The organism is Mesorhizobium sp. WSM4308, assembly GCF_002294905.1.
In the GTDB taxonomy this organism is placed as follows: domain Bacteria; phylum Pseudomonadota; class Alphaproteobacteria; order Rhizobiales; family Rhizobiaceae; genus Mesorhizobium.
The window spans coordinates 1-56,023 of the sequence record NZ_NSFW01000006.1; the positions used below are offsets into that span (position 1 = coordinate 1).

The window sequence follows — 56,023 nt, forward strand, 5'->3', positions numbered from 1 at the left end:
CTTCTACAAACGCCTCATCACCAACGGCAAAAAGCCAATGGTGGCCATCGCTGCCGTCATGCGAAAGATCGTCGTCACCTTAAACGCTAGGCTCAGGGACGCCGCCATTCCTCAGAGTTGATGACGAAATCGGGGACTTCGACCTTCGGGATTGACCGTCGTCAAGGGGACGTGACAAACGCCCCGGCTTCGACTATATGAGCCGCATGGTCCACCTGTCCGCCACCTATTGGTACTTTAGCAGCTCGCTGGCGGCGGGAGGATTGCGCTCGATCTGAAGATTGCAGCAACAAGATCCGAACAGCCGCCAGACCTGGCGGCTTTTTTGTTTCAGCCGGCAGGTCTCCTAACAGGAGCAGAAAGCCGTGTTGACCACCACAGACGACCTCCGGGTCAAGGAAATCCGAGAACTGAGCACGCCGGACCAGGTGATGCGGGAGATCCCGCGCACGCTGACGGCGACGCGCACCGTGAGCGCCTCGCGCAACGCCATCCATGCTATTCTGAACGGCACCGACGACCGGTTGCTTGTCGTCGTCGGACCTTGTTCGATCCACGATCCGGTCGCGGCCGTTGACTATGCCAGCCGTCTGGCGGCGCTGCGCGAGACCCTGTCCGACCGGCTCGAGATCGTCATGCGGGTGTATTTCGAGAAGCCGCGCACAACGGTCGGCTGGAAGGGCCTGATCAACGATCCCGACCTCGACGGCAGCTTCAACATCGACAAAGGGCTGCGGATGGCGCGCAATGTGCTGTCGGCCGTCAACAATCTCGGCCTGCCGGCGGCGACCGAATTCCTCGACATGACCACGCCGCAATACATTGCCGACCTCGTCGCCTGGGGCGCCATCGGCGCGCGCACGACCGAGAGCCAGATCCACCGCGAGCTGGCCTCGGGCCTGTCTTGCCCGGTCGGCTTCAAGAACGGCACCGACGGCAATCTCAGGATCGCCGGGGAGGCGGTGAAATCGGCCGCCCAGCCACATCATTTCATGGCGGTGACCAAGGGCGGACGCAGCGGCATCGCCACGACCACAGGCAATGAGGACTGCCACGTCATCCTGCGCGGCGGCGTCCAGCCCAACTATGACGCGGCGAGCGTCGAGGCGGCCTCGGTCGAACTCGCCCGCATCGGTGTCGCGCCGCGGCTGATGATCGACGTCAGCCACGCCAACTCGGCCAAGAAGCCGGAGAACCAGCCGAAGGTGGCGGCCGATGTGGCCGGCCAGGTGGCGGCGGGCGACGAGCGCATTATCGGCCTGATGATCGAGAGCAATCTCGTCGCCGGCCGGCAGGACGTGGTGCCCGGCAAGCCGCTGGTCTATGGCCAGAGCATCACCGATGGCTGCATCGACTGGGCGACCACCGAGACCGTGCTGCACGGCCTTGCCGGTGCCGTCGAGTGGCGCCGGTCGGCACGCCGCGCCATGCTGGAAAGCCGGCAGGGCGCCGCCTGATCCGATGACGATGTGGGAGGGGCGGCGCTGGAGCATGATCCCGAAAAGTGGAAACCGGTTTTCTCGGACAAACGGTTTCCGTTTGTCCAGAGATCATGCTCCAACAAAGGGCAGATTACGCCGCCCTCAGCCCTTCCCAGGCGGTGAACACCGAGACCGCAAAGAGCAACAGCCCGGCCGCGCGGCCGGCAAGAATGGTCGCCCGCGGATTGGCGATCAGAAGCTTGCGGCTGCGCCCGGCGGTGATGGCAAGCCCACCATAGATCGCGGCCTGCGTCAGCACCGTCATCAACCCCATCACGGTCGCCTGCACCCAGATCGGGCCGTAGTCCGGCTTGAGGAACTGCGGATAGACGGCAAGCACGAACAGATAGGCCTTCGGGTTGATCAGGCAAGTCACCAGCCCCTGGCGAAACGCCTTCCACGCCGAGCGGCTGCCGACAGGCCCGTCATGACCGACGGTTATGGAGCTGCGCATCAGCGTGATGCCGATGAAGGCCATGTAGGCGGCGCCGGCAATCAGCAGCGGCTTGAACAGGATCGGCACGAAATGCATGAGAAGGCCAACGCCAATCGCCCCGTTCAGCGTGTGCACCATGCCGCCGACCATGATGCCGCCGGTCGCGGCCAGGCCCCTGTCGCGGCCGCCGGTCAGTGCATTGGCCAAGACGAACAGCATGTCCATGCCCGGAACGGCGATGATGCCGAACAGCAGGATAAAGAAAAGCCAGAGATTTTCCGCGTAACCCATGTCAGTTGCCTGTCGCCTTGTCCCACCAAGCCGCAGCGGAACCTGTTGATTTTCAATTCGATAGGCAGTCCTATAGGTCGACCCAACTGACAATGGTGTGTCAGTTGCGGCCGGAACGTGGTGAGGAAAATGCGCAAGGCGTCACGCCTGTTCGAGATCATCCAGATCCTGCGGCTGGCGCGGCAGCCGGTGACGGCCGCCATGATCGCCGAGCATTTGGAAGTGACGATCCGATCGATCTATCGCGACATCGCCGCACTTCAGGCGATGCGCGTGCCGATCGAAGGCGGGCGCGGCATCGGCTATATCTTGCGCCCCGGTTTCGACCTGCCGCCGCTGATGTTCTCGATCGAGGAGATGGAGGCGATCGTGCTGTCGCTGGCGCTGCTGGAGCGCACGGGCGACGACGAGCTCAAGCAGGCGGCCAAGCGCGTCAGCAGCAAGATCGCCGGCGCGGTGCCGCCGCCGCTGCGCCAGACCTTCGAAGCCAATGCACTGCATGCCTGGGGTTTTGCCGCGCCCTCGGCCGGCACGATCAACCTGGCGCTGGTGCGGCGCGCCATCCGCGACGAGGAGAAGCTCGATCTCTCCTACCGCGACGAACTTGGCCGCGCCTCCGAGCGCCTGATCCGCCCGATCGCGCTAATCTACTACGCCGAAACCGCCAACATCGTCGCCTGGTGCGAGTTGCGTCAGGCGATCCGCAATTTCCGCAGCGACCGCATCGAGGATTGCCAGCCGACCGGGTTGCGGTTCAAGGGCGAAGGCGATCGGTTGCGACAGATCTGGGTGGACGGCTGGGAGACCCCGGCTGTCGGCGGGTAAGGCGAGAGGGAGCTACCGCACATCCACCCAGCGCTTGTCCTCAAAGGAGCGTGCCATGGCATGCACGGTGCGCTCGATCTCCAGTCCCTCGGCGAATTCGATGAGGCGCGCCGGCCTGCCGGCAAGCCGCGTCAGCAATTCGTGGCACTCGATGATCTTGAGGTCGTTGAAGCCCAGGCCATGGCCGGGCGCCGGCAGGAAGGCGTCGTAGGGCTTGTGGTGCGGTGCCACCAGGATGGTGCGGTAGCCCTGTTCGGTCGGGCGGTCCGCGGTGAGATAGAGCTGCAATTCGTTCATCCGCTCCTGGTCGAACAGGATCGAGCCCTTCGAGCCGAAGATCTGGATGGCGATGCGGCCCTTGCGGCCCCAGGCCGAGCGATTGACCTGCAGCGTGCCGGCAATGCCGTTTTCCAGATGCATCAGGACGCTGGCTATATCATAGGTCTCGACCGCGCGGCGTCCGCCTGTCGCGAGCTTGCGGTCGGCATAGGGCTTGGCCATGTCGCAGATGACGGTGGCGACGCGGCCGAACAGCACCGAGACCAGCGACAGCGGATGCACGGCGAAATCGTCGAGCGCGCCATAGCCGGAAGCGGCCTCGTGCTTCCAGAAGAACAGTGCCTCGGGATCGGCCATGAAATCCTCATCCATCTCGATGCGCAGATGGTTGACCTCGCCGATGATGTTCTCGTGGAGCAGCGCGCCGATGTGACGGATGGCCGGGCTCTGGATATAGTTGTAGCCCAGCGCGGCGACCTTGCCTGATGTCTTGGCCGCTGCCGCCATCGCCTCGGCTTCGGCAAAGCTCGGCGCCATCGGCTTTTCGCACCACAGATGCTTGCCGGCCTGGAGGATGGCGATGGCCATTTCCGGATGGAACTGGTTGGGCGTGGTCAGCGAGACGATATCGACCTCGGGATCGTTGACGACGGCGCGCCAGTTGCCTGAGGCCTTGGCAAAGCCGAATTCGCCGGCCTTGCGCCGGGCAAGCTCCTCATTGACCTCGCCGAGATGGACGAGCCTGGGCTTGGCCACATCCGGAAAGACGGCGCCGACGGCACTCCACGCGATGGCGTGACATTTGCCCATGAAACCCGTGCCGATAAGACCGACGCCGACCATTTTCCGTTTCCTCCGCTGCCTGAAGCACTGCGTGGATGAATTAGTCCATTTTCTCCAAGAATGGAATGTCTGCCTCATTTTTTATGGCGTTCTTGCGCAGGCTCGCTATGATGGGGCAGAGAGGACGCTTCACGGATGAGCTTGGACGGGCCGACGATGGACGAACGGATACCTCGCGACTTCGAGACGCTGCGCGCCACCATCCTCGACCGGCGCGAAAGCCTGCCGAAGCGCATCGCCCAGATCGCCGCCTACGCGCTCGACAATCCCGACGACATCGCCTTTGGCACCGCCGCCAGCATCGCCGCCTCGGCCGGCGTGCAGCCCTCAACCCTGATCCGCTTTGCCCAGCAGCTCGGTTTCGACGGCTTCACCAGCCTGCAGCAGGTGTTCCGCGAGCGGCTTCGCGAGCGCAACTCATCCTATGACGAGCGGCTGCAGGCGCTGCGCGCCAAGGCCGAGGGTGGCGCCGGCCACCGGGCGATCTTCGACGGATTCGTCGCCGCCGCCAGCACCTCGCTCGACGACATTTCGCGTACGCTGGATGACGCGCATCTGGAAGACGCGATTTCGCTGCTGGCAAAGGCGCAGACCATCTATGTCTTGGCCAAGCGGCGCTCCTATCCGGTGGCGACCTATATCGCCTATGCGCTGGGCAAGCTGAAAATCCGCAACCAGTTGATCGAATCGGCCGCCGGCCTGAACGCCGAGATGATCGCCTTCGCCACGCCGGCGGACGCCGTCATCGCCATCTCCTTCTCGCCGTATGCGCCGGCCACCATCGAGGAAGCCCGCACCATTTCCGAACAGGGCGTGCCGATCGTCGCCATCACCGACAGCTCGTTTTCGCCACTCGCCCAGTTCGCCAGGGTCTGGTTCGAGGTTGCCGAGGCGGATTTCGCCGGCTTCCGTTCGCTGTCGGCGACGATGGCGCTGGCCATGGCGCTGACCGTCGGCGTCGGCGAGAAGCGGCGCGATATGGGCCGCAAGCGCAAAGGCTGATCGGGCACCCTTCTTGTTTGACCATGATCTTTTCCGAAAACCGGCAGCCACTTTTCGCTTACGCGGTCCCTTGGTTCGGGATCATGGGCAGGCAATTTTAGACGAAGGAATGCTCATTCCATATTGACTATGGATTGGAATTATTATTTCATATTCCCGGCACCACGCTGCCGCTCGCGCGTGTTACCCAAACAATGTTGTTCCTGACAACAAGACTGACGGGAGGATCCAATGAGCGAAGCCGTGGACGCCAAACAGGTGCCGCTCGACGTCATCACCATCGGTCGCGCTTCCGTCGACCTCTATGGCCAGCAGATCGGCTCGCGGCTGGAGGACATCACCTCCTTCGCCAAGTCGGTCGGTGGCTGCCCGGCCAACATTTCGGTCGGCACGGCGCGGCTCGGCTTGCGTTCGGCGCTGCTGACGCGTGTCGGCGACGAGCAGATGGGCCGCTTCATCCGCGAACAGCTGAAGCGTGAAGGCGTCAACACCGACGGGCTGAAGACCGACAAGGAGCGGCTGACCGCCCTAGTGCTGCTTTCGGTCGAGAGCGAAGGCGTTTCGCCGATGATCTTCTACCGTTCGGACTGCGCCGACATGGCGCTGGCGCCGGAAGACATTGACGAGGCGTTTATCTCTTCGGCGCGTTCGATCGTCGTCACCGGCACGCATTTTTCGCGCCCCAACAGCGACGCCGCCCAGCGCAAGGCGATCCGCATCATGAAAGCCAAGGGCGGCAAGGTTGTCTTCGACATCGACTATCGGCCCAATCTGTGGGGCCTCGCCGGCCATGCCGAAGGCTTCGAGCGCTACGTCAAATCGGACCGGGTCTCGGCCCAGCTGAAGACGGTTCTGCCCGATTGCGATCTCATCGTCGGCACCGAGGAAGAGATCATGATCGCCTCGGGCGCCGACGACTGCCTGAGCGCGCTGAAGACGATCCGCGCGCTGTCGTCGGCCACCATCGTGCTGAAACGCGGCGCCATGGGCTGCATCGTCTATGACGGACCGATCAGCGACGATCTGGAAGACGGTGTCGTCGGCAAGGGTTTTCCGATCGAGATCTACAATGTGCTGGGCGCCGGCGACGCCTTCATGTCCGGCTTCCTGCGCGGCTGGCTGGGTGGCGAAGACCATGCGACGGCAGCGACCTGGGCCAATGCCTGCGGCGCATTCGCCGTGTCGCGGCTGCTGTGCGCGCCGGAATATCCGACCTTCGAGGAGCTGCAGTTCTTCCTCAAGAACGGCAGCAAATACAGGGCGCTGCGCAAGGACGAGGCGATCAACCATATCCATTGGGCAACCACCCGGCGGCGCGACATCCCGTCGCTGATGGCGCTCGCCTGCGACCACCGCGTGCAGCTCGAGGACGTGGCGGCGAAGGCCGGTGCCGATCCGGCGCGCATCCGCGATTTCAAGGTGCTGGCGGTCAAGGCAGCGGCGAAGGTCGCTGCCGGCCGTGACGGCTACGGCATGCTGATCGACGAGAAACATGGCCGCGAGGCGATGTTCGAATTCGCCGGGCATCCCTTCGCCTGGCTCGGCCGTCCTGTCGAATTGCCGGGCTCGCGGCCGCTGCGCTTCGAATTCTCGCAGGATATCGGCTCGCAGTTGGTGGAATGGCCGGTCGATCACTGCATCAAGTGCCTGTGCTTCTACCATCCCGACGATCCGGCGGCCTTGAAGGAAGAACAGCAGCAGAAATTGCGCGCGCTGTTCGAGGCGGCGCGGAAAGTCGGCCGGGAACTTCTCATCGAGATCATCGCCGGCAAGCACGGCAAGCTCGACGACACGACCATTCCGCGCGCGCTGGAAGAGCTCTATGCGCTCGGCATCAAGCCGGACTGGTGGAAGCTCGAGCCGCAGGCGTCGAGCGGCGCCTGGGCGAGGATCGAAGCGGTGATCCTGAAGCATGATCCGTGGTGCCGTGGCATCGTGCTGCTTGGCCTGGAAGCGCCGCAGGACGAGTTGGAGGCAGCTTTCGCCGCCACCGCCAAGGCGCCGATCGTCAAGGGTTTCGCCGTCGGCCGCACCATCTTCGTCCATGCGGCTGAGGAGTGGCTGGCCGGCAGGATGTCGGATGACGAGGCTGTCGCCGACATGGCCTCGCGCTTCGAACAGTTGACCGAGGCGTGGCTTGCCGCGCGCGGCCGCAAGGCGGCATAAGGAGGCGCGGCATTGGGACTGCGGAGGAAAACACCATGAGCAAGACAATCCGCCTGACGATGGCGCAGGCGCTGACCCGCTTCCTGTCCCGCCAGATGACCGAGATCGACGGCAAGAAAACGCCGATCTTCGGTGGCGTGTGGGCGATCTTCGGCCACGGCAATGTCGCTGGCATAGGCGAGGCGCTCTATCAGGTTCGCGACGAATTGCCGACCTTCCGCGCCCATAATGAACAGGCGATGGCGCATGCGGCGATCGCCTATGCCAAGGCCAATTTCCGCAGCCGCTTCATGGCGGCGACCTCTTCGATCGGTCCCGGCGCGCTCAACATGGTGACGGCTGCCGCACTTGCGCATGTAAACAGGTTGCCTGTCCTGTTTTTGCCCGGCGACGTCTTCGCCAACCGCATTCCCGATCCGGTTCTGCAGCAGGCCGAGGATTTTTCCGACGGCACGGCGACGGTCAATGACTGCTTCCGTCCGGTCTCGCGCTATTTCGATCGCATCACCCGGCCCGAGCAGATCATCCCGGCGCTGAACCGCGCCATGCAGGTGCTGACCGATCCGGCCGATTGCGGTCCGGTGACGCTGTCGCTCTGCCAGGATGTGCAGGCCGAAGCCTATGACTATCCCGAGAGCTTCTTCGCCGAACGGGTCTGGCACCAGCGCCGGCCACGCCCGGACCGCCACGAGCTTGCCGCCGCTGTGGCGGCACTCAAGGGCGCCAAGAAGCCGCTGGTGATCGCCGGCGGCGGCGTTCTCTATTCGCAGGCCTCCGATGCGCTGGCCAAATTCGCCGAGGGCGCCGGTATTCCGGTCTGCGAGACACAAGGCGGCAAATCCTCGCTGCCGGACGATCATCCGCTCAACATGGCGGCGGTTGGCGTCACCGGCACCTCGGCGGCCAACCGGCTGGCTGAAGAAGCCGATGTCGTGCTCGCCATCGGCACGCGCCTGCAGGACTTCACCACCGGCTCATGGGCGCTGTTCAAGAATTCCGGCAAGACCATCATCGGGCTCAACGTCCAACCTTTCGACGCCGGCAAGCACCGCGCCCTGCCACTGGTCGCCGATGCGGCCGAGGGGCTCGCCGAACTCGGTGCCGCGCTGAAGGGCTGGAAGGCGCCTGCCGCCTGGACCGACAATGCGGCCACCGGCAAGAAGGCCTGGCAGGCCGACGCGGCCAAGGTGACGGCCTCGACCAACGCCGCCTTCCCGTCCGACGCGCAAGTGATCGGCGCCGTGCAGCGGGCCATGGGCTCTGGCGTGACCTTGTTGCATGCAGCCGGCGGTCTGCCCGGCGAATTGCACAAGCTTTGGCAGGCCGGCGCGCCCGGCTCCTACCACGCCGAATACGGCTTCTCGACGATGGGCTACGAGATTGCCGGCGGGCTCGGCACCAAGATGGCGAAACCCGGCGAAGAGGTGGTCGTCATGATTGGCGACGGCTCCTATCTGATGCTGAATTCCGAGATCGCCACCTCGGTGATGCTCGGTTTGAAGCTGACTATCGTGCTGCTCGACAACCGAGGCTATGGCTGCATCAACCGGCTGCAGATGGCGACCGGCGGCGCCAACTTCAACAATCTCCTGAAGGATTCGCGCCACGAAATCCTGCCCGACATCGACTTCGCCGCGCATGCGGCGAGCATGGGCGCAATTGCCGAGAAAGTGCCGTCGATCGCCGGCCTGGAAAACGCCCTGCAGAAGGCGAAGACGAACGACCGCACCACGGTGCTGGTCATCGACACCGACCCGCTGGTCTCCACCGACGCCGGAGGCCATTGGTGGGATGTGGCGGTGCCGGAAGTCTCCGCGCGGCCGCAGGTCAACGCGGCGCGCAAGGCCTATGACGAAAAGCGCCAGATGCAGAGCGTCGGCGATTGATGCAGCTCCCCCCCCTTCTTCCCGTCCCCATACGGGGAGAAGGTGCCGGCAGGCGGATGAGGGGCAGCGCCGGCGGCCCAAGAATGAACTGTTCTAAACCGGAGTGACGACTTGAAAGCCAAACTGGGCATGTCCCCCATAGCGTGGTGGAACGACGATCTTGCGGAACTCAGCGATGACGTGTCGCTGGAGGAGTGCCTGCGGCAGTCGCGCTCGGCCGGTTTCACCGGCATGGAGATGGGGCGGCGTTTTCCCAACGACCCCGCCGTCATGCTGCCGATCCTCAAAGCCGCCGACGTGACGCTGTGCGGCGGCTGGTTTTCCGGCACGCTGGTCGATGAGGATATGAGCAAGAACAAGGATCGCATCCAGCCGATGATCGAGCTGTTCAAGGCGGTCAACGCGCCTTGCATCGTCTATGGCGAGGTCGGCCGCTCGATCCAGGGCGACCGCTCGAAGCCGCTGGCCACCAAGCCGAAACTTTCAGGCGACGAGATGAAGGCCTATGCAAGGCGCCTGACCGAATTCGGCGAATGGTGCGCCGAACAAGGCATGCCGCTGTCCTACCACCATCACATGGCGGCTGTGGTCGAGACCGAGCCGGAACTCGACGCCTTCATGCGCCATTCCGGCGAAGGCATTCCGCTGCTGCTCGATGCCGGCCACCTGGCCTTCGCCGGCGGCGATGTGCTGCGCGCCATCGACAACCACCACAAGCGCATCAGCCATGTGCATGTGAAGGATGTGCGCATGGCCGTGATCGACAAGCTCGACCGCACGAAACAGTCCTTCCTCGACGCCGTGGCGCTCGGCGCCTTCACCGTGCCAGGCGACGGCTCGCTCGACTTCGGCGCCATCGTGCAGCGCTTCGCCGACCATGGCTATGAAGGCTGGTTCGTGGTCGAGGCAGAGCAGGACCCGAAGAAGAACCCGCCGCTCAAGATGGCGCAGGTCGGCCACAAGGAGCTGATGCGGGTGATGACGGCGGCCGGCTACACGGTCGAAACCCAGGGTTTTCCGAATGCCTGACGCGACGGGTTCACGGCGAGGCAGGTTGCTGTAGATTGGCCCGATGAAAGATTCCGAGCACCCCTTCTTCCGCCCGTTGTGGCGGCGTGTCGCCGTCGTCGCGGTCTGCGTCATCTGGTCGATCATCGAGTTCGCCACCGGCACGCCATTCTGGGGCACCATCGCGCTCGGCTTCGCCGGCTATGCCGTCTGGCAGTTTTTTTATCTGTACAAGCCGGCCGACGAGAACAAGGCGACGGCCGAGTCCGAACCGAAGGAGTAACCCGATGTCCAAGCTGCTCGTCAAAGCCGACAAGGGCCATGGCCGCGTTGCCCATGTGACGCCGAAAAGCGCCGGCTGGACTTATGTCGGTTTCGACCTGCATCGGCTGCAACCCGGCGAAAGCGCCTCGGGAAAGACGGAAGACCGCGAAGTCTGCCTGGTCTACGTCACCGGCAAGGGCACAGCGAAAGCCGACGGCAAGGATCTCGGCCTGCTCGGCGAGCGCATGTCGCCCTTCGAGGGCAAGCCTTGGTCGGTCTATGTGCCGGAGGGATCGGACTGGTCGGTGACGGCTGACACCGATCTCGAACTCGCCGTCTGCTCGGCGCCCGGCCTCGGCGGCGGCCTGCCGGTTCGGGTGATCGGGCCGGACGATCTCGGCCAGGAGGTGCGCGGCAAGGGCACCAACACGCGCTACGTCACCAACATCCTGCCGGAAGGCAAGCCGGCCGATTCGCTGCTGGTGGTCGAGGTCATCACGCCCGGCGGCCACACGTCGAGCTATCCGCCACACAAGCATGACCAGGACAATCTGCCCGCCGAATCCTATCTCGAGGAGACCTACTACCACCGCCTCAACCCGCCGCAGGGCTTTGCCTTCCAGCGCGTCTACACCGATGCCGACAAGGATGGCCATCGCGCGCTCGACGAAGCCATGGCGATCGAGGATGGCGATGTCGTGCTGGTGCCCAAGGGGTATCACCCCTGCGCCGCCTGCCATGGCTACGACCTCTATTACCTCAACGTCATGGCCGGACCGAGGCGGACGTGGAAATTCCACAATGCGCCCGAGCACGAATGGTTGATGAAGGCCTGACCGGTCCGAGATTCCTCCTGAACCTGTTGATCCAGCTCGGAAAAATCGTCGGCTAAGGACCTATTGGGGTGATTTGCCTTCGAAAACCCTGCAAAGCTTCGTCAATCCGTCATGGAAATCACTTATGGCAGCGGTCTGACGAGGATTTTTGATGCGTTATGCCATCTATTTCACCCCCCGGCAGGACGAACCGCTGGCGCGGATCGCCGCCAACTGGCTGGGCTGTGACCCGTTCGGCGCGGCGACAAGGCCGGTTGAGGCCGTGGCCGATTTGTCGGCGGCGGAAGTTGCCTTCCACACCGCCTCGGCCCGCCGCTATGGCTTCCACGCGACGCTGAAGGCACCCTTCCGCCTGGCCGCCAACGAGACCGAGGCTTCGCTGCGCGCGGGGCTCGACCAATTTGCCGAAGCGACGCCCGTTGTGACGATCCCGCGTCTCGTCGTCAGCCAGATCGACAGCTTCTTCGCGCTGGTGCCGGAGGGGCCGCTGCCGCCGCTCAACCGTTTCGCCGACGAGGTGGTGCGCGATTTCGACCGGTTCCGCGCGCCGCTGACCGAGGCCGAGATCGAGCGGCGCAGCCCGGATTCGCTGAAGCCGGCCGAGTTCCGCAATCTCTGCCAATGGGGCTATCCCTATGTCTTCGAGACCTTCCGCTTCCACATGACGCTGTCGGGCCGCGCCGGGCCACAGGAAAGCCCTCGTTTGCGCGCAGCAATCGACAGCCTGTTCGCGGATGTGCTGCGGCAGCCGGTGCTGGTCGACGCGCTGACGCTGTTTGTCGAACCCGAACCGGGCGCGCCGTTCATGGTGCTTTCACAGCACGCGCTGGGACGCCGCCCGGCAAGGAAAACCGCCTGAACAGCCCTGCTCGAAGAACCAAAGGACTGCCCGAAATGACCGCCGAGACCGTTCTTTCCAACGCCCGCATCGTGCTTGCCGACGAGATCGTCGAGGGGTCGCTGGTGCTGCGTGACGGCTTTATCGCCGACATCGATGCCGGCAGCAGCCACACCAGCGGGAACATGGCCGGCGAGGACATGGGCGGCGACTATGTCATTCCCGGGCTGGTCGAGCTGCACACCGACCACCTGGAAGGCCATTACGCACCCCGGCCGAAGGTGCGCTGGAACCCGATCGCCGCGGTGCTTGCCCATGACGCGCAGGTGGCGACGGCCGGCATCACCACCGTGCTCGACGCCTTGCGCGTCGGCATGGACGAGGACGCCGACCTCACCTTGGCCGATATCCGCAAGCTGGCCGATGCCATCGAGGACAGCGTCGCGCAGGATCGTCTGCGGGCCGATCACTTCCTGCATCTGCGCTGCGAGGTTTCGGCGCCGGATTGCCTGCAGGCCTTCGCCAATTTCGACCGGGACGACCGGGTCAAGCTGGCTTCGCTGATGGATCATGCGCCCGGCCAGCGTCAGTTCGTCAATCTCGAAACCTATGCCTACTACTACCAGCGCAAGCTGAAGCTGACCGATCGCGACTTCCAATTGTTCTGCGAGAAGCGGATGGCGGAATCGGCGCGCTATTCGGCGCCGAACCGCGCGGTGATCGCGGCTGCCTGCCATGAGCGCGGCATCGTGCTCGCCAGCCATGACGACGCCACTTCGGGCCATGTCGACGAGGCGATCGAGCAGGGCGTGCGCGTTGCCGAGTTTCCGACCACCGAGGAAGCGGCGCGCGCTTCGAAGGCCGCGGGCCTGGGCGTTCTGATGGGTGCGCCGAACGTCATGCGCGGCGCCTCGCATTCGGGCAATGTCTCGGCGCGCACGCTGGCCGGCGACGGCCTGCTCGACATCTTGTCATCAGACTATATTCCCTTCAGCCTGATCCAGTCGGCCTTCTTCCTCGGCGACATGGTCGAAGGCATTTCGCTGCCGCAGGCGGTCGCCATGGTGTCGAAGAACCCGGCCGAGGCCGTTGGCCTGACCGACCGCGGTATCATAGAGCAAGGCCGCCGCGCCGACCTGGTGCGCGTGCGTGTCGATGACCATGTTCCAGTGGTGCGCACCGTCTGGCGGCAAGGGCGCCGGGTCGCATGATGGTGTCGGCCTTGATCGAGCGTGAATTGTCCGCTGAAACGTTCCCCGTCCGTCATGGCGTCTTTGTCGCCGTCGTCGGGCCAAGCGGCGCCGGCAAGGACACGGTGATCGGCTACGCCCGTACCCTCTTCGCCGATGAGACCCGGCTGGAGTTCGTGCGCCGCGTCATCACCCGGCCGAGCGATGCGGCGAGCGAGGATCACGACACGCTGGCCGACGCCGCCTTCGTCGAGGCCGAGGCCGACGGCGCCTTCGCCATTTCCTGGGAAGCGCATGGCTTGCGCTACGGCCTGCCTGCCGATGTCGACTGGTCGGTCGCCAATGGCCATGTGGCGGTGGCGAACGTGTCGCGTGCGATCATTCCCACCTTGCGCGAGCGCTATGCCAATCTGGCCATTGTCGAGATCACTGCTTCGCCTGACGTGCTGGCCTCGCGGCTGGCGATGCGCGGCCGCGAGTCGCGCGGCGAAGTGCTGGCGCGCCTGGCGCGCAGCGCCAATGTGACCCTGACCGGCCCCGGCGTGACCACGATCGACAATAGCGGCCCGCGCGAAGTGGCCGGCGAGCGCTTCGCCGAGCTGCTGCGCAAGGCAATGGCCTTCTCCGACATGTCGGGCATGATCTGATTTAGGCGTGCGTCCCGCAGCCCCGGTATCCGCGGCTCGATTGGCCCCAAGCGCCGCCCAGGGCGCTCACTTGCTTTCCCGCGGCTTCCGGAGCGCTATGTGGTGCTGACCATAGAAGTGATTCCACCCGCTCAGAGAACCCGTGGCGAACGAGACAGGACAGGAAGCTTTGATGCAGACGCTGACGCCCATCCTCCCGACGGTCACGGCGGCATTTCTCGCCTCCTTCGTCGAGGTCGTCGAAGCCTTCACCATCGTGCTTGCGGTCGGCGTGACGCGCAGCTGGCGCCCGGCGCTGACGGGCGCCGCCTTGGCGCTGGCGTTGCTGGCGGCGCTGGTGCTGGCATTCGGACCGCTGCTGGCGCTGGTGCCGATCACCACGCTGCAGTTCGTCGTCGGGGTGCTGCTGATCCTGTTCGGCATGCGTTGGCTGCGAAAGGCGATCCTGCGCAGCGTCGGCGTCATCGCGCTGCATGACGAGGACGCGGCCTTTTCCAAGGAGACCGCCGCCCTCACCCAGCAGGCCAATGACCGCCGCGCCGACCACCTCGCCGGCCTGGCCTCGTTCAAGGCGGTGCTGCTCGAGGGTGTCGAGGTGGTGTTCATCGTCATTGCCGTCGGCGCCGCCCATGGGCAGACGCTCTACGCCAGCCTGGGCGCGCTGGCAGCCTTCGTCCTGGTGATGCTTATCGGCCTGGCGGTGCACCGGCCGCTGGCGCGCGTGCCGGAGAATGCGCTGAAATTCGTGGTCGGGCTGATGCTGACCAGCTTCGGCATCTTCTGGACCGGCGAAGGCATCGGCGCCGACTGGCCGGGCGCCGATCTCGCTCTGCTCGCCATCTTCGCCATCGTCGCGCTGGCGTCCTTTGCCATGGTGCGCTGGCTGCGCGGCACCTATACCGTATCAGCCGGAGGGTTCGCCCGATGAGCGTCATCCGCCTTGTTGCCAGGGAATTCCTCGGCATGTTCGTCGATGACGGCAATCTGGCGCTGCTGGCACTGATGCTGGTGGCCGCCGTCGCGGCGGCGGTGAAGCTGCTGGCCCTGCCGCCGCTGCTCGGCGGCGCGCTGCTGCTGGTCGGCTGCCTCGCCATCCTGCTGCAAAGCGTTCGCCGCGCGGCACGTGCGGTCAAACGATAAAGACGGCACGCATGGCCTACTTCAGACATCGTTTCGATAGCGAAACGATGTTCGAGGTACACTGGCTATCCCTTGAACGCCGGCAGGGTCAGGCCCTTGACGCCGACATCGAGCGCGAACAATCCGCCCGGATTCTTCTGGCGGACGAAGTGGCTTGCCGGGCGCCTGAGCACGGCCGAGGTGACATAGAGGATGTCGAGATCCTTGCCGCCGAATTCGCAGCACGTCGGCAGGTCGGTCGGCAGAACCACGGTCTGCATCAATTCGCCATCAGGATCGTATCGGCAGACCTTGCTGGTCACCGGGATGGTCACCCAGTAGCAGCCCTCGGCATCGACGGTGGCGCCGTCGGCGACGCCGCCGGTCATCGTCATGTCGATGAACGTTCGGCGATTCTCGATATCGCCGGTGGCGGCATCGAAATCATAGGCCCACACCGCGCCGGCATGGCTGTCGGAGAAATACATGGTCTTGGAATCCGGGCTCCAGGCGAGCCCGTTGGAGCAGCCGATGCCGTCGATCATCTTGTGCACCGACAGATCAGGATCGAGCCGGTAGAGCGCGCCGATGAATTCGATCGGCTGACCCGGCACCTCGAACATCGAACCCGACCAGAAGCGGCCCTGGCGATCCGGCTTGCCATCGTTGAAACGGGTATTCGGCATATGCGATTCCGGGTCAACGATCGCCGCGAACGTGCCGGTCGCCGGGTCGAAGAAGTGAAAGCCATTGGCCATGGTCAGCACAAGGCCGCCCTTCTCGCGCAGGCCGAGGCAGCCGAGATATTCCGGTGTCTCGAAGGTCTCGTCCTTGCCGGTCGCTGGGTCGTAGCGATGGATCAGCTTCTTCCAGATGTCGATCCACCACAGCACGCCGGCCTTGGGATCCCAGAGCGTGCCTTCGCCGAGTTCGGCCCTGGCATCGACGACGCAAGTGATTTCGACCATGGTCAGCCCTCTTTTCTCCGCAGCCTGCCGCCGAGGCCGGCGAAGGTCTCGCTGCCGATCGAGACCGTGAGCAGGATCACCGCGCCGTAGACGATGAGCAGCGCGCCGCTCGACAGGTTCAGCGCCGGCAAAAGACCAGTGAGGATGGTGAGCACCATGGCGCCGGCGACGGTGCCCAGATAATGGCCGCTGCCGCCGAGGATGGAGGCGCCGCCGATGGCCACCGCCGCGATCGAGGTGAACAGATAGGCGTCGCCCATGCCGAGATAGGCCTGGCCAGAATAGCCGGTCAAGAGCATGCCGGCGAAAGCGGCTGTGAGGCCCGAGATGACATAGGTGAGGATGGTGGTGCGCGCGGTCGGCACGCCGGAGAATTCGGCGACCGTGGCGCTGGTGCCGAGCGCGTAGAGATGGCGGCCGAACGCCGCCTTGGAGAGCAGCAGCGTCGCCACCAGCGTCAGCGCCAGCCAGATCAGCGCGATGACCGGAAAACCACTGAGCCGCCCCACCGACAGGAACTGGATCAGGGCCGGCGCCGATGGCGTGGGCGAACCGCCGGTCAGCACCAGGATCAGGCCTTGCAGGATCACGTTCGTGGCCAGCGTCATGATGATCGGCGGCACGCCGAACTGGGCAACGCCGATGCCGTTGATGAGGCCGATGAAGGCGCCGCCGGCAAGCAGCAGCGGCATGACCCAGACCAGCGGCAGATCCTGCCCGCCGCACAGCAGCGCCATGATGATTGCGGCCGAATTCAGCACCCAGGGCACCGACAGGTCGATGCCGCCGCCGATGATGACGAAGGTCTGGCCGAGCGCGACGATGCCGACGAAGGCGGCCAGCACGACGGTGGAGCGCATGTTGGAGACCGACAGGAATCCCGGCGAGAACAGCGCCGTGACCAGGAGCAGCGCCAGCATGCCGGCATAGGCGAGCACGATGAGGCGGTTGCGGGCGAGGAAAGCGCTCATTGGGCACGGTTCCTTGCAGCTTTCTCGGCGACGGAACTGGCCAGCACCGAGAGCAGCAGGATGACGCCGGAGGCGACCGGCTGCCAATAGCTCGACACATGCAGGACGAAGACCAGATTGCCGATCAGGGTGAGCACGAAGGCGCCGATCAGCGTGCCGGCGAGATGGCCGCGTCCGCCGAACAGGCTGACGCCGCCGATGACCGCCGCCGCCACAGAGGGAAGGATATAATCCTTGCCGATGGTGGGCGAACCGGCGCCGGTCTGCGTCACCAGGAACAGCGCCGCACCGGCCGCGAACAGGCCGGACAGGCCGTAGGTGACGAGGTTGACCCTTGCGATCGAGACGCCGGACAGGAAGGCCGACTTTTCGTTGGAGCCGGTCGCCTGGATGGCGATGCCGACCCGCGTCGCCCGGAACCACCACCAGAATAACAGCAGCGCCAGCAGCATCCAGACAGGGTTGGTCAGGCCGAGGAGCTGTGCGGAAGCGAAGCCGACCCACCATGAGGGAATGCTGCCGCCATCGGTCGGCAGGATAATCATGGCGATGCCGTTGAGGATCGACCAGGTGGCGAGCGTGACCAGGAAAGGCTGCAGCTTGAGCAGCGAGATCAGCAGGCCGTTGAGTGCGCCGATCAGGAAACCGAGCGCCAGGATGATCAGCGCCCAAAGTGCCGTGGTCGACGCATCGTCGGTAAAGCGCGTCGCGGCGATCACCGTGCCGAGGCTGATCATGCCGCCGATCGACAGGTCGATGCCGCCGCGCAGCAGCACGATGGTCTGCCCGGTCGCCGCCAGCATCAGCGTCATCGCCGCCGCCGTGTCGAGGTTGAGCTCGTCCAGCGAGAAAACGCCGGATTGCAGGCTGCCATAGATGCCCACAATCAAGGCCAGCATCAGGCAGGCGACCAGGAACGGCGCCCGGTCGAGCAAGCGGCCGCGCCAGTCGATGGCCGGCTTGGTGGGCCTCGTCTTTGCCGGCCTCTGCGCCATCTCCACGGTCTGCTGCACGGACATCACCATGATTCAGGCCGCCCTGGTTTCAAGCATGGCGGCGCGCAGGATTTCCTCCTCCGAAATGTGAACCCCCTCCAGCGTCGCGGCAATGCGGCCGTTGCGCATCACCAGCACGCGGTCGGCGACATGGACGAGTTCCGGCATGTCGCTGGAATGGAACAGGATCGCATAGCCCTTGGCGGCGAGGTCGCGCATCAGCTGGAAGATCTCGCCCTTGGTGCCGACATCGACGCCGCGCGTCGGATCGTAGAGCAACAGCACGCGCGCCTGCGTCAAAAGCATCTTGCCGAAGATGACTTTCTGCTGGTTGCCTCCAGACAGGGTGCCGGCAAGCTGTTCCGGCGTGCCGGCCTTGATACGCAGGAAATCGACCATTTCCTTGACGAGCGCTGCTTCCTTTTGCCGGCTGAGCAAGCCGTTTTCGGTGAAGCGCTTGATGACCGACAGCGTCAAATTCTCGCGCACGCTCTTGGTCAAAAGCAGGCCCTGGCCGCGCCGGTCCTCCGGCACCAGCGCGATGCCGTCCTTGCCGGTCAGCGCCTGGCGCGGATTGCCGATCGAGACCGGCTTGCCCCACAGTTCGATCGAGCCGCTCGCCTTGGTGGCGCCGAACAGCGCCTGAAACAGTTCGCGCTGGCCATGGCCTTGCAAACCGCCAACGCCGAGTACCTCGCCCTCGCGCAGCGCGAAGTCGACGCCGGAAAGCCGGCTGCCGCTCGAAAACCCCTTTACCCCGAGAGCGATGCGATCGGTCGCGGTGGACACACGCTCGGGATAGAGCCGGTCGAGATGGCGGCCGATCATCTGGGTGACGATCTCATTGTCGGACACGGCATCGGCCTCATGCGCGGCGACGGTGCTGCCATTGCGGAAGATGGTCAGCCGGTCGGCGATGGCGCGCACTTCGGCCATGCGGTGCGAGATGAAGATGACCAACCTGCCCTCGGCGGCGAGCTGCCGGGTAAGGTTGAGCAGCCATTCGGCTTCCCGTGCCGGCAGCGCCGAGGTCGCCTCGTCGAGGATCAGGATACGCGGGTCCTTGGCCAGGCCCTTGGCGATCTCGACGATCTGCCGCTCGGCCAGGGTCAGCCGCCGCAACTCCTGATCCGGGCGAAGCGCCGGAAAGTTGTATTTTTCCAGCAGCGCCAGCGTCTTGAGGCGCATCTGCGTGCGATTGACGGTGCCGAGCCACGTGCGCGGCTCATGGCGAAACCAGATGTTCTGTTCGACGCTGAGATCAGGGATCAGCGACAATTCCTGGAAGACGGCGGCGATGCCGCGTGCCTGCGCCGCATCCGGATTTGCCGGGCGATAATCCTGGCCATCAACCACGATCGAGCCGCCATCATGCCGCACGGCGCCCGACAGGATCTGGATGAAGGTGCTCTTGCCCGCACCGTTCTCGCCAAGCAGGGCATGCACCTCGCCGGCGCGGGCGCTGAATGTCGCCTCGCTCAGCGCGACAATGCCGCCATAGCGTTTGGACAGGCCGTTGACAGTGACAAGGTCCATGCATGCGCCTTCGAAAAGCTCTCCCGACATCTTGCGATGCCGGGAGACAGGGTCGTGGTCACTGGATATTACTTCGCCCCGGCGGCTTCCGCAGCGGAGATCTCGACCCAGTCGGGCGTGATCGGCAGCGTCAGGCCGGGCGCCTGGTCCGGGAAGGCATTTTCGCCAATGGCGATCTTGATCATCTTGGTGCCCGGGTAGAGCTTGGACTCGAAGGGATCGGTGGTGACGAAATCGCCCTTGACCGAGACAGAACGCTCGGCCGGCTTCTTGCCGGTGTCGAGAATGTCGACCGCCAGCTTGATCGCTTCCGAAGAGAGATAGGCCGGGTTGGATCCCAGGATGCACTTGGCGCCTTGCGTCTGCGCGCAGGTGACGGCGGCGACATTGTAGGAGAAGCCGACGACCGGGACGATCGGCCGGCCGGCATCCTTCAGCGCCTGGATGGCGCCCGAGCCATAGCCTTGCGTCATGATGCCGTCGATCTTCGGATTGGCGGCAAGCAGTGCCGCGACACCCGACTGTTCCGGTCCGAGGGCATAGTTGCCGTTGTAGTAGCCGACGACCTTGATGTCGGGATATTTGGCCAACACCTTCTCATAGCCCCCCTGCAGCTGCGCCGAGATCGGCGCGCCGGCGAGGCCGCGGTCGAGGATGATGTTGCCCTTGCCGCCGAGCTGCGTGGCCATCCACTCGGCCATGACGGAGGGGATGCGGTCCCAGTCTGAAGCAACGGCATAAGCGCAGGGTTCGGTCACCACCTGGTCGAACGAGATGACGACGATGCCAGCGTCGCAGGCTTTCTTGATGGTCGGGTTCAAGGCCGAGTCCGAACCGGCATCGACGAGGATGGCGTCCGGCTTCTGGCGGATGATGTTGTTCAGCGAGTTGATCTGCGCCTGGACGGTGTTCTCGACATTCTCGATCTTGAGGTCGACACGGCCCTTCAGCGGTCCCTTGTTGACCGAGACGGTGGCGACGCGCTCCATCTGCTGGCGCCAGTCATTGCCCACGAAATTGTTCGAGAGATAGATGGTGTAGGGCTTCTTGTCCTCGGCGTGGCCAGTCTGCATGCCGGCAGCCATCATGGTGGCGGCAAAAGCTGCTAGGCCGATGTTACGGCTCAATGATTTCATGATTTTCTCCTCCCGTTTTTCGTTTCGCGCCTGATGTGGCGCATCGCAATCACCAAATCAGGTTCCCGAGGCCTCCTTGGGGGTGATCTCCACCCAGCTCGGCGACACCGGCAGGGAAAGCCCTGGCGCGAGATCCGGAAATACGGTCTTGCCGAGCTCGATCTTCACCGCCGAGGAATTCGGCGCGTATTTGGCGTCGACCATATCCGTGGTCAGGCCGGGTGAATTGAACAGCACGGTGGTGTCGGCGGGCTTCTTGCCAGTGTCCAGTATGTCGACCGCGAGCTTGATGGCTTCGGCCGACAGCGACGGCGGATTGGCGCCGAGCCAGCATTTGGCGCCCTTGGTCTCGGCGCAGGTGACACCGGTGCCGTTGAAAGCGGCGGCGACGATCGGCACCATCGGCCGGTCGGCATTCTGCAGCGCCTTGATGGCGCCGGTGCCGTAGCCCTGCGAGAAGATGCCGTCGACTTCCGGATGCGCGGCAAGCAGGCTGGCCACGCCTTCCTGCTCGGGTCCGGCGGCATAATTGCCGTTGAAATAGCCGACGATCTCGATGCCGGGATATTTCTTCAGCACGGCACCAAAGTTCTTCTCGAACTGTTCCGAGATCGGCGCGCCGGCGAGGCCGCGATCCATGAAAACCTTGCCCTTGCCGCCAAGGATGGAGGCCATCCATTCGGCCTGGTTGTTGGCCATGATGTCGAAGTCGGAATGCAGCTTGTAGGCGCATTCGGCCGACACGGTCTGGTCGAAGCTGACGACGATGATGCCGGCGTCGCAGGCCTTCTTGATGGTGGGATTGAGCGCCTCGGCCGACGACGCATCGATGAGGATGGCAGCCGGTTTCTGACGGATGATGTTGTTCAGCGAATTGATCTGAGCCTGAACGGTGTTCTCGGCATTTTCGATCTTGAGGTCGACGCGGCCCTTCAGCGGCCCCTTGTTGACGGCGACATTGGCGACGCGTTCCATCTGCTGGCGCCAGTCATTGCCGACGAAATTGTTCGAGAGATAGATGGTGTACGGTTTCGGGGTCGATGTATGGCCCGGCATCGCAGCCATCGAAGCCGCGAACCCGGCAAGCGCCACGAAGCAGGCGCTCAAGCTCCTTAGTCTCATGGTCTTCCTCCCTGTATTTCCTGCCCAGCCGGTGATGGACTGCGCCATCTTAGTCGGATGAAGACGCTAAATTGATACCGGTACCAATCACCTTTGTCAATTTGCCCAGACTTGCCAAAGGCTGCGTCCACGAGCCGAATTCGCCGGAGTTCCCCTCTTGCGACGTCTCCCGTGGCCGACCCTCCAGCCTAGCTATCATGCTATTATAATTTTATGAGCCTGTCTATGCGATGTCAGCAGAAAATCCCGCCTCCGGCGCGCTTCAGGACAGGTCGTTCGGCGCGTCGTAAGTGATGCTGAAGATATCGGCGGGGTGGCGGGCGACCGAGAATTCGATGCTGCGCTGGTCCGCCGACTGGTAGAGCATCTCTACCGTCAGCACCGGACTGCCGAGCGTTATGCCGAGGTCGGCGGCAACCGCCTCGTCGGCGATCTCGGCGCGCACCGTGACATGCGCCACGTCGAGTCGCAGGCCGAGATGTTTCTGCACCGAACGGAAGATCAGCACGTCGGAAAAATCCTCCCGCTTCAGGCGCGCGCCGATGTCGGGCGGGAAATAGGTGGTGATCTGCGCCTTGCGCTGTTCGCCGATCGACAGCACGCTGCGCAGGCAATAGCCGGCCTCGTCCTTGCCCATGCCGAAATGGCGCTGGAGCACGGGCGAAACCTCCTTGCGGTAGGATTTCACCGTCAGCTCGGCATCCTTGGTGAAGGCCGCCATGTCGGCGAAATTCTTGAACTTCCAGCTCAGATTGACCGAGGGGCTGCGCGCCGCGACCACGGCAGGCTTGGCCGAACGCTTGCGGATCAGCCCGTCGGCCTCGAGATCGCGCAGCGCCTGGCGAACCGTGATCAGGCTGACGCCGAAATGCTCGGCGATGGTCGCTTCCTTCGGCAGTTCGCCGCCGACGGGGAAGGTGCCGTTGCCGATCGGCTCGCGCAAAATGTCGGCGAGCTGGCGGTAAAGCGGCCCGTTGGCGCGGCCGAGCGTGCGCCTGGGAAGACTGTCTATGGTCGGGTGGTCCATGTGCCTCGTCGCGCCTGTGTCGAAGCTTTTATAATAGCTTCCCACGCCCGAGGCTAGGCAAGGCTGTTGACGATCAACCGTCTCAGACAAAGAGCCGAAGCGGCTGTTCGATCGCCGATTTCAGGGTCGCGAGCCATGCGGCAGCGGTAGCCTCGTCAACGCTCGCCGCGTCTGTCGTCAGCAGGCATTCGGCATGATCGCCCGGCGTGTCGGACGAAACGGTCAGGCGCATGGTGCGGCCCGGCAGAAGCGGCGTCATCATCGGCCTGATGTCGCTGGCCGGCAGCAGCCGCAGGGATAGGGTCGCTGGAGTTTCCGTCTCATCCCGGCTGTCGGCCAATGCCGCAAGCCGCAAGGCGCGCAGCGATGTCAGGGCCATTTCGGGGATCATGGCGAATACGGTTTGCCGGCCTGCCAGTTCCAGCGCCACGGAAGCGCCACCGAACCTGGCTGCCTGCGGCATCTCGACAAATGCTCGACCGGCGGCACGCAGCAGCACGTCGTCGATGGCGAACACATGGCCCGAGCTCTCAAGCGCCGCCAGCAGGTCTTGCAGCGCGCCGAGGGCAACGGCGGTGGCAAAGGCGGCGATCCGGTGCGCGGTCGGGGATAGGGCCGCTGCCGGGGCGACGGCATTGGGCGAGGCGAGCGGTGCGGCAACCGGAACGAAGCCTTGCACATCGGCGGCCAGGATGCGCCCGCCAGGACCGCTGCCGCGAAGTGTTTCGAGCGGCAGGGAACGCTCGCGCGCCAGGCGGCGGGCATAGGGCGAAACCGCCACCCGGACCTGCGCCGTCGCGATGTTCATTTCAGATACTCCGAATTCACGCAGTTGGTCAGCCGTCCCTCGGTGAGATAGGCGTGGACCACCTCGATCGATTTCAGCCGGAGGTCGCGCATCGACGCCGGGCTGTAGAAGGCGGCATGCGGTGTGACGATCAGCCGATTGGCGATCCAAGGCTCGCGGGCGCGCCAGGCGGCGAGCAGCGGATGATCGAGATCGCCGGGCTCGCTCGGCAAGACGTCGAGGCCGGCGCCGGCGACGATGCCCTCGCGAATCGCCGCTTCCAGCGCGTCGAGATCGACGATCGGACCACGCGCGGTGTTGATGAGGACAAGGCCTGGCCTGGCGGCGGCGAAGGCGGACGCGCCAAGCAGCTTGCGGGTCTCCTCGCTGAGCGGCGTGTGGACGCTCACCACATCCGCCCGCTCCATCAATTCACGGAGCGAATGGACGCGTTCGTAGCCGGTCGACAGGTCGACACCGGACAGAAGGTGCGGGTCGTAAAACACCACCTTCATATCAAAGGCGGCGGCGCGACGGGCGGTCGCAAGTCCGATGCGGCCGAGACCGACAATGCCGAAGGTGGCGCCCTTGTGCCGGCGGACCAGCGGCGCCTTGGAGAAATGCCAGCCTTCGGCGCCATAGCTGGAAAGCTCGGCGCCATAGGCCGATGTGCCGCGCGTCAGCGCCAGCATGAGGCCGATGGCGTGATCGGCGACCTCGGTGGTGCCATAGTCCGGCACGTTGCAAGCCGGAATCTTCCGCGCACCCCAGCCCGCCGTATCGATGTTGTCGAAGCCGACGCCGGAACGCACCGCTATGCGCGCCTTGGGAAAGGCCGATGGCGCGGCGGCGACATTGTGGGTGGGCGAATAGTTGATGACGGCGTCGACCACCTCGCAGACGGCAGGATCGAGTGCGGCTGCCTTGTCGTTGGTCGAGCGTGCGAGGATGAACTCCATATCGGGATAATGCTGCCGCTCGAGTTCGGCCTCATCGGCGGCTTGCCAGTTGGCGCACAGGATCTTCATGCCAGCCCCTTCGGATTTCAAGTTCGGTGATGGGTTATTTCTTGATGCCGCCGATGCGGCCGCCCATCGGCACCACGGCGCCGACCGGCTGATCGATGGCGCTGAGCGTGCCGCTGACCGGCGCCTCGATCTCGACCACGGCCTTGTCGGTCTCGATTTCGGCGATCAGTTCGCCTTCCTTGACCTGATCACCGACCGCCTTAAGCCATTTGACGACGGTGCCTTCGCTGACGGTGAGATCGCCGAACGGCATTGTGATCGGCTCGTCGTCGCTGGGAGCGGCAGCCGCTGAAGCGGGGGGCAAGGAGCTGGCCGGAGCAGGCGTTGGCTTAGCCGACGCAGCACTTTTCAGGCCGACCGTGTACCAATGGTCCGGCACTGGCGGCTGGCCCGACATGACGTCGCGCACGCCATGGGCGATGCGCGCCGTATCGACCAGCATGGCGCGCTCCAGCACCGGCGCGAAGGGATGCGAGGTCGGCGCGGTGTGCAGCCTTCCCGGTGGGGCGTCGAGCTCGTCGAAGGCGAACTCGTTGATGGCCTGGGCGATCTCGCCGCCAAGGCCGCACATCGCCCAGGCTTCGTCGACGATGAGCAGGCGATGGGTCTTTCGGACGCTGGCGACGATGGTGTCAATGTCGAGCGGCATGATGGTGCGGGGATCGATCACCTCCGCCTCGATTCCTTCGGCGGCGAGCGCCTCGGCTGCCTCCAGCGCGCGCTGCACCATCTGGCCGGCGGCAACGATGGTGATGTCGGTGCCTGCCCGCGCAATGCGCGCGACGCCGAAAGGCACAAAATGCTCGCCGACCGGCACCTCGCCCTTGGAGGCGAACAGCGCCTTGGGCTCAAGCATGATGACCGGATCGCCGGCCCTGAGCGCGGTCTTCATCAGGCCCTTGGCATCGGCAGGGGTCGACGGCACGCAGACGATAAGGCCCGGCATATGGGCGAAGACGGGATGATAGATGCCGCTGTGATGCGGCCCGGAGCTGCGCAGCGCGCCGGCGCCGACGCGCACCACCATTGGCGCGCTCATCAGGCCGCTGGTCATGTAGCGCAGCTTGGCCGCCTGCAGGAAGATCTGGCCGGCGGTTTCGAAGGCAAAGTCGGCGAACATCAGGTCCGAGACGGTGCGCGCACCGGTGGCCGAGGCGCCGACGGCGGCGGCGGTGAAGCCCTGCTCGGAGATCGGCGTGTCGACCATGCGCTCGGCGCCGAATTCCTGCCAGAGGTTTTTGGTGTGAGCGAAACTGCCGCCGCGCTCGCCGGTGCCCTCGCCGAAATAGAGGATCGCCGGATTGGCGCGCATTTCCTCGGCGATGCCGTCACGTACGGCCTCGAGCCATCCCTGCGTGCGGGTCTCGCCGACGGCTCGCCAAGCCAAGGCGGCGGGCGGATTGATCGGATCGGCAAAGACATGCAGAAGCACCGTCGCCGGATCGGGCTCGGGCGAGTTGCGGGCAAAGGTCAGAGCCTCCTCGACCACCTTCTCGATCCTCGCTTCTATTGCCGCGAGCGCCTCGGCATCGGCGATGCCATAGTCCTCGATCAGCCGCTTGCGGAACATGTCGATGGGGTCGCGCTTGATCCAGGCGTCGAGTTCCTCCTGCGTGCGATAAGTGCCGATGACCGGATCGCCCTCATGGTGACCGACGGTGCGGTAGGTCTTGGCCTCGATCAGCGTCGGGCCCTTGCCGGAACGGGCGCGCTCGGCGGCCTCCTTCATCGCCAGCCAGACGGCGAAGACGTCGTTGCCGTCGACCGCAACCCCAGGCATGCCGTAGGAGGCGGCCTTGGTGGCGATCTCTGGGTTCAGCGTGATCGACTTCAGCGGCGTCGCCGTGGCGTAGAGGTTGTTCTCGCAGACGAAGACCGCCGGCGCCCGCTGCACGGCGGCGAAGTTGAGCGCCTCGTGGAAGCCGCCATGGTTGGCGGCGCCGTCGCCGAAGAAAGCGACGCCGATGTCGTCGCGGCCCTGCTGGCGGGCGCCCATGCCGATGCCGACGGCATGGCCGATGCCGGCGGCGACGATGCCGTTGGTGCCGAACAGGCCGACCGAGCGGTCGTAGAGATGCATGGTGCCGCCGCGGCCGCCGCAAATGCCGTCAACCTTGCCGAACAGCTCGGCCATCACCCGGCCGGGATTGGCGCCCTTGGCCAGCGCGTGGCCGTGGCCGCGATGGGTCGATGTCACCCAGTCGGTTGGCCGCAGATGCGCGCAGACGCCGACGCCCGTCGCCTCCTCGCCGATATAGAGATGCAGGAAACCGGGTGTTTCGCCCTTGCGGCAGGCGATCTGGGCGATGCTTTCGAAACGGCGCAAAAGTACCATGCGTTCGAACAGATCGAGCAGGATTTTTGGATCGGGCAGGTTTGGAGCGCCCTTGAAATCGTCGCGTGCGCGCGCCGCAGACATTGCCACCAGAGCCTCCCTGAAATGCGTCCGACGCCGGGCGGCAGAGCGCCGGCGGCGAGCTTGTTGGCCGCTCGCTTTGGCGCATCATAGATTATAATAGCATAATGTCTACTGACTTCGGACCGGGCCGTGCGATGGCTAGAGTCTGGTGATCCGAACGGTCGCGTCGGGCCGCTGAAACAGCTCCGGCCGCAGGCTGAGACCCAGCCCCGGCCCTTCGAGCGGCGCAACGTGGCCGTCCTTGACCGGCGGAATGTCGGCGACGATCTCGGTGTACCAGCCGGTGAAATACGCGCGCACCGCCTCCTGGTAGTTGACGTTCGGCAAGGTCGCCGACAGCGCGCAACTGGCGGCATAGACGATCGGCCCGGTGCAATCGTGCAAGGTGACAGGCAGTTCGCTGGCCTCGGCCATGTTGGCGATCTTGCGCGCTTCGGAGAGGCCGCCGCACCAGGCGAGATCAATCATGATCACGCTGGCCGCGCGCTTGTCGATCAGTTGCTTGAACATCTGCCGCGAGGCGAGCCGCTCGCTGGCGGCGATCGGTATTGATGTATGGCGGGCAAGCTCGGCCATGGCGTCAAGCTCGTTGTAGCGGATCGGCTCCTCCAGCCAGGCGACGTCATGGGCTTTCAGCGCCTCGGCGATGCGCAGCACCGGCGGCAAGGTCCACAGCCCGTGCAGTTCGACCATGATTTCCATGTCGCGGCCTACAGCGTCGCGGATTTTCTGGAAAGGCTCCAATGCCTTGTCCAGATCGGTCAGCGAAATGCGCGTGCCATTCGATGCCTCGGCGGCGATGTCGAACGGCCAGATCTTCATCGCGCCGATGCCTTCCGACTTCAGACTTCTGGCGAGATCGCCGGCATTGTAGCGCCAGGCGAGCAGGTCCTCGTACGGGCCTTCGTTGGAATCGCCAGGCTTGAGCGACCAGTCCTCGCCGCGCTCGAACAGGGCGTTCCTCTTGGTGGCCCGGACGTGCTTGTAGCCGGCGCAGGTGTTGTAGACCGGCACGCTCTTGTGGGTGCGCCCGCCAAGCAGCCGCCAGATCGGCTCGCCGAGCGCCTGGCCATAGATATCCCATAGCGCGATGTTGACGGCGGAATTGCCGCGCAGCTCGGCGCCGGAATCGCGGGCGCCGACATAGACGCTGCCCAGCATGCGGTCGTGCAGTTCGATGTCGCGCGGATCCTTGCCGAGGAGATAGGACGCGACATTGTCGTGGATGTAGGCGGCGACCGGCCCCGGCGCCCAGAACGTCTCGCCGGTGCCGATCAGGCCGGCATCGGTGTGGACGCGCAGCCAGAACAGGAAGGGGAATTCCGCCAGCTGCAGCGTCTCGAGCGCGACGACTTTCATTGTTTTCTCCCCATTGCAGCGAACCATGCGGTCGGCGGGACAATAGCACATCGCCGTTGACAGCCATTTATGGTACCGGTATCAATCGCGTCAAGATGGCCACCGGGGGTTTTCTTGCCAGCCGAGAATCACAACACGCCGCCACGAAGGGCACTTGTCACCGGTGCCGCCGGCGGCCTCGGTCGCGAGGTGGCGATCCAGCTGGCGCGGCGCGGCTGTGTCGTCGCGGTCACCGACATCAATGGCGAGGGACTGGCCGAGACCGCCACGCTGGTCGGCGAAACCGGCGCGGAAAGCGAAAGCATCGTCAGCGACTTCACCGGGGAAGGCGCGCCGGAGGCGGCGGTGGAGAAAGTGGTGGCGCGCTGGGGCGGCATCGACATCCTCGTCAACAATGCCGGCTATGGCGTGATCGAGCCCTTCCTCGACGCCACCTTCAAGGCCTGGACGCGCACGCTGGCGCTCAATGTCACGGCCCTTGCCATGGCCTGCAAAGCGGCGGGCCGAGTGATGCGCGAGCAGCGTTCGGGGCGCATCATCAACATCACCTCGCCGGGTTCGCGCATGGCGCTGCCCGACTACACCGCCTACACGGCGAGCAAGGCCGGGGTCGATTCCATTACCCGCGCCGCAGCGGTAGCGCTGGCGCCCTATGGTGTGCTGGTCAACAGCCTGGCACCGGGCATGATGGACACCGAAATGCAACGCTCGACCGAGGTCGACCTGGCCCGCGCCAATGGCCGCAGCGACCTGCAGGCCTTCCTCGACGAGCGCACCCGCCGCATCCCGCTCGGCCGCCGGGCCGAGATTGCGGAAGTCGCGGAAGCCGTCGTCTGGCTCTGTCTCGATGCGCCCAAATACATGACCGCCGAGCGGCTCAACATGTCGGGCGGGCTCGACAAGGACTGATCAGATGCAGCGAAACTCCCCACCCGGCAGCGCCGATATCGGCGCGCTCGAACGCAAGGCGATACGATTGCGCCGTCACATGCTGACCATGGCGCGCGGCCAGGGCCAGGGTTATATCGGCCAGGGCCTCGGCATCGCCGATGTGCTGGCCGCGCTCTACTTCCACGAACTGCGTTACGATCCACACAATCTGGCGTGGGCCGACCGCGACCGCTTCCTGCTCTCGACCGGGCATTATTCGATCGCACTGTGGGCAGCGCTGGCCGAGGCCGGCATCATCCCGGTCGAGGAACTTGCCACCTATGGCGCCGACAACAGCCGGCTGGAGATGTCGACGCTCGACACGACGCCAGGTGTCGAGGTCATCGGCGGCTCGCTCGGCCATGGCCTGGGGCAAGGCGTCGGCCAGGCGCTGGGCCTGCGCATCGACAAATCCGAGGCGCGCGTCTTCGTCGAACTGTCCGATGGCGAAATGCAGGAAGGCTCGACCTGGGAAGCGGCGATGTCGGCCAGCCATTTCAAGCTCGATGGGCTGGTGGCACTGGTCGACTGCAACGGCATCCAGGCCGACGGGCCTGTCGTGCTCGACATGGAGCCGGTGGCCGACAAATGGCGCGCCTTCGGCTGGCAGACATCGGAGATCGACGGCAACGACATGAAGGCGGTGGTCGGCGCGCTGGCCGATGCGCGCGAGCGCAACGGCAAGCCGAAGGCGATCGTGCTGCGCACGCTGCCTGGCAAGGGCGTGCCGCGTATCGAAACCGCCGAGAAATCGCATTTCTTCCGCATCGACGTGGCGCAATGGGACGGCATCATCGCCGAGTTCGAAAAGACCGTGGGAGCAAGCCAATGAGCGGCACAGCGACGGAGGCCGGCCGCACGCTGGCCATGGGTCAGGACGAAGCGGTCCGCGGCGGCCGGCAAAGCGTGGAAGCGCCGTTTGGCAAGGCGCTGACGCGGCTCGGCCACAGCCGTCCCGACATTGTTGGGCTGACCGCCGACCTCGGCAAATACACCGACATCCTGCCATTCCGTGACGCTTTCCCCGACCGCTTCTTCAATGTCGGCATGGCCGAGCAGAACCTGGTCGCTGTCGCCGCTGGGCTGGCGCGTACCGGCAAGGTGCCGTTCGCCACCACCTATGGCGTGTTCGCGACAAGGCGGGCCTATGATTTCGTCGCCATCGCGCTCGCCCACTCCAACCTTAACGTCAAGATCGTCGCCGGCCTGCCGGGATTGACGACCGGCTATGGCGGCACGCACCAGGCGATCGAGGATCTGGCGCTGATGCGCATGATCCCCGGGCTGACCATCATCGACCCCTGCGACGCGACCGAGATCGAAGCGGCGACCAAGGCGATCGCAGAGCGTCACGGGCCGGTCTACATGCGGCTGCTGCGCGGTTCAGTGCCCGTGGTATTTGAAGCCGGCTATCGTTTCGAAATCGGCAAGGCGCGCAAGCTTCGTGGCGGTTCCGATGTCGGCATCATCTCGACCGGCTTCATGACCGAGCGGGCACTGGATGCGGCGGACGCGTTGCGAAAAAAAGGCATCTCCGCCGGCGTGCTGCACGTGCCGACCATCAAACCGTTCGACACCGAGGCGGTGGCCGCGTTCGCGGCTGGCGTCAGCCACATCGTCACCACGGAAAACCATGTTGTCGTCGGCGGCCTGGCCAGCCTCGTTGTCGAGACCTTGTTCGACGCCGGCATTGCGAAGAAAGTCAGCCGCATCGGCTTGCCCGACCGCTACATCGAATGCGGCGCGGTGCCGACCCTGCAAGCGAAATACGGCCTGACATCAGAAGCCGTCATCGCCGCGATCATAGCCCTGGCTTAGGACGACCGCATGAAAATCACCGAAATCGAGACCTTCGCCGTCGGTGCCGGCTGGAAGAACTGGCTGTTCGTCAAAGTCCATACCGACAACGGCATCCATGGGATTGGCGAAGGCACGCTGAACGGCTTCATCAAGACCACCGAAGCCGGCGTGCACGAGCTCAAGCATCTCGCCATCGGCCAAGACCCGCGCCGCATCAATGCGCTGGCCAAGCGCATGCTGGACAGCGTCTCGCTCGACGGCGGCCACATCCACCGCACGGTGATCGCGGCGGTCGAGGTTGCCTGCTGGGACATTCTGGGCAAGAGCCTCGGCGTGCCGATCCACCAGTTGCTCGGCGGCCAGGTGCGCGACAGCGTGCTCGGCTACGCCAATGGCTGGTACCGCACCGAGCGCACGCCGAAGGCCTTCCTCGAAGCCGCCAAGGCGGTGCTGGCGAAAGGTTTCAAGGCGTTCAAGCTCGACCCGTTCGGCACCGCGCAAGGTTTTATCTCGCGCGAGGAATTGGAGCTTTCCTACGCGATCTGCCGAAAATTGCGTGATGAACTGCCTCGCGATACGCTGATCCTGATCGACGTGCATGCGCGCTTCACCGAGATCGCCGCCCTGCAGGCCGCGCAGAAATTCGCCGATCTCGACATCTTCTGGTGGGAGGAGCCGACCTCGCGCGACCGGCAAGAGACGGTGCACGAAGTGGCGCATCGCTCACCGATCCCGGTGGCGACCGGCGAAATGTACGACACGGTCGGGCAATTCTACACGCTGGCCGCAGGTGGGGGCGTCAACATCTTCCAGCCCGAACCGATGTCGCTCGGTGGCATTGCGCCGTCCATGCAGGTGGCCAACCTCGCGCTTGCGCATGGCAGCCACATCGCCCCGCACCAGAGCGGCGGACCGGTGGCGACGGCGGTGTGCCTGCAGCTGGCGGCCGCGGTGCCGAACTTCCTCATCCAGGAGCACTTCGACGCTTTCAACGACCCGTGGACGCGCGACCTCGTGACCTGGCACCCGACCGTCAACCCGGCCAATGGCCATCTGTCGCTGCCCGACGCGCCAGGGCTCGGCATCGATCTCAACATCGAGGCGATCAAGAACCACCCTTACGATCCCAACGCCTATCTCAACGTCCACGCGGAGGGCTGGGAAAAGCGCCTCGGGCGTCGGGAAGAGACGGGGTGGCGTGGCCTCTAGTCCGTCACGCGCTTTCGCGATCGACGATCTCGAAGCCGAGGCTGGTGATGGTCGGCACCTTGGTGTCGCCGCCGAGCCTTGCCAGCAATTGCCGCACCGCACGGCGGCCCATTTCGTAGCGGTTGACCTTCACCGTGGTCAGCGGCGGATAGAGCTGCGCGGCGAGATCCATGTCGCCATAGCCGGCGATGGCGATCCTGCCCGGCACGGCCCAGCGCCGGCGGTGGCATTCCTGCACGGCGCCGACCGCGAGCGTGTCGCTGGAAAAGAAGATGGCATCGATATCCCGGTGGCGGGTGGTCAGCGTCACCAGCGCCTCGGCACCGCCCTGCGCGGTGATTGGCACTTCGACCTCCATATCGGCATGGTTCTTGATGCCGAGCTCCGTCAGGGCGGCATGGTAACCGGTGCGGCGCTGCCGCAGGCGGTCATTGCCGTGGATCGGCGTCGAGACGAAGCCGATGCGCTTGTAGCCCTTGGCCGCCAGATGCATGGTCATGGCATAGGCGGTCTCGAAGTTGGAGACGCCGACCACCATGTCGATCGGCTTGCGGCCCTTGATTTCGGAAATTTCGACCACCGGGGCGCCGCTGCTCTTCAGCAAGGCACGCGCCGCTTCGCTTTGCACGAAGCTCTGCAAGATCATGCCGACCGGGCGCCAGCCGAGCAGGTTGCGGATCGACTTCTCCTCGGCCTCCTGCGTGAACTCGCCCTGCACCAGGAGCATCGAATAGCCGCTCTCATGGCATTCGTCGGACATGCCTTGCACCTGTTCGGCAATGCCCGAATTGATCAGCGGTGGCACCACCGTGCCGATCATGCGGCCGTTGCCGCGCATGCTGGACGCAAGCCGGTTGGGTACGAAGCCGGCCTGTTCGATCGCCTCCAGCACCTTGGCGCGCGTCTCCGGCGAGACCATGTCGGGATTGGACAGCGCGCGCGACACCGTCATCGGCGCCACGCCGACCCGCTTGGCGATCTCGCGGACGCCGAGGCGTTGCGGCTTCTTCTCGTCCGCCGGCGGCTTATCGACCATCACCATGCTCCAAGAAAGCGCTATCCGCCAAGGCAATGTCCTGCGGATCACGCCGAAACGTCCATTCATAGCGGTTGCCGCGAGTGCTTGCCAGCGATGGACCCAGCTATGCACCGCCAGAAAATTTCATCGTTGACAAGTTATAATATTATAATCTTAATGGCCGAGAGGAGCGCGCCAGGATCGGCGCGGGCGCATGGGGCCGGCCGCAAGAGCCGGAGACGGTCGCTGCCAGGGAGGTCGGGATGAACAGCGCGGCTGAGGTGAGCGCGTCGCCCAGGGACGCGCGTTCGTTCCGGCGGCGACTGATCGGCTTGATTGCCGTCGGCGAGGTCGGCGTGCTGGCGGCCATGGCTTTGCTGATCGCCTTCTTCTGGCTGCTCGAGCCGGCCTTCCTGTCGGAGCGCAACATCCGCGCCATTCTCAACGTCGTCTCCTTTGTCGGCATCATCGCCATCGGCCAGACCATTCTGCTGGTCGCCGGCGAGTTCGACCTGTCGGTCGGCTCGGTGGCTGGTCTCTCCGCCGTGGTCGCCGCCAAGCTGATGACCGCGGCCGCCCTGCCGGTGAGCGTCGGCATTCTCGGCGGCATAGGCGTCGGCGCGCTGATCGGCCTCCTCAACGGCCTGATCGTCGTCAGGCTGGGTATCCCTGCCTTCATCCAGACGCTCGGCATGCTGTTCATCGGCCAGGGCCTGATCCAGGTGGTGACGGGCGGCTATCCGGTCTATCCGCTGCCCGAGGCGATCAACACCATTGGCGGCACCGATCTCGCCTTCGGCCTCGGCTGGAGCTTTGCCTTCTTCATCGTCGTCGCCCTCCTTGCCGACTTCGTGCTGCGGCGCACCGTGCTCGGGCGCAACATGTATGCCACCGGCGGCAACAAGGAAGTGGCGCATCTCGTCGGTATCAACACCAGCGCCTACAAGATCGGCGCCTTCATCACCGTCGGCGCGCTGTCGGCGATCGCCGGCATGTTCGTAATGGCCGATCTCGGCAGCGGCGGCACTTCGATCGGCAGCGGCTGGGAACTGACCGTTATCGCCGGCGTCGTGGTCGGTGGCGTCAGCCTGTTCGGCGGCGCCGGCACGGTGGCCGGCGGCGTCGTCGGCATCCTGATGCTGAAGGTGGTGCAGAGCGGCCTCGTCGTCATTGGCGTCAACTCCAACTGGCAGCAGATCGCGGTCGGCGTGATCATGGTCATGGCTGTCGGCCTCGACATAGTGCGCCGCCGCTACTTCATCGCCGGCGCCTGAGAGGCCGCTTATATTGCGCCGGCAAAAATGCCGGCGAACCAAGGGAGGTAAGGCATGAAGACCCATTTGAAAAAGCGGCTGATCCGAACCGCATTGGTGGCGGCGGCACTCGCCACCTCGCTCGGCTCGGCGAGCCTGGCCCGGGCGGCGGACATTCACCTGCTCTGGGTGCAGGCGATGAAGGATCACCCGGTGCATCGGCTGATGCAGGCGGGCTTCCTCAACAAATGCAAGGAACTTGGCTACACCTGCGAGGTGGTCGGCGACCCGAGCGCCACCAACTGGGATATTCCGGCGACCTTGCCGCTTGCCGAGGCCGCCCTTGCCCGCACCAAATACGACGCGATCGGGGTCTACGGTCCCGATCCGGCCATCTTTTCCTACATCTCCAAGCTGGCCAAGGAAGGCTTCCCGATCGTCACCTGGCACGTCCTGCCGCCCGAAGGGACCGTCAACGGCCTGAAAGCGGCGACGGGAGAGAACATCGCCGAAGCGGGAACCAATGCCGCGATCGCGATCGGCGACAAGCTCGGCGGCAAGGGCACCGTGGCGTTGACGCAGGGCGCTTCCAACGACACCGAAAACGCCATGTCGGATGCCTTCCGCAAGACCATCGCGGCGAAATATCCCGGCATCAAGGTGCTCGACACGCAGATGGAAGGCTTTGAACCGTCGGCGGCCGAGGCAAAAGCGGTGGCGATCCTGCAGGGCAATCCCGATGTGACCGCCGCCTTCGGCACCACCGGCAACAGCATCCAGACCTGGTCGGGCGCCGCCCGCAAGGCCGGACGCGATGTCGTCATCGTCGGCATGGACTATATCAGGCAGAATCTCGATCTGGTGAAATCCGGCGCCGCCTACGGCATCGTCGCGCAGCCGCTCTATGAAGAGAGCGCCAAGGTCGCCGAACTTCTCGGTGATCTCGCCCAGGGCAAGACCGTGCCCTACAGCAATCCGCTGCCGGCAAAGGTGATCACCGCAGCTGATCTCGATCCCTATTACAAGATGCTGGACAGCGCCGGCCAGTAACACCTGCCGCCGGGCCCGCGCCTTGCAGGCCCGGCGCTTTCCGAAGGGATGCGTCTTGTCCATCACCACCCCAGCGCCGCTGTTTTCGGCCACCGCCATCGCCAAGAATTTCGGCGGCGTGCAGGCGCTGCGCGGCGTCGATCTCGATGTCGTGGCCGGCGAGATCCACGCCTTGCTCGGCCAGAACGGCGCCGGCAAGTCGACGCTGGTCAAGATCCTCAACGGCGTGCATCCGGCCGGTTCCTACACCGGCACGATCCAGCTCGACGGCCGGCCCGTCAGCTTCGCTTCGCCGGCCGATGCACGATCGAACGGCGTCGGTTACGTGCCGCAGGAAATCGAGGTGCTCGAACAGCTGTCGGTCGCCGAGAATGTCTTTGCCGGCCGCACTGGGCTGGGCACAGGCATGCTGGTCCACCAGCGCAAGCTCGAGCAGCGGGCCGGCGAAATCTTTGCCGACCTCGGCATCGACATCAACCCCAGGGCCTATGTCGCGTCGCTGACCTCGGCGCAGCGTCATCTGGTGATGATTGCGCGTGCCATCGTGCTGAAGCCACGCGTGCTGATGCTGGACGAGCCGACGGCCTCGCTCTCCGGCACCGAGGTGGATGCGCTGTTCGCCGTGCTACGCCGCCTGAAGGCGCAAGGCGTGGCGATGATCTACATCACCCACCGCCTGCCCGAGGTGCTGGCCATCTGCGACCGCGCCACGGTGCTGCGCGACGGGCAGGTGGCGGTACGGATCGCGCGCGAGGACTTCGATGCCGAGACCTTCATCTTCTCGATGTCGGGTCAAAGGCTACAGCGGCTGTTTCCCGAACACGCAGCGCCCGTCGGCGCGCCGACGGCGCTGGAGGTTCGCCATCTCACGGTCGCCGGCCACAGCGGCGCGGTCCATGGCGCCAGGGATATCAATCTCTGCGTGGCGGCGGGCGAAATCGTCGGACTTGCCGGGCTGCTGGGCTCCGGCCGCAGCGAGATCCTGCACGGCATCTATGGCCGCGTTCCGGCTGACGGCGAAATCCGCGTCGCCGGCCAGAGCGTGTCGATCAAATCGCCCAGGGATGCCCGCGCAGCCGGCATTGCGCTGCTGACCGAGGATCGCAAGCGCGACGGCCTGCTGTTCAACCTGCCCGTCGGCGCCAACATCACCATCGGCAATCTCGCGCCTCTGTCGCGGCATGGCATGGTGCGCGGCGGACTGGAGCGAAGCTCCATCCTCACCGCCATGCGCGCGCTTAATGTCAAGGCGTCCTCGCCGCAGGCTTCGGTCACCCATCTGTCGGGCGGCAACCAGCAGAAGCTGCTGTTCGCCCGTGTGCTGATGCGGGCACCGAAAGTGCTGCTGCTCGACGAGCCGACCAAGGGCGTCGACGCGGCGACCCGTCATGAAATCTACCGGCTTGTGGTTGAACTCGCCGAGAAAGGCGTAGGCTTGCTGATCGTCGCTTCCGAATTGGAAGAGCTGATCGGCCTTTGCGATCGCTGCCTCGTGGTCGCCGACGGGCACATCGTCGACGAATTTGGCCGTGGCGAAGGCGGCGAGGATCGCGTGCTGCGCTCGGTGACGGCGGCGCAAGCCGAACGCCACGCCATCGCTTCACAGGCCTCAGCATGATGTTCGCCGGCAAACGCGTTTTCGTCACGGGGGCTGCCACCGGCATTGGCCGGGCGACGGCGGAGTACCTCGCCGGCGCGGGCGCCAGGGTTCTCGGCGCCGGACTGGACGGCGAAGAGGGCAAGGCCCTTGCCGGCCGCTATGACGAAAGCCAGTTGATCTTCCGCGAGAGCGATCTCACCCGTGAAGAAGAGGTTCAGTCGGCGGTGACGGCAGCCACCGAACGGCTTGGCGGGCTCGACGCCGTCGTCAACTGCGTCGGCATCTACCCAACCGGCAAGCGGCTTGAAGACGTTTCCGACGCGGAGTGGGAAAAGACCATCGCCGTCAACCTCACAGCCATTTTCCGCGTCTGCCGCGCGACCTTGCCGCTGCTGCGCGCGGCCGGCGGCGGCTCGATCGTCAACATCGCGTCCGTGCACGCCGATGCCACGGTTCCCGGCGTGCCCGCCTATGCCGCGACGAAGGCGGCGGTCGTCGGCCTGTCGCGGCAGATGGCGCTCGACTATGCCGTCGACCGCATCCGCGTCAACGCCGTGCTGGTCGGCTCGGTCGCCACCCGCATGACGCTGGACGGGCTGGAAGCGGCCGGCGGCGCCGACGCGCTGGGCCTGTCCTTCGAGCCCAACAGAATCGCCCGCATCGCCAACCCTTCGGAGATCGCCAGCGCAATCGGCTTCCTGATTTCCGACGCCGCATCCTTCGTCACCGGCAGCGCGATGCAAGTGGATGGCGGCCTGCTGGCGCGGCTTCTCTAGGGTTCAGGCGCAATCGGCTGGTTGACTGAAGATCCGATTATACTGCCTCTTCAGTTTGCCGCGCACAGGCGCTACCCTACCGGGCACAGAATTCCGCAGCCATGGCTAGCGGGGGGGCAGGCCACCATGAACATGGACTCGACCATTGCTGGTCCGACATCACATTTGACCGCCCCCGCCATCGGTAGCGAGCTTGTTTGCATCGTCGATCGCAGTTCGTGTTTCCACGGCGCGATTCACGTTTCAGGATTCACTTTTTCCGCAAAATCCCCTGTCGTTGGGCTCGCCTTGCTTCTGCCGGATGGCCGCACAGTCGTCCTGTCGCAAACTGGCCTTCCCAGTGCGGATTTGAGTCGACTCTATGGGCGGCTTGCGGCGTCGTGCCGGTTTGATGAGCGGGTCTTTACAGGGCTGGACAACGCTCAGATGCTGGATGTGAAACTCGAAATAAGATTGGCGGACGGGTCGAAGGAAGTGCGCCCGCTCGCGGCGGCAGATCCAAACGATTCGGTACTGCCCCTGGTAAACAGATTCTTTGCCGAGTTGCGGTCACGTTCCGGCGGGCATTTGCTGGAGATCGGTTCGCGCAACCGGACTGGTGCAATGTGGCGCAACAGCCTGCCGCCGGGCTGGGTCTACACCGGCTTCGATATTCTGGACGGCGAGAACGTCGACATCGTTGGAGACGCTCATGAGGCGAGCCGCTTTCTGCCTCGCAAGACCTATGACGCCGTCATGTCATTTGCGGTGTTCGAGCACCTCCTGATGCCCTGGAAGGCCGCGATTGAAATGAACCGGGTTCTCAAGACAGGCGCTCTGGGGATTATCCTGGCGCCACAGACATGGGCTCTGCACGAAGAGCCGTGCGACTATTTTCGGTTTTCGAGTCACTCCTGGAAGGCCTTGCTCAACAGATCGACCGGGTTTGAAATCATCGAAGCTATCGATGGTGTTCGGGCATACATCGTGGCCCGAGTGCACAACATATCGACGCATTTTGGCGAGATGCACACCGGAGCGTTGATGTCGGCCGTCCTGTTTCGCAAGACAGGTGAAACAAAATTGGATTGGCCGGTTTCGCTTTCCGACGTTGCCGAAGATCTATACCCTTTTTAGACCCTTTTTTGCGGTTGGCAGGGGCCGTGGTTTTTCATGCGTAGCCTTGGGGCTGCGCCTCGCCAGGATCGACAGAGACGGACCATGCTCGTTGTCCGGCGTCTCGTGTGCGATCGCCAGATCGTCGAACCCCAGTTTGGCCAGGCCCCACAGCAGATCGTCGCGATGTATCCAGCACGGTACGCGGTCCATGCCTCCGCAAAATGTCGATGCGCCAAGCGGTCCGTAGGGGCGCGGATAAAGCGTCACCGTTCGGCCGTGCCAGTCGCGTTGCTCTGGCGCTCCAAGCGCCGCGCGCCGCCGGTCGTCGGTCGGCATCGCATTGTCGTCGACGACGTGAGTCCATAAAAACAGGCGATCGGTTCGGTCCGCCAACAAGTCCAGCACGTGCAGCGGGTCCGTCATATGATAGAGAACACCGCTGGCAACGATCAGCGGCCAATGCTTTGTTTCGCTCTCCAGGAACGGAACAAAATTACCGAGCCGAAAGGTCGCGTCGCGCAAGCCAAGAATTTCCTTCGCGACCAGACAACGAAGAAAGGCATCGCGATTGGCCTCGATGGCCACGACCGACCCTGCACCTTGCGACAACAGAGTTGCGGTATGCGCCGCCTCCAGGGGACCCAGTTCGAGGACTTGCTTCCCGTTGAGCCAGCCATCCAGTTTCTCCGCGAGCCAAAGTATGCGTGGGTCCTCGTGCAAATGGGATGTGCCCGCCTGCAAGCCTTGCGCTGCCGGGAACGCGGTGACCCATTGGCCCTTGAATGCATCGATCGCATTTTGAGCTGACGGCGCTGATCCGATGTACACGGGAGGATCGACGACGGCCGCGGCGATGTGTTCAGGCCCGGCTTCGTTGATCGCGTCGAGCGCCAGGGCCAGTCTGTCGGGACCATGCGTCGCCGGCTTGGCGGACATTACCGCAAAGAACTCGCACCCTACAGTCGGGTAAAATTGCTCTTCACGAAGTCCCAGGACTCCTGCTGCGTGCAAATCCGCCATGGCCAGGCGGAAACTGGATGGCGTGAAGACCCAGGCGTGACAGTCGACATAGTCGTCTCCTTGCCTGGTTGCCATCGCGTAACCTGCTTGAGGCGTTCCGGCGAAAGCATACTCTCCCTTGAACCCTTCCAGCCAGACCTGCACGCCTCCGCGCGTTCCATGCGATGCGTGGTGATCGAACATGGCCGCCGTGCCATGCCTTTTTTGCCCTGCCATATAGGCGGCCAACAGATGGCCCGCGGTACAACTGGGGCGCAGATAATCGAAGGTGTATCGACGATCCGGAATCAAGAGATACACCCGCCCACCCGGTTTGAGTGCCCGTTCGCAGCGTTGGAGGAAATGAACAGGGTCCGTGAGATGCTCGAAGACGTGACTGGCCACTATGAAGTCGAAGCCCTCGCCAGTCAGGTCGAGTTGTCTGAATTCGCCGCCATCGTCGATGGCGTCCACCGTTTCAAGCCGTGAAACGTCGACGCCGATCGCAGCGTATTTCGAACGCAATCCGTCGGCATCGGCATGATCGACAACGAGCGTTTTGTAACCTTCGGCCTTGGGCAATATCGGCGAGTATGAAGCGCCAATCTCGATGCCGCGTCCATTCTTGCCGATTGCAGTCCGGATAGTCTTTCGGAAGTCCAAGTTCGCACCCCCAGCACCGAGCGTTGCACGTCATGAGTAAACCATTTCACAGCTTCGACTGAAGTGTTATCTGTCGGGGCCGGGAGGGGGCGCGGCCATGAAAAAGATCGGGCAAATTGCGAACTGGGCGGCCGCAGGAGCGTATGTACTGGCCGCCAAGACAATTCAGTTCCCAGGCATTCTGGCCGAACGCGAGCCGCGATTTGCTTCCGATGAGACCGTGACGCCGGCAATTGGCAATTGTTATGCGATCGTCGTCAAATATCACCTCATCGGGATTACAAGCGACTTTCTCGACCTCCTGGCGACGCTTCGTCGCCAGCACGTCAACGCCATTGTTGTCTGCAATGGCGATCTTCGTCCGGATGAACTCGCGACCTTAAGGACATTTGCGCACCGCATCCTTGTCCGTAACAACATTGGGCGTGACTTCGGAGCCTACCGTGCCGCGACCTTGCATCTGGCGCTGGAGGAACTCCGACCCGAACGTATGATCTATCTGAACGACAGTGTCATTTACATTGCCGGACCTGGCTTGGACTCCATGATCAAAGCCCTGGTTCAGAGCGACTATGACGCCGTTGGCACCTACGAGAACCATGAGTTTGCCCATCATATGGGCAGCTACGCATTTAGTGTAGCCGGCAACGTATTCGCCGATGTGCAGATTCGGCGGTTTTGGCAAAGGTACAGGCCCTACGACATTCGCCCCCACGCGATACGGAAGGGAGAACTCGGCTTTTCGCAATGCCTAGAGCGTTGTGGCTACCAGGTTGATATTGTCTATTCCGCCGACAAGCTCGCGCTTAGGCTCGACAAGATGTCGATCTCCGAGCTGGTAGCAACACTTCGTTACGTCCCTTATGGCGCGCTTCGCGGTTACGATCTTGGCCCGCTTCTGAAAGGCGCTCAAAGAACCGGACAAATGCTGGCGGGCAATCCCAAATCAAAAAGGCGTAGACAAAAACGCGGAAAAGACCCTGCCATTCTCGACCAGGAATCGCGAACGCCCACAATATCCGAATTTGGCAGGTTTTCGGCCGAAACAAAGGCCCGGCTTGAGGAAGCCGAGAAAAATGCGTCCGTGGCCATTCAGATTAGACAAGAGACGCTGGTCAATCATATGATTGGGACCATCATCAATGGCAGCCAGATACACTTCGGCTTCGGGCTCTTTCATCGGGTGATGGATAGTCCTTTGGTGAAGCGCGACCTACTTATTCGAGGGATTTTGCTTGAACATGACTGTGCTCGTATCCTCGAACATCTGACGCCGCCACGGCGGGAGCCGATCATGCGCGAGTTGTTGAACCGTGGGCGGGCCGTCAACGTGCGTGGCATGCGCCGCTTCAAACTCAGGAATGGGCTTATTTAGACGATTCGTCTTCGTCAGGCGCACCCGCCTTATGCCCCGCCCTCAAGCGCAAAGGGCGTGAAACAGACGGTGCCGGCGGCACTTTCGCCCTGGGCGAGGACGATGACGCCCTCATCCGGATCATCCCATCGGCCGCGGTTGAAAGCGCAGGAGGCGTTGGTCTGCGGCTCGACGCAGAAATATGGCTTGGTCGGATCGGCGTAAAGCATCAGGTGCTTGAAGATCGGGTCGGCCCTCATGCGCAGTCCCGCGCCCCGTGCCGGGAAGCGCAGCGTCGCTTCGCCGCCCCAGCCGCCATAGTCGTTGTTGCGCCAGCCGCCCGGCAGGGGTCTGCCTTCGGCAAAGTCGAGTTCGGGCGGCAAGGTGACGGGATCGCCCGAAATGCCATCGGGCTCTTCGAGATAGAAGCGCTCGGCCTTGAACTGCACTGTTACGTCCGGATCGCGATCGAACCAGGGATGCAAACCAAAACCGAACGGCAGGGCGACCGGACCGATATTGGTCAGCGTCATGGTCACGCTCAGTCCCTCGTCCGAAACCGCGAAAGCCTGTGTCGCGCGGTAGGAATAGGGCTCGGCTCCGGCGGCGATGACCAGCGATAGGGTTGCGTTGGCGGGACCTGACCCGGTGACCGTCCAGGCGTGTTGCCAACCGCTGCCATGGACGTTGAATTTTTCGGGCGGATTGTTGGGCAGGACCTGCCAGTGTCTTGCCCCGAAGTCGAAGGCGTTGCCGGCGATGCGGTTGGCATAGGGCGTCATCGGAAACATGGCGACGCCAAGCACATTGCCGGATTTGCGATCATCATCCGAGAGCCGCCGTATGAGGTCGAAGCCGCGCCAGCGCAACGCGCTCACGCTGCCGCCGATTTGCGGCACCAGGGCAACCTCGAGCGCTCCCGATCCGATGCTCAGCAATTCAGAAATTGCGGCCATAGCCTGCCGTCCATCCACCGTCGACGCCCAGCATCTGGCCCGTGGTGTAGGTGTTGAGCGGATCGCAGAAGAACAACACGGCCGCGACCGCTTCCTCGATGCAGCCGGCGCGGCCGACCGGCGTGTGGCTGAGCATCGCCCTGTCGCCCGAGACCATGGTTTCGTCCTCGACCGCGCCGAAGCCGACGGCATTGACCAACACCCTCGGCCCGAACTCCATGGCCAACGCACGCATGCCGGTCAGAATCGCCGCGTTCTCCATGGAAAAGCGCGGATGGCGGCGCATCGGCATGCCGGCCGTGGCCGAGACCAGGAAGACGATGCGTCCGCCGCCGCGCTCGGCCATGGCCACGGCTGCCCTGCGCGCATCGGCATGCTGGCAGCGTGGATCCTGCATCGTCGTTCCCGGGCGCAGCGGATTGGACATCAGCAGGATGTCGGCGGCATCCCCTGCTTCGACGACCGTGCCGCCATTGGCACGCAGCGCGGCAAGCACGGCGTCGACGATCGGGTTGGTCTCGCCATCGAGGGCCACCGCGGCGCCGTTGAGATCGATTTCCATCGCGCCACTCACATCATGTATCCCGCCGTCCAGCCGCCATCGACGGCCAGCACCTGGCCGTTGACGTAGCTGGCGGCCGGCGAGGCCAGGAACAGCACCGCCTCGGCGATCTCCCGCGGCTCGGCCGGACGGCCGAGCGGCACATGGGCCAGGAATTCCTGCGTGCGGCCGGCGAACTTGCCGTCATCGCCGTAAAACAGCTTGGCGGTCAGCGCCGTCATTACCGAACCTGGAGCGACCGCGTTGGTCAGGATGCCCTTGGCGCCGAGTTCGATCGCCATCGACCGCGTCAGATGGATGATGCCGGCCTTGGCGGCGACGAACGGGCTCTGCAGGCGCATGGCGGCAAGGCCGACGACCGAGGCGATGTTGACGATGCGCCCGCCCCTGCCGGCGGCGAGCATGGGGCCGAGTGCCGCGCGGCTCATAATGTAGAGGCCGTCGAGATCGATGCCGGTGATGCGGTCCCATTCCTCGGCCGGGAATTCGTCGATTGTGACACGATGCGCCAGCGTGTTGACGCCGGCATTGTTGATGAGGATGTCGAGGCGGCCGTAACGCCGCATGATCGCGGCGATCGCGCTGTCGACCGAGGCGCCATCACGGATGTCGGTGACGCAGGCCATGGCATCGGTCAAGCCGGCCGCGACCTGTCTTGCGCCCTCGCCGTCGATGTCGGCGACGACGACCGCGGCGCCATTGTCGGACAGGCGCCTGGCAATGGAACTGCCTATGGCGCCCCCCGCTCCCGTGACCAGCGCCACCTTGCCTCGCAAATCGCAGCGCATGTCCCGCACACCCCCCGAGCAATACCGGGTTATGCTATTATAATATCTACTGGAGTCGGGCAAGCCGCGGCGTTGCCGGCGCGATTATTCCGCCGGCGCGCCGGCAACGTTCTTGCGGGCGGCATCGACCATCAGCCGCCGTGCGCGGAACACGCCCCATTGCTGGTCGACGAGCACGCCGATGAGAATGACGCCGCCCATGACCGCGAAGTTGAGGGAGGACGGGATGCCGAGCAGATTGACGAGGTTCTGCAGTTCCTGCAGCAGCACGGTCCCGAGGATGACGCCGATCAGCGAGCCTTCGCCGCCGCGCAGCGAGAAGCCGCCGAGCACGGCGGCGGCAATGGCGTAGAGTTCATAGAACTGGCCGTGGCTGGCCGGCGAGATCGAGCGCGTGTACATGGCGAAATAGATCGCCGACAGCGCCGTCAGCACGCCGCAGATGACATAGGCGGCCATGACGATGCGGCCGGTGCGGATGCCGGAATATTTCGCCGCCTCCTCATTCTTGCCGATGGCGTAGAGATAGCGGCCGAACACCGAACGGTGCAGCACCACCCACATGACGATGGCGATGACGATCAGCGCGATGAAGCTGTTCGGCACGCCCCAGGAGCGGCCCGCGGTGAGGAATTCGAGCTCGGGGAAATTCTGGCCGAAGGCGAAGCCGGCGGTGCCGTCGGCGGTGTAGAAGCGGGCGACGCCGCGATAGATCAAGAGGCCGCACAAGGTGACGACGAAGGGCTGCAGCTTCAGCCTGGTGATCAGCCAGCCATGCACCAGGCCGATGATGGCGCCAAGCGCGATGATCAGCACGAAGGCCAGAGGCCAGTCCAGTTCGCGCACGGCGATGAAGTCGATGAACAGCGTTCCCAGCAGCGCCACCACCGAGCCGACCGACAGTTCGATGCCGCCGGTGATGATGACGAAGGCCTGGCCGATGGAAAGAATCCCGAACAAGCCGATCAGGTTCGAGGTGTTGGCAAGGTTGATCGGCAAGAGGAAGCGCGGATTGATGATGGCCACGATTGCGCCGACCACCAGGATCAGGATCAGCAGGCCGAGATCTTTCTTGCTCATCGTCTTCTCCCCAATGCCTGCCTAAGCAGGTTGCGCGGTCTCGCGACCCCGGCGCAAAAACTATTTCGGCTGCTTGCCCACCGCCAGCAGCAGCACGTTTTCCTGGCTGAACTGGTCCTTGTCGAGAATGCCCGATATCTGGCCCTCATGCATGACGGCGATGCGGTCGGACACGCCGATCACCTCCTCCATGTCGCTGGAGATCATCAGCACGGCGACGCCGGCATCGGCCAGCGCGCGCATCAGCCCGTAGATTTCCGCCTTGGCGCCGATGTCGATGCCGCGCGTCGGCTCATCGAGGATCATCACCTTCGGGTTCATGGCCAGCCATTTGCCGAGCACGACCTTCTGCTGGTTGCCGCCCGACAGCGTGCCGGTGCGCGTCTGCACCGACGGCGCCTTGATACCGAGATTTTTCTTCTGTTTCTCGGCGGTTGCCGTTTCGGCGCTTGCCGAGACCAGCGAGCGCCTGGCATGCGCCGGCAGATTGGGCAGCGAAATATTCTGCGCGATCGACAGGTCGAGCAGGATGCCGGTCAGCTTGCGGTCTTCCGGCACCAGGAAAATGCCTTGCGCGACGGCATCGGCCGCCGACCCCAGCACAAGCGTCTTGCCGTCGAGCTCGAGCGTGCCGCCAAGGCTGCCGTCGATGCCGAAGAAGACGCGGGCCAGCTCGGTGCGGCCGGAGCCGACAAGGCCGGCAAGGCCGAGGATCTCGCCACGCCGGACTTCGAGGTCGACCGGCCTGCTGGGATAGGTGGGGGTGCGGATGGCCTTGGCCGCAAGTGCCGTGGCGCCGGGCGCCCGCGCGGCCTCGGAGGCCTTTTCGCGTTCCTTCAGCATGCGGCCGATCATCAGCTTGACCATCTGGTCGTGATTGATGTCGCGCTTGCCCAGCGTGCCGGCCAGCATGCCGTCGCGCAGCACGACGACGCGGTCGGCGACACGCTCGACCTCGTGCAGGCGGTGCGAAATGAAGATGACGCTGATGCCGTCGGCCTTCAGCGCCTTGATGACGTCGAGCAGTTTGTCGGTCTCGGCGAGCGGCAGGCTCGATGTCGGCTCGTCGAGGATGACCAGCCTTGCCTTGATCGACAGTGCCTTGGCGATCTCGACCATCTGCTGCTGCGCGAGCGACAGGTCGGCGACCTGCGCATCGGCGGAGAAATTGGCGCCGACGCGCTTCAAGAGCGGCGCCACCATCTCGCGCAGCTTCGAGCGGTCGACGAGTTTCAGCGGCCCGGCGCGCAGCGGCTCGCGGCCGAAGAAGATGTTGGCGGCGACATCGAGATTTTCGAACAGGTTGAGTTCCTGGTGGACGAAGGCGATGCCCGAGCCCAGGCTGCCTTCGACGGTCAAGCTGTTGTGAGCGGTGCCGTCGACCGTGATCGTGCCGGTGTCCGGCGTGGTGACGCCTCCGAGGATCTTCATCAGGGTCGACTTGCCGGCGCCGTTCTCGCCGACGAGGCCGATGACCTCGCCCGGCCTGACCTCCATCGAAAACCCGTCGAGCGCGACGACGCCCGGATAGGTCTTGCGCACGTTCTCGAGGCTGAGAAACGGGGTGATTGCCGCGATGGATGTATCCGAATAATTCATCATGCCTGACAGGGATTGGCGGGCCGACTTTTAAGGCAGACTGACGCTCCTCGCGGTGTTCGTCAATGCGAACAGCCGGCTCAAGCAAGTTGAGCCGGCTGAACTGCCTGTGGTCTTAGTTTCCTGCCATCGCCTTCAGGTTGGCGGCGTAGGCGTCGACATCATCCTTACCGATGATCTTGGTCGGGATGATGATGAGGTTGCCGGCCGGGATGCCCGACTTGTCGCCCTTGAGATAGGCAGCCATCAGCTTCATGCCCTGATAGGCCCATTCGAAGGGCTGCTGCACGACGGTGGCGGCAACGGTGCCTTCCTTGACGCCGCCCAGCGTGATCGGATCGTCATCGAAACCGACGACCGTGATGGAGCCGAGCTTGCCGGCATCGCGCAGCGCTTCATAGATGCGCGGCGTGTTGTAGGAATAGAAGCCGACCATGCAGGTGACGTCGGGGCTGGCGACCAGCGCGTCCTCGACATTCTTCTTGGCACGCGCCTGGTCGATATCGTCGCCGCGCACGTCGACGAGCTCGATCTTGGTGCCGGCCAGGCCATCTTTCATGCCCTGGATGCGCTCCTTGGCGTTGTCGGCGCCGAGCAGGCCGACGAAGCCGAGGCACTTGCCGCCATTGGGCATCGCCTTCTTGGCGATTTCGGCCGCCTGCTTGCCGGCGTCGACATTGGACGAGCCGATATAGGCGACGCGCTTGGTCTGCGGTGCGTCGCTGTCGGTGGTGAACAGCGCGGTTTCAGACGCGATCTTGTTCAGGCCATCGGTCGAGGTCTTCGGGTCGACGGCCGAGACCATGATGCCCTTGACGCCGGCCGTCACCAGATCGTCCATCAGCCGCTGCTGGATGGCGACCGAGGATTGCTCGGGATATTTGAGTTCGAGATTGTAGTCGGGCAGTTCGCCCTGCGCCTTCTTGACGCCAGCTTCGGCCGCTTTCCAGAAATCGGAAGCGCCGTTGACGACGAAAGCCAGTGTCGGCTTGTCGTCGGCGCGCGCGATGGCCGTCGCCGTCAGGCCGACAACCAGGGCCGCGGCGGCCACGGATGCATTGCGTATCAAGGACTTCATGTTCAACCTCCCGTTTGGGTCCAGCCGTCGGGCTGGACCGTCTTGCTCACTAGAATTGCGTGCTCACCTGAATTTGCCGTTTGCGGCTTGGATACCCCTCCTCCTCAGGGTTTCCCGGCACTCACAAGAATGGCCTCGTTCCAGCCACGGCCACGGACTTTAGAGACTCATTCTGCGTTCGTAAATAGTCCGATTTGTCTGACATATCACTTATCCGAGACAGAGCTTGCGGAGGCAATCCGCTCGCCATCGGGTCATCGACGTTCGCTTTCCCGCCGCCCCGAACCCTACAAGGCCGGACGCGACGGATTGACGTTACAGCGCATTTTTGTATTAGTAAACACTATTAGTTTTCAGCCAATATCCGGGCACATCGTGGCACCACAGTGAACGAAGCGCTGGCGAGCCCATGCCTTGGCCGCTCGGCATACAAAGCCGTGCAGTCGTTGCTTTCCTCCCACATAAGGAGCCTGATGATCGATGGACCGCATGGCCACTAATAGATATAAACGAAGCGGCGGTTTCTATAAGCTGGCGCCGCCGCGCCATCTTGTCGGGCCGGCAGGCTGCCGCTAGACAGGCCGGGATTGGGGACAAGACTGCCATGAGCGAAACGACGGATCCGGCCATCGAGACGATCAAGCGCCGCAAGGCGCCGGCCAAGCCCAAGGGGCGGGTCACCATGACAGACATCGCCCGAGCGGCCGGCTGCTCGCAGGCGACGGTTTCCTTCGTGCTCAACAATTCGCCAGGGATCAAGCTGTCGCAGCAGACCCGCGAGCGGGTGATCGAAGCCGCGCGGGCGCTGGGTTACAGCGCGCCCGCCTTCTCGGCGCTGCGCAAGCCGGTTGCCGCCTTCGACGGGCTGGACGGAGTGATCGGCTTTGCCGTCGACCAGCTGGCGACCAGCCCTGAGGCGGTGGTGGCGATCGAAGGCGCGCGCCAGGCCTCGTGGAATGCCGGCAACGTGCTTCTGGTGGCGCAGACCATGGGCGACGCCGTGATGGAGCCGCGCGCCATCCAGGCACTGACCCGGCGGGGTATTTCGGCGCTGATCTACATGACCATCTTCACCCGCGAGATCACCGCGCCCGACTTCCTCTACAGCCTCGACATTCCGGTGATCCTGCTCAATTGCTACACGGCCGACTACGCCTTTCCCGCCGTGGTGCCCTCCGAGATCGCCGGCGGCCAGAGCTCGACCCGGCATTTGATCAGCCACGGCCACCGCCGCATCGCCACCATCACTGGCGAGCCGTGGATGCAGGCCGCGCAGGATCGGCTCAAAGGCTACCGGCGCGCGCTCGCCACCGCCGACATCCCTTTTGACCCGGAGCTGGTGGTCGAGGGCGACTGGTCGGCAAGTGCGGGCTATGCCGCGACGGTGAAGCTGCTGGCGCTCAAAGACCGCCCGACCGCCATCTTCTGCCAGAACGACCGCACCGCGATCGGCTGCTACGAGGCGCTGAAGGAAGCCGGCCTGCACATTCCCCAGGACATCTCCGTCGTCGGCTATGACGACGAGGAAATCGCCCGGCATCTGTTCCCGCCGCTGACCACTTCGATCCTGCCGCATATGGCGATGGGCCAATGGGCGATCGAACAGCTCGAGGCACCAACGGCGCCCGGACACGGGCGCTATCCCATCACCAAGCTGGAGTGCCCGCTGGTGGAGCGGGAGAGCGTGCGGGCGGTGGCGGGTTAAGGCAAATTGAGGCAGTTGGCGCGCCCGACAGGATTCGAACCTGTGACCTCTGCCTACGGAGTAGAAATCCGGAGCTTACCAAAAGATTGCTCTTTAGGCTGCAGCTCCGGCTTTCGGCCTTTCTCGCGGCTGTGCTGGGCAATGCAAATCAGCCACTTGCTCTGGTCGAGAGGATGTCGAAGTAAATCTCGCCAAAGTTCAGTCAAGCCGAACGCCTAACGTATCGAATACGAGATGGCGGCCTGTAATGAGCGGAACCTTTAGGATGGGCCTTCCTCACTCCGGACCTGCACCCTGCAACGCACGAATGCGTCTTCAATACGGTCTGCCAAATAGTGAAGAAATCCGCTCACCTACGCCTTTTCAGGAACTCTGTCCGCAGAACCAGGTTCTTGACCTTCTCGGCTCGACCCTCGACCTCATCTTCATTGCCCGTGAGGTGGATGTTTTTGATCAGCGTTCCGTGTTTCAGGGTGACGGACGTGCCCTTGACTTTGAGATCCTTGATGAGCGTGACGGAATCTCCTTCGCTCAGCGGAGTGCCGTTGCTGTCCGTGACCTTCATGATTTCGCTTCCGGCCTTTGTGTATTCAATCCGTTGAGGAGATCGGCAAGTTCCTCGGCATCGTGCCGGTTCATTCCAACGATGGTTCGGCTGCCCATCTCGGCGGGCCGTCCGGTCCAAGCATCGTTGACGGTCCAGGTGCCGGTCGGCTCCTGAAAAGGTTCGTAGCGTTGAGTCATGCGGAGACGATAATTGCCGAGCACCGTCGTGCCAAGGGCCGATCAATATTTTCTCGCTTTGTATTGATGTTTCATACGTCAATGATACCATGGTGGATATCATTTCTCATATTCAGACGCTGATACCCAATGATCACTGCTTCCCAGCTTCGTGCTGCCCGCGCCCTTCTCAACATCGACCAGAAAACCCTGGCGGAAATGGCGAGCGTCTCGCTGCCGACGATCCAACGAATGGAGGCCAGCCAGGGCAATGTGCGAGGCGTTGTCGATAGCTTGATGAAAGTGATCAACGCCCTGAACCGCGCCGGCGTCGAGCTTCTCAGCGAACATGTGCGTAGCGACGATGGCGGCCGTGGTGTCAGGTTCCGCCATCCAGACACGCTGCCGGGCAAGCCAAACTAGGCCTACAAAGCACAGCATCGACGCCACGCATTCACCGCCCCCATCTCCAGAAACACTCAATGAGCCTTTCCCGGCACATCAGCTTGCGGTCCTGCTTTTCCGCATGGAAAGATACGGTTCGCTCATGATCGTGTATCTGCGTCGGTTGACCGGAAAGGAACGAAGCGAAAGAACCGATCGGCACCTCGCCCGTTTCCTGACGTTCATCGCAGGAGCCGCCAACGCTGGCGGCTTCCTGGCGGTTCAGCAGTACACGTCCCACATGTCCGGCATCGTTTCGTCGATGGCGGACCATCTGGCACTCGGCGATGTCGGGCTGGCGCTTTCCGGGTTGGGGGCGTTGTTGTCGTTTGTCACAGGCGCGGCCTGTTCGGCAGTCTTGGTCAACTGGGGACGGCGGCAAGGCCTACAGGGCGAGTACGCATTCCCGCTTGTCCTGGAAGCGATCCTGTTGATCTGTTTCGGTCTGCTCGGCGGCCATCTTGCGCGTCATGAAGCGCTGTTTGTGCCAATGACGGTGATGCTGCTTTGTTTCATCATGGGGTTGCAGAACGCCATCATCACCAAGCTATCGGAAGCCAGAATCCGGACGACGCATGTCACGGGCCTGGTGACGGATATGGGCATCGAACTCGGCAAGCTGCTTTACTGGAACATCTCAGGCAATGACTCGGACAGACTGTTCGTGAAAGCAGATCGGAGAAAGCTGAGACTGCTTGCATCGCTCGTAGCATTGTTCTTTATCGGCGGCGTCATCGGCGCTGTGGGTTTCAAACACATCGGCTTTGCAGCGACATTGTTTCTTGCCGCCATTCTCCTTGTGCTGGCCTCCATGCCAGTCCTGGAGGATGTGTCTATCCGCATGAAGCGGCTCTGGCAGTAGCGCGACAGGGCTTTGCCACATGCCGGATTTGGCGGCACATTCGCGATGGCTGGCGACAAGATTGGTGGCCAACACGGTTCGCCTGTTATGCCGTTGCCACCTCCGAAGCGTTGCAGCGGCCCGCAGTGTGCCACCTTCGCAACTGGCTGGCGAGAGAAGCAATCGAGAACCCAGTATGACTTGGCGTTCGGCTCATGCTTTGTCAGTGGCGCCGCACCTTAGGCAGCTCGTCGTGGTACATGCCAAGGCCTGAACGCCAGGAGGCCAAGCTCCTGTTCGATCTCCTCGGCTCCGACGGACGGCGGCATCAGCAGCACTGGCTGGACGAGATCTCGTACCTTGCCTGCCATGACGAGTGCGTTGCGATCCAGAGCGCCGCGGATATCGAGCAGTCTCACATCCGCCCAGATATTGGCGAGCTTTACAGCAACGCGATCCGGCATGATGTCGAGGTCGTGACGAGCATGAACGTTACCGATCAGAATACCGGAAGAATTCTTGAGACGCGTCTGCGCCAAGCCGAAGAATGTCTCGGCGCACAAATGATCTGGGATGCGCCGCCCGGAATATGCGTCCAGAACGATAGCGTCGTAGCGATGACGGCCGGCGCGCAAAAAATCCCGCCCGTCGGAGATGAAGGAGTGAACTCCACGAGGTAACCCAAAGTATTTTCGGGCGATCTGGAAAGCCTTTGGATTGATGTCGACGATCGTAACACGCACACCAACCCTATCCAGCATCGTGCCCAGGCTGCCACCGCCACAACCGATCATCAGGACATCGGACACTCGCGCTTGTGCGAGGAGACCAAAGATGGCGTGTATATAGGGCACGACGCTGACGCCATTCGGATCGCACTCGCTTTGATAGCAGCCACCTTGGCGATAAATGAGCGAACCGGAGTCCTTGGCCCGCAGAACCTCGATGTTGCCGAAATCGGTATGATATTTCGCAACCCGGATCATCACCTTGTCGTCACAGCCAATTCCTAATCCGCCGCTCGGCTGGGTTTCCGTTCGTTGGCCCCTTCATGCGGAGCCGAGGGGGGTTCGCCCGTCATTTTGCAGCGGGCTGCTCTTCGCAATTGCAGGGCACCAATCGGCGAGGCTCGGCGCCTCCCAACTCGTATCTCCCAGTTTTCTACAGCTTCGAGACAGATGCGTCACGCATCATTATTTGAATGCGCCGCATTTTAATATATGCTGCAGCGCTTAGAGATAATACGTCAAAGCTGATCAAAAAGGGGATGCGACCGTGATAACTGCTCCACAGTTGCGTGCCGCGAGGGCGCTCCTTGGCATCGACCAGCGCAGGCTTGCCGAATTGTCCAGCCTTTCGGTGCCGACAATTCAACGTATGGAAGCCAGTGAGTCGATTATCCGGGGCAATGTAGATTCCCTAATGAAGCTGATCGGGGCGCTTGACCTCGCCGGCGTCGAATTGATTTCTGAAGGCGCCTCCAGCCAAATCGGCGGGCGCGGCGTGCGGCTGAAAGCAGATTTTGATCCCGCCAAAATTATGGGCGGGGTTGATACGGACGCCAAAGTCCCTGTGAGGAGTGTGGCGTGATTTCGGGGGCTGCAGTCCTCCTGTGGGGCGTTGCCGCGCTCCTGGGAACTGCGGTGCTTGCGATTGCGTCAAGCCACGGATCGGGCTCGGGAACACGCCTGATCTACAGCCTGACGCTAGGCATATCGGCGGCCGTGCTCCTGGTTCTCGCGAGCCGTGTCGCCGATGATCCCGTAACCCCGTCGACTGCCGAGCTGCCGCTTGGGCTGCCATGGATTGGCGCCCATTTCCGTCTGGATGCGCTCTCGACCTTTTTCCTCGTCGTCGTCAATTTTGGCGGCGGCATGGCCAGTCTTTACGGCCTCGGCTACGGCAGGCATGAGTCTGCGCCGCATCGGGTGCTGCCGTTCTTCCCTGCCTTCCTCGCCGGGATGAATCTGGTCGTCCTGGCGGACGACGCCTTCACTTTCCTGCTTTCCTGGGAATTCATGTCGCTCGCTTCCTGGGCGCTCGTCATGGCGCACCATCGCGAGCAGGACAATGCGAGAGCGGGCTACATCTATCTCGTGATGGCGAGCTTCGGCACGCTCGCGCTGCTGCTTGCGTTCGGCCTGCTGGCCGGCCCGAGCGGAAACTACACGTTCGAAGCGATGCGTGCCGCCGCTTCCGCCCCGCTCGTCGCTGCTTTCGTTCTGGCTCTGATGCTGCTGGGCGCCGGCTCCAAGGCTGGCCTGGTACCGCTGCACATATGGCTGCCACTCGCACACCCGGCCGCGCCAAGCCACGTCTCGGCTCTGATGAGCGGCGTCATGACCAAGGTCGCCATCTACGGCTTCATACGCGTCATTTTCGACCTGCTCGGTGAGCCGGCATGGTGGTCGGGCGTTGTGGTGCTTTTCCTGGGCGGCCTGACGGCGGTTCTCGGCATTCTTTACGCCTTGATGGAAAAGGACCTGAAGCGGCTTCTTGCCTATAGCACCATCGAAAACGTCGGCGTCATTTTCGTCAGCCTTGGCCTTGCTCTGGCCTTCAAGGCGAACGCCATGCCATCGGCCGCGGCGCTGGCGCTCACCGCCGCGCTGTTTCACGTCCTCAACCATTCCTTTTTCAAGAGCCTGCTGTTTTTCGGCGCGGGCGCCGTACTGACGGCAACCGGAGAGCGGGACATGGAGAAACTGGGCGGTCTCATCCACCGTATGCCGTTGACCAGTTTTGCCTTTCTCGTCGGCTGCGTGGCGATCTCGGCGCTTCCGCCCTTCAACGGCTTCGTCTCCGAATGGCTGGCCTTCCAAGCCGTCCTGCAGAGCCCAGATCTGCCGCAATGGGGCCTGAAGGTCATGGTGCCCGCCGTTGGCGGTTTACTGGCGCTCTCGGCGGCCTTGGCGGCTGCCTGCTTCGTGAAAGCGTTCGGGATTACATTCCTCGGCCGGCCACGCTCGGCCGCGGTGGAACTGGCGCACGAGGTCGACCGCTATTCGCTAGCGGCAATGTTCACCCTGGCGGCTCTTTGTCTCCTGGCTGGCATTGTGCCGGGTCTCGTCATTGACGGTCTCTCAGCGGTGACACTTCCGCTGCTTGGCAGCCGGATGCCTGTGCAGATGGCTGAGCCATGGCTGTCGATCGTGCCAATCGCAGCGAGCCGCAGTTCTTACAATGGCCTGCTGGTGTTCCTGTTCATTGCTGTCACCGGATCGTTCGCGGCATTCGTCATTCACCGCTTCGCCTCACATGCGCTCCGCCGCGGCCCGGCCTGGGGTTGCGGCTTCCCGGACGTAACACCCGCCGCGCAGTATACATCGATAAGCTTTGCACAGCCCATTCGACGCGTCTTCGGCGCGTTCGCATTCCGCGCGCGGGAAAAAGTCGAAGTGCCGGCGCCTGGCGAAACTGGCCCGGCTCGTTTGACGGTCGAAATCCACGATGTGATCTGGGAAACGTTTTACCTGCCTATCGGCAGGGCTATCGACTTTGCGACCGACCACCTGAACCATCTGCAGTTCCTGACGATCAGGCGCTACCTGACTCTTGTATTTCTCTTTCTCATTGTCCTGCTTTTGGTACTCGCACTATGGCCCTGATCCTTGAGTTGGCCGTTCAGGGCGCACAGATGATGCTGGTGCTTTTGCTGGCGCCACTCCTGACAGGGTTCGTGCGCAAGGTGAAGGCACGACTCTTGCGCCGCCAAGGTCCATCCCTGATCCAACCCTATCGCGATCTCCTGCGGCTAATGCGAAAGGAAGTCGTTCTGGCGGACAACGCATCCTGGCTGTTTCGCGTGACACCTTATCTGATCTTTGCCGCCACCTGGGTCGCGGCCGCGCTTATCCCGACATTCGCAACCGGGCTCGCTTTCAGTTGGACCGCGGATCTCATAGCTATTGTCGCGCTGCTGGGAAGCGCCCGATTCTTCCTGGCGCTCGCAGGGATGGATGTCGGCACGAGCTTCGGCGGCATAGGCTCAAGCCGCGAGGTGATGATCGCTTCGCTGGCCGAGCCCGCCATGCTGCT

General features: G+C 63.7%; 52 protein-coding genes, 1 tRNA gene and 2 pseudogenes (1 of these 55 cut by a window edge). 30 read left to right on the forward strand and 25 right to left on the reverse strand.

Annotated features, from left to right (window positions below; translation table 11 throughout):
- Positions 1 to 121 (forward strand): annotated as a pseudogene (locus CK227_RS37220) (IS110 family transposase); the annotation flags it as partial.
- A 244-nt stretch (positions 122 to 365) separates the two neighbouring features.
- Entirely contained in the window at positions 366 to 1,457 is a 1,092-nt protein-coding gene (locus CK227_RS12415; RefSeq protein WP_010912860.1) for a 3-deoxy-7-phosphoheptulonate synthase, read from the forward strand.
- A 115-nt stretch (positions 1,458 to 1,572) separates the two neighbouring features.
- Here the strand turns inward: CK227_RS12415 and CK227_RS12420 are convergent, their stop codons facing one another.
- Complete coding sequence (locus CK227_RS12420; RefSeq protein ID WP_095773124.1) at positions 1,573 to 2,208, reverse strand: LysE family translocator; 636 nt, start codon at positions 2,206 to 2,208, stop codon at positions 1,573 to 1,575.
- 129 nt (positions 2,209 to 2,337) lie between these two features.
- Between CK227_RS12420 and CK227_RS12425 the strand changes: the two genes are divergently transcribed.
- The gene (locus CK227_RS12425; RefSeq protein ID WP_095773125.1) at positions 2,338 to 3,033 is read left to right on the forward strand and encodes a YafY family protein; all 696 of its coding nucleotides are present in this window, start codon (positions 2,338 to 2,340) and stop codon (positions 3,031 to 3,033) included.
- Positions 3,034 to 3,045: 12 nt separating this feature from the next.
- Here the strand turns inward: CK227_RS12425 and CK227_RS12430 are convergent, their stop codons facing one another.
- Positions 3,046 to 4,155 (reverse strand): Gfo/Idh/MocA family oxidoreductase, encoded by a 1,110-nt coding sequence (locus CK227_RS12430; protein ID WP_095773126.1) that lies wholly within the window; start codon positions 4,153 to 4,155, stop codon positions 3,046 to 3,048.
- A gap of 156 nt (positions 4,156 to 4,311) precedes the next feature.
- Here CK227_RS12430 and CK227_RS12435 point away from each other — a divergent pair, with 156 nt between their 5' ends.
- The 11 genes from CK227_RS12435 (at position 4,312) to CK227_RS12485 (ending at position 15,132) form a co-directional block, all read left to right on the forward strand.
- Positions 4,312 to 5,157, forward strand: a complete 846-nt coding sequence (locus CK227_RS12435) for a MurR/RpiR family transcriptional regulator (protein ID WP_179296099.1) — start codon at positions 4,312 to 4,314, stop codon at positions 5,155 to 5,157.
- Positions 5,158 to 5,388: 231 nt separating this feature from the next.
- The gene (gene iolC / locus CK227_RS12440; protein ID WP_095773128.1) at positions 5,389 to 7,323 is read left to right on the forward strand and encodes a 5-dehydro-2-deoxygluconokinase; all 1,935 of its coding nucleotides are present in this window, start codon (positions 5,389 to 5,391) and stop codon (positions 7,321 to 7,323) included.
- A 35-nt stretch (positions 7,324 to 7,358) separates the two neighbouring features.
- A complete protein-coding gene (gene iolD / locus CK227_RS12445) occupies positions 7,359 to 9,209 on the forward strand; it encodes a 3D-(3,5/4)-trihydroxycyclohexane-1,2-dione acylhydrolase (decyclizing) (RefSeq protein WP_095773129.1) in 1,851 nt (616 codons plus the stop codon).
- A gap of 111 nt (positions 9,210 to 9,320) precedes the next feature.
- Complete coding sequence (gene iolE, locus CK227_RS12450; RefSeq protein ID WP_095773130.1) at positions 9,321 to 10,238, forward strand: myo-inosose-2 dehydratase; 918 nt, start codon at positions 9,321 to 9,323, stop codon at positions 10,236 to 10,238.
- 43 nt (positions 10,239 to 10,281) lie between these two features.
- The gene (locus tag CK227_RS12455) at positions 10,282 to 10,500 is read left to right on the forward strand and encodes a hypothetical protein (RefSeq protein WP_010912852.1); all 219 of its coding nucleotides are present in this window, start codon (positions 10,282 to 10,284) and stop codon (positions 10,498 to 10,500) included.
- 4 nt (positions 10,501 to 10,504) lie between these two features.
- Positions 10,505 to 11,317: a 5-deoxy-glucuronate isomerase gene (iolB, locus tag CK227_RS12460; protein ID WP_095773131.1), complete on the forward strand. Its 813-nt coding sequence runs from the start codon at positions 10,505 to 10,507 to the stop codon at positions 11,315 to 11,317.
- A 151-nt stretch (positions 11,318 to 11,468) separates the two neighbouring features.
- On the forward strand, positions 11,469 to 12,176 hold the full coding sequence (locus tag CK227_RS12465; RefSeq protein WP_095773132.1) for a DUF1045 domain-containing protein: 708 nt from the start codon (positions 11,469 to 11,471) through the stop codon (positions 12,174 to 12,176).
- A 35-nt stretch (positions 12,177 to 12,211) separates the two neighbouring features.
- Complete coding sequence (locus CK227_RS12470) at positions 12,212 to 13,366, forward strand: alpha-D-ribose 1-methylphosphonate 5-triphosphate diphosphatase (protein WP_095773133.1); 1,155 nt, start codon at positions 12,212 to 12,214, stop codon at positions 13,364 to 13,366.
- The gene (phnN, locus tag CK227_RS12475) at positions 13,363 to 13,992 is read left to right on the forward strand and encodes a phosphonate metabolism protein/1,5-bisphosphokinase (PRPP-forming) PhnN (protein ID WP_179296439.1); all 630 of its coding nucleotides are present in this window, start codon (positions 13,363 to 13,365) and stop codon (positions 13,990 to 13,992) included. Before CK227_RS12470 ends, phnN begins: the two co-directional genes overlap by 4 nt.
- A gap of 172 nt (positions 13,993 to 14,164) precedes the next feature.
- Positions 14,165 to 14,920: a COG4280 domain-containing protein gene (locus CK227_RS12480; RefSeq protein WP_095773134.1), complete on the forward strand. Its 756-nt coding sequence runs from the start codon at positions 14,165 to 14,167 to the stop codon at positions 14,918 to 14,920.
- Positions 14,917 to 15,132 (forward strand): hypothetical protein, encoded by a 216-nt coding sequence (locus tag CK227_RS12485; RefSeq protein WP_095773135.1) that lies wholly within the window; start codon positions 14,917 to 14,919, stop codon positions 15,130 to 15,132. Before CK227_RS12480 ends, CK227_RS12485 begins: the two co-directional genes overlap by 4 nt.
- A gap of 65 nt (positions 15,133 to 15,197) precedes the next feature.
- Here the strand turns inward: CK227_RS12485 and CK227_RS12490 are convergent, their stop codons facing one another.
- The 11 genes from CK227_RS12490 to CK227_RS12540 form a co-directional block, all read right to left on the reverse strand.
- Positions 15,198 to 16,079, reverse strand: coding sequence for an SMP-30/gluconolactonase/LRE family protein (locus CK227_RS12490; RefSeq protein WP_095773136.1), 882 nt, complete (start codon positions 16,077 to 16,079; stop codon positions 15,198 to 15,200).
- A gap of 2 nt (positions 16,080 to 16,081) precedes the next feature.
- Positions 16,082 to 17,050 (reverse strand): ABC transporter permease, encoded by a 969-nt coding sequence (locus tag CK227_RS12495; RefSeq protein WP_095773137.1) that lies wholly within the window; start codon positions 17,048 to 17,050, stop codon positions 16,082 to 16,084.
- Positions 17,047 to 18,069: an ABC transporter permease gene (locus tag CK227_RS12500; protein ID WP_245433479.1), complete on the reverse strand. Its 1,023-nt coding sequence runs from the start codon at positions 18,067 to 18,069 to the stop codon at positions 17,047 to 17,049. The genes CK227_RS12495 and CK227_RS12500 overlap by 4 nt, the downstream gene beginning before the upstream one ends.
- Positions 18,070 to 18,078: 9 nt before the next feature.
- Positions 18,079 to 19,581 (reverse strand): sugar ABC transporter ATP-binding protein, encoded by a 1,503-nt coding sequence (locus tag CK227_RS12505; protein WP_245318130.1) that lies wholly within the window; start codon positions 19,579 to 19,581, stop codon positions 18,079 to 18,081.
- A gap of 68 nt (positions 19,582 to 19,649) precedes the next feature.
- Positions 19,650 to 20,717 (reverse strand): substrate-binding domain-containing protein, encoded by a 1,068-nt coding sequence (locus CK227_RS12510; RefSeq protein WP_095773140.1) that lies wholly within the window; start codon positions 20,715 to 20,717, stop codon positions 19,650 to 19,652.
- A gap of 57 nt (positions 20,718 to 20,774) precedes the next feature.
- Entirely contained in the window at positions 20,775 to 21,839 is a 1,065-nt protein-coding gene (locus CK227_RS12515; protein ID WP_245318131.1) for a substrate-binding domain-containing protein, read from the reverse strand.
- 262 nt (positions 21,840 to 22,101) lie between these two features.
- Positions 22,102 to 22,866 (reverse strand): GntR family transcriptional regulator, encoded by a 765-nt coding sequence (locus CK227_RS12520; protein ID WP_095773141.1) that lies wholly within the window; start codon positions 22,864 to 22,866, stop codon positions 22,102 to 22,104.
- An 82-nt stretch (positions 22,867 to 22,948) separates the two neighbouring features.
- The gene (locus CK227_RS12525) at positions 22,949 to 23,674 is read right to left on the reverse strand and encodes an E3 binding domain-containing protein (protein WP_095773142.1); all 726 of its coding nucleotides are present in this window, start codon (positions 23,672 to 23,674) and stop codon (positions 22,949 to 22,951) included.
- A complete protein-coding gene (locus tag CK227_RS12530) occupies positions 23,671 to 24,681 on the reverse strand; it encodes a C-terminal binding protein (protein WP_095773143.1) in 1,011 nt (336 codons plus the stop codon). The genes CK227_RS12525 and CK227_RS12530 overlap by 4 nt, the downstream gene beginning before the upstream one ends.
- Before the next feature lie 34 nt (positions 24,682 to 24,715).
- Complete coding sequence (locus tag CK227_RS12535) at positions 24,716 to 27,100, reverse strand: thiamine pyrophosphate-dependent enzyme (RefSeq protein ID WP_245318146.1); 2,385 nt, start codon at positions 27,098 to 27,100, stop codon at positions 24,716 to 24,718.
- A 138-nt stretch (positions 27,101 to 27,238) separates the two neighbouring features.
- Positions 27,239 to 28,459, reverse strand: a complete 1,221-nt coding sequence (locus CK227_RS12540; RefSeq protein ID WP_179296095.1) for a mandelate racemase/muconate lactonizing enzyme family protein — start codon at positions 28,457 to 28,459, stop codon at positions 27,239 to 27,241.
- 114 nt (positions 28,460 to 28,573) lie between these two features.
- On the opposite strand from CK227_RS12540, the gene CK227_RS12545 reads away from it, so the two are divergent.
- Genes CK227_RS12545 through CK227_RS12560 form a run of 4 tightly spaced genes read left to right on the forward strand, consistent with a single transcriptional unit; the run spans position 28,574 to position 32,398 of the window.
- Positions 28,574 to 29,368, forward strand: coding sequence for an SDR family oxidoreductase (locus tag CK227_RS12545; protein WP_095773145.1), 795 nt, complete (start codon positions 28,574 to 28,576; stop codon positions 29,366 to 29,368).
- A gap of 4 nt (positions 29,369 to 29,372) precedes the next feature.
- Positions 29,373 to 30,221, forward strand: a complete 849-nt coding sequence (locus tag CK227_RS12550; protein ID WP_095773146.1) for a transketolase — start codon at positions 29,373 to 29,375, stop codon at positions 30,219 to 30,221.
- Positions 30,218 to 31,207 carry a transketolase C-terminal domain-containing protein gene (locus CK227_RS12555; RefSeq protein WP_095773147.1) on the forward strand — a complete coding sequence of 330 codons (990 nt, stop codon included), beginning with the start codon at positions 30,218 to 30,220 and terminating at the stop codon, positions 31,205 to 31,207. The genes CK227_RS12550 and CK227_RS12555 overlap by 4 nt, the downstream gene beginning before the upstream one ends.
- Positions 31,208 to 31,216: 9 nt before the next feature.
- A complete protein-coding gene (locus CK227_RS12560) occupies positions 31,217 to 32,398 on the forward strand; it encodes a mandelate racemase/muconate lactonizing enzyme family protein (RefSeq protein ID WP_095773148.1) in 1,182 nt (393 codons plus the stop codon).
- Positions 32,399 to 32,402: 4 nt separating this feature from the next.
- Here CK227_RS12560 and CK227_RS12565 read toward each other — a convergent pair whose 3' ends face one another.
- Positions 32,403 to 33,434, reverse strand: coding sequence for a LacI family DNA-binding transcriptional regulator (locus CK227_RS12565; RefSeq protein WP_179296094.1), 1,032 nt, complete (start codon positions 33,432 to 33,434; stop codon positions 32,403 to 32,405).
- A gap of 245 nt (positions 33,435 to 33,679) precedes the next feature.
- Between CK227_RS12565 and CK227_RS12570 the strand changes: the two genes are divergently transcribed.
- From CK227_RS12570 to CK227_RS12590, 5 genes are all read left to right on the forward strand, one after another.
- Positions 33,680 to 34,690, forward strand: a complete 1,011-nt coding sequence (locus tag CK227_RS12570) for an ABC transporter permease (protein WP_095773150.1) — start codon at positions 33,680 to 33,682, stop codon at positions 34,688 to 34,690.
- 54 nt (positions 34,691 to 34,744) lie between these two features.
- Positions 34,745 to 35,719 carry a substrate-binding domain-containing protein gene (locus tag CK227_RS12575; protein WP_095773151.1) on the forward strand — a complete coding sequence of 325 codons (975 nt, stop codon included), beginning with the start codon at positions 34,745 to 34,747 and terminating at the stop codon, positions 35,717 to 35,719.
- 55 nt (positions 35,720 to 35,774) lie between these two features.
- Positions 35,775 to 37,337, forward strand: a complete 1,563-nt coding sequence (locus tag CK227_RS12580) for a sugar ABC transporter ATP-binding protein (protein ID WP_095773152.1) — start codon at positions 35,775 to 35,777, stop codon at positions 37,335 to 37,337.
- Positions 37,337 to 38,095, forward strand: a complete 759-nt coding sequence (locus tag CK227_RS12585) for an SDR family NAD(P)-dependent oxidoreductase (protein ID WP_245318132.1) — start codon at positions 37,337 to 37,339, stop codon at positions 38,093 to 38,095. The genes CK227_RS12580 and CK227_RS12585 overlap by 1 nt, the downstream gene beginning before the upstream one ends.
- 126 nt (positions 38,096 to 38,221) lie before the next feature.
- Positions 38,222 to 39,211 carry a methyltransferase domain-containing protein gene (locus tag CK227_RS12590; protein ID WP_245318133.1) on the forward strand — a complete coding sequence of 330 codons (990 nt, stop codon included), beginning with the start codon at positions 38,222 to 38,224 and terminating at the stop codon, positions 39,209 to 39,211.
- On the opposite strand, the gene CK227_RS12595 is transcribed toward CK227_RS12590, so the two are convergent.
- A complete protein-coding gene (locus CK227_RS12595) occupies positions 39,197 to 40,855 on the reverse strand; it encodes a methyltransferase domain-containing protein (RefSeq protein ID WP_245318134.1) in 1,659 nt (552 codons plus the stop codon). The genes CK227_RS12590 and CK227_RS12595 overlap by 15 nt on opposite strands.
- A gap of 97 nt (positions 40,856 to 40,952) precedes the next feature.
- Here CK227_RS12595 and CK227_RS12600 point away from each other — a divergent pair, with 97 nt between their 5' ends.
- The gene (locus tag CK227_RS12600) at positions 40,953 to 42,230 is read left to right on the forward strand and encodes a rhamnan synthesis F family protein (RefSeq protein WP_095773154.1); all 1,278 of its coding nucleotides are present in this window, start codon (positions 40,953 to 40,955) and stop codon (positions 42,228 to 42,230) included.
- A gap of 29 nt (positions 42,231 to 42,259) precedes the next feature.
- Here CK227_RS12600 and CK227_RS12605 read toward each other — a convergent pair whose 3' ends face one another.
- The 6 genes from CK227_RS12605 to CK227_RS12630 form a co-directional block, all read right to left on the reverse strand.
- On the reverse strand, positions 42,260 to 43,165 hold the full coding sequence (locus CK227_RS12605; protein WP_095773155.1) for an aldose 1-epimerase: 906 nt from the start codon (positions 43,163 to 43,165) through the stop codon (positions 42,260 to 42,262).
- Positions 43,149 to 43,727, reverse strand: coding sequence for an SDR family oxidoreductase (locus CK227_RS12610; RefSeq protein ID WP_095773156.1), 579 nt, complete (start codon positions 43,725 to 43,727; stop codon positions 43,149 to 43,151). The genes CK227_RS12605 and CK227_RS12610 overlap by 17 nt, the downstream gene beginning before the upstream one ends.
- 8 nt (positions 43,728 to 43,735) lie before the next feature.
- Positions 43,736 to 44,515 carry an SDR family NAD(P)-dependent oxidoreductase gene (locus CK227_RS12615; protein WP_095773157.1) on the reverse strand — a complete coding sequence of 260 codons (780 nt, stop codon included), beginning with the start codon at positions 44,513 to 44,515 and terminating at the stop codon, positions 43,736 to 43,738.
- Between the two features lie 84 nt (positions 44,516 to 44,599).
- Positions 44,600 to 45,595, reverse strand: coding sequence for an ABC transporter permease (locus CK227_RS12620; protein ID WP_095773158.1), 996 nt, complete (start codon positions 45,593 to 45,595; stop codon positions 44,600 to 44,602).
- Positions 45,596 to 45,655: 60 nt separating this feature from the next.
- Positions 45,656 to 47,194 carry a sugar ABC transporter ATP-binding protein gene (locus tag CK227_RS12625; RefSeq protein ID WP_095773420.1) on the reverse strand — a complete coding sequence of 513 codons (1,539 nt, stop codon included), beginning with the start codon at positions 47,192 to 47,194 and terminating at the stop codon, positions 45,656 to 45,658.
- A 115-nt stretch (positions 47,195 to 47,309) separates the two neighbouring features.
- A complete protein-coding gene (locus CK227_RS12630) occupies positions 47,310 to 48,272 on the reverse strand; it encodes a sugar-binding protein (protein WP_095773159.1) in 963 nt (320 codons plus the stop codon).
- A gap of 604 nt (positions 48,273 to 48,876) precedes the next feature.
- Here CK227_RS12630 and CK227_RS12635 point away from each other — a divergent pair.
- Positions 48,877 to 49,977, forward strand: coding sequence for a LacI family DNA-binding transcriptional regulator (locus CK227_RS12635; RefSeq protein WP_179296093.1), 1,101 nt, complete (start codon positions 48,877 to 48,879; stop codon positions 49,975 to 49,977).
- Positions 49,978 to 49,993: 16 nt separating this feature from the next.
- Here the strand turns inward: CK227_RS12635 and CK227_RS36710 are convergent.
- The 3 genes from CK227_RS36710 to CK227_RS12645 form a co-directional block, all read right to left on the reverse strand.
- A tRNA-Arg gene (locus tag CK227_RS36710) sits at positions 49,994 to 50,079 on the reverse strand.
- A gap of 247 nt (positions 50,080 to 50,326) precedes the next feature.
- Entirely contained in the window at positions 50,327 to 50,542 is a 216-nt protein-coding gene (locus tag CK227_RS12640) for an alkylphosphonate utilization protein (protein WP_095773160.1), read from the reverse strand.
- On the reverse strand, positions 50,539 to 50,745 hold the full coding sequence (locus tag CK227_RS12645) for a hypothetical protein (protein WP_095773161.1): 207 nt from the start codon (positions 50,743 to 50,745) through the stop codon (positions 50,539 to 50,541). Before CK227_RS12645 ends, CK227_RS12640 begins: the two co-directional genes overlap by 4 nt.
- 105 nt (positions 50,746 to 50,850) lie before the next feature.
- On the opposite strand from CK227_RS12645, the gene CK227_RS12650 reads away from it, so the two are divergent.
- Both CK227_RS12650 and CK227_RS12655 read left to right on the forward strand, forming a co-directional pair.
- Positions 50,851 to 51,123, forward strand: a complete 273-nt coding sequence (locus CK227_RS12650) for a helix-turn-helix transcriptional regulator (protein ID WP_095773162.1) — start codon at positions 50,851 to 50,853, stop codon at positions 51,121 to 51,123.
- A 103-nt stretch (positions 51,124 to 51,226) separates the two neighbouring features.
- Positions 51,227 to 51,988, forward strand: a pseudogene (locus CK227_RS12655) (YoaK family protein); the annotation flags it as partial.
- Between the two features lie 236 nt (positions 51,989 to 52,224).
- Here CK227_RS12655 and CK227_RS12660 read toward each other — a convergent pair.
- Entirely contained in the window at positions 52,225 to 52,971 is a 747-nt protein-coding gene (locus CK227_RS12660) for a fused MFS/spermidine synthase (RefSeq protein WP_095773163.1), read from the reverse strand.
- A 289-nt stretch (positions 52,972 to 53,260) separates the two neighbouring features.
- Between CK227_RS12660 and CK227_RS12665 the strand changes: the two genes are divergently transcribed.
- The 3 genes in view from CK227_RS12665 to CK227_RS12675 are tightly spaced (each overlapping or abutting the next) and all read left to right on the forward strand, a layout consistent with a single transcriptional unit that may run on beyond the window.
- The gene (locus tag CK227_RS12665) at positions 53,261 to 53,575 is read left to right on the forward strand and encodes a helix-turn-helix transcriptional regulator (protein ID WP_095773164.1); all 315 of its coding nucleotides are present in this window, start codon (positions 53,261 to 53,263) and stop codon (positions 53,573 to 53,575) included.
- Positions 53,575 to 55,593 (forward strand): hydrogenase 4 subunit B, encoded by a 2,019-nt coding sequence (gene hyfB / locus CK227_RS12670; RefSeq protein WP_095773423.1) that lies wholly within the window; start codon positions 53,575 to 53,577, stop codon positions 55,591 to 55,593. Before CK227_RS12665 ends, hyfB begins: the two co-directional genes overlap by 1 nt.
- Positions 55,584 to 56,023, forward strand: the 5' portion of a protein-coding gene (locus CK227_RS12675) for an NADH-quinone oxidoreductase subunit H (RefSeq protein WP_095773165.1). 517 nt of this gene lie beyond the right edge of the window; 440 of the gene's 957 nt are visible here — the first part of the coding sequence; the start codon lies at positions 55,584 to 55,586; its stop codon lies off the right edge, out of view. Before hyfB ends, CK227_RS12675 begins: the two co-directional genes overlap by 10 nt.

Bases quoted from the DNA above. Each gene is read 5' to 3' on its own strand.
- iolD (WP_095773129.1), top strand. From the start codon at position 7,359: ATGAGCAAGACAATCCGCCTGACGATGGCGCAGGCGCTGACCCGCTTC.
- CK227_RS12640 (WP_095773160.1), bottom strand. From the start codon at position 50,542: ATGAAGGTCACGGACAGCAACGGCACTCCGCTGAGCGAAGGAGATTCC.
- CK227_RS12620 (WP_095773158.1), bottom strand. From the start codon at position 45,595: ATGAGCAAGAAAGATCTCGGCCTGCTGATCCTGATCCTGGTGGTCGGC.
- CK227_RS12650 (WP_095773162.1), top strand. From the start codon at position 50,851: ATGATCACTGCTTCCCAGCTTCGTGCTGCCCGCGCCCTTCTCAACATC.
- CK227_RS12660 (WP_095773163.1), bottom strand. From the start codon at position 52,971: ATGATCCGGGTTGCGAAATATCATACCGATTTCGGCAACATCGAGGTT.
- CK227_RS12500 (WP_245433479.1), bottom strand. From the start codon at position 18,069: ATGTCCGTGCAGCAGACCGTGGAGATGGCGCAGAGGCCGGCAAAGACG.
- CK227_RS12430 (WP_095773126.1), bottom strand. From the start codon at position 4,155: ATGGTCGGCGTCGGTCTTATCGGCACGGGTTTCATGGGCAAATGTCAC.
- CK227_RS12590 (WP_245318133.1), top strand. From the start codon at position 38,222: ATGAACATGGACTCGACCATTGCTGGTCCGACATCACATTTGACCGCC.
- CK227_RS12630 (WP_095773159.1), bottom strand. From the start codon at position 48,272: ATGAAGTCCTTGATACGCAATGCATCCGTGGCCGCCGCGGCCCTGGTT.
- CK227_RS12540 (WP_179296095.1), bottom strand. From the start codon at position 28,459: ATGAAAGTCGTCGCGCTCGAGACGCTGCAGCTGGCGGAATTCCCCTTC.
- CK227_RS12600 (WP_095773154.1), top strand. From the start codon at position 40,953: ATGAAAAAGATCGGGCAAATTGCGAACTGGGCGGCCGCAGGAGCGTAT.
- CK227_RS12555 (WP_095773147.1), top strand. From the start codon at position 30,218: ATGAGCGGCACAGCGACGGAGGCCGGCCGCACGCTGGCCATGGGTCAG.
- CK227_RS12420 (WP_095773124.1), bottom strand. From the start codon at position 2,208: ATGGGTTACGCGGAAAATCTCTGGCTTTTCTTTATCCTGCTGTTCGGC.
- CK227_RS12520 (WP_095773141.1), bottom strand. From the start codon at position 22,866: ATGGACCACCCGACCATAGACAGTCTTCCCAGGCGCACGCTCGGCCGC.
- phnN (WP_179296439.1), top strand. From the start codon at position 13,363: ATGATGGTGTCGGCCTTGATCGAGCGTGAATTGTCCGCTGAAACGTTC.
- CK227_RS12575 (WP_095773151.1), top strand. From the start codon at position 34,745: ATGAAGACCCATTTGAAAAAGCGGCTGATCCGAACCGCATTGGTGGCG.
- CK227_RS12455 (WP_010912852.1), top strand. From the start codon at position 10,282: ATGAAAGATTCCGAGCACCCCTTCTTCCGCCCGTTGTGGCGGCGTGTC.
- CK227_RS12570 (WP_095773150.1), top strand. From the start codon at position 33,680: ATGAACAGCGCGGCTGAGGTGAGCGCGTCGCCCAGGGACGCGCGTTCG.
- CK227_RS12490 (WP_095773136.1), bottom strand. From the start codon at position 16,079: ATGGTCGAAATCACTTGCGTCGTCGATGCCAGGGCCGAACTCGGCGAA.
- CK227_RS12615 (WP_095773157.1), bottom strand. From the start codon at position 44,515: ATGCGCTGCGATTTGCGAGGCAAGGTGGCGCTGGTCACGGGAGCGGGG.
- CK227_RS12625 (WP_095773420.1), bottom strand. From the start codon at position 47,194: ATGAATTATTCGGATACATCCATCGCGGCAATCACCCCGTTTCTCAGC.
- CK227_RS12565 (WP_179296094.1), bottom strand. From the start codon at position 33,434: ATGGTCGATAAGCCGCCGGCGGACGAGAAGAAGCCGCAACGCCTCGGC.
- CK227_RS12530 (WP_095773143.1), bottom strand. From the start codon at position 24,681: ATGAAGATCCTGTGCGCCAACTGGCAAGCCGCCGATGAGGCCGAACTC.
- CK227_RS12425 (WP_095773125.1), top strand. From the start codon at position 2,338: ATGCGCAAGGCGTCACGCCTGTTCGAGATCATCCAGATCCTGCGGCTG.
- CK227_RS12470 (WP_095773133.1), top strand. From the start codon at position 12,212: ATGACCGCCGAGACCGTTCTTTCCAACGCCCGCATCGTGCTTGCCGAC.
- CK227_RS12535 (WP_245318146.1), bottom strand. From the start codon at position 27,100: ATGTCTGCGGCGCGCGCACGCGACGATTTCAAGGGCGCTCCAAACCTG.
- CK227_RS12510 (WP_095773140.1), bottom strand. From the start codon at position 20,717: ATGAAATCATTGAGCCGTAACATCGGCCTAGCAGCTTTTGCCGCCACC.
- iolB (WP_095773131.1), top strand. From the start codon at position 10,505: ATGTCCAAGCTGCTCGTCAAAGCCGACAAGGGCCATGGCCGCGTTGCC.
- CK227_RS12550 (WP_095773146.1), top strand. From the start codon at position 29,373: ATGCAGCGAAACTCCCCACCCGGCAGCGCCGATATCGGCGCGCTCGAA.
- CK227_RS12480 (WP_095773134.1), top strand. From the start codon at position 14,165: ATGCAGACGCTGACGCCCATCCTCCCGACGGTCACGGCGGCATTTCTC.
- CK227_RS12505 (WP_245318130.1), bottom strand. From the start codon at position 19,581: ATGGACCTTGTCACTGTCAACGGCCTGTCCAAACGCTATGGCGGCATT.
- CK227_RS12635 (WP_179296093.1), top strand. From the start codon at position 48,877: ATGAGCGAAACGACGGATCCGGCCATCGAGACGATCAAGCGCCGCAAG.
- CK227_RS12610 (WP_095773156.1), bottom strand. From the start codon at position 43,727: ATGGAAATCGATCTCAACGGCGCCGCGGTGGCCCTCGATGGCGAGACC.
- iolC (WP_095773128.1), top strand. From the start codon at position 5,389: ATGAGCGAAGCCGTGGACGCCAAACAGGTGCCGCTCGACGTCATCACC.
- CK227_RS12525 (WP_095773142.1), bottom strand. From the start codon at position 23,674: ATGAACATCGCGACGGCGCAGGTCCGGGTGGCGGTTTCGCCCTATGCC.
- CK227_RS12585 (WP_245318132.1), top strand. From the start codon at position 37,337: ATGTTCGCCGGCAAACGCGTTTTCGTCACGGGGGCTGCCACCGGCATT.
- CK227_RS12485 (WP_095773135.1), top strand. From the start codon at position 14,917: ATGAGCGTCATCCGCCTTGTTGCCAGGGAATTCCTCGGCATGTTCGTC.
- CK227_RS12515 (WP_245318131.1), bottom strand. From the start codon at position 21,839: ATGAGACTAAGGAGCTTGAGCGCCTGCTTCGTGGCGCTTGCCGGGTTC.
- CK227_RS12435 (WP_179296099.1), top strand. From the start codon at position 4,312: ATGGACGAACGGATACCTCGCGACTTCGAGACGCTGCGCGCCACCATC.
- CK227_RS12465 (WP_095773132.1), top strand. From the start codon at position 11,469: ATGCGTTATGCCATCTATTTCACCCCCCGGCAGGACGAACCGCTGGCG.
- CK227_RS12495 (WP_095773137.1), bottom strand. From the start codon at position 17,050: ATGAGCGCTTTCCTCGCCCGCAACCGCCTCATCGTGCTCGCCTATGCC.
- CK227_RS12560 (WP_095773148.1), top strand. From the start codon at position 31,217: ATGAAAATCACCGAAATCGAGACCTTCGCCGTCGGTGCCGGCTGGAAG.
- CK227_RS12605 (WP_095773155.1), bottom strand. From the start codon at position 43,165: ATGGCCGCAATTTCTGAATTGCTGAGCATCGGATCGGGAGCGCTCGAG.